53 protein-coding genes (2 of these 53 running past the window's edge) are annotated in these 56,255 nt (G+C 67.1%); 37 read left to right on the plus strand and 16 right to left on the minus strand.

From position 1 onward, the window contains the following. Positions 1-454, minus strand: the 5' portion of a protein-coding gene (locus SNE35_RS26675) for an SDR family oxidoreductase (RefSeq protein ID WP_320426077.1). 323 nt of this gene lie to the left of the window's left edge; only the first 454 of its 777 coding nucleotides appear in the window; its start codon is at positions 452-454; the stop codon falls past the left edge of the window. A 258-nt stretch (positions 455-712) separates the two neighbouring features. On the opposite strand from SNE35_RS26675, the gene SNE35_RS26680 reads away from it, so the two are divergent. The 4 genes from SNE35_RS26680 (at position 713) to SNE35_RS26695 (ending at position 6,190) form a co-directional block, all read left to right on the plus strand. Beyond that, positions 713-2,992: a TonB-dependent receptor gene (locus SNE35_RS26680; RefSeq protein WP_320426078.1), complete on the plus strand. Its 2,280-nt coding sequence runs from the start codon at positions 713-715 to the stop codon at positions 2,990-2,992. Positions 2,993-2,994: 2 nt separating this feature from the next. Further along, positions 2,995-4,365: an MFS transporter gene (locus SNE35_RS26685; RefSeq protein WP_320426079.1), complete on the plus strand. Its 1,371-nt coding sequence runs from the start codon at positions 2,995-2,997 to the stop codon at positions 4,363-4,365. Positions 4,366-4,424: 59 nt separating this feature from the next. Continuing rightward, positions 4,425-5,258, plus strand: coding sequence for a pantoate--beta-alanine ligase (gene panC, locus SNE35_RS26690; protein WP_320426174.1), 834 nt, complete (start codon positions 4,425-4,427; stop codon positions 5,256-5,258). Between the two features lie 116 nt (positions 5,259-5,374). Next, the gene (locus SNE35_RS26695; protein ID WP_320426080.1) at positions 5,375-6,190 is read left to right on the plus strand and encodes an SDR family NAD(P)-dependent oxidoreductase; all 816 of its coding nucleotides are present in this window, start codon (positions 5,375-5,377) and stop codon (positions 6,188-6,190) included. 10 nt (positions 6,191-6,200) lie between these two features. Here SNE35_RS26695 and SNE35_RS26700 read toward each other — a convergent pair whose 3' ends face one another. Beyond that, complete coding sequence (locus SNE35_RS26700; protein WP_320426081.1) at positions 6,201-6,563, minus strand: nuclear transport factor 2 family protein; 363 nt, start codon at positions 6,561-6,563, stop codon at positions 6,201-6,203. Between the two features lie 181 nt (positions 6,564-6,744). Between SNE35_RS26700 and SNE35_RS26705 the strand changes: the two genes are divergently transcribed. The 10 genes from SNE35_RS26705 to SNE35_RS26750 all read left to right on the plus strand — a co-directional run bounded on the left by SNE35_RS26705 (position 6,745) and on the right by SNE35_RS26750 (position 20,032). Further along, on the plus strand, positions 6,745-8,958 hold the full coding sequence (locus tag SNE35_RS26705) for a molybdopterin-dependent oxidoreductase (protein WP_320426082.1): 2,214 nt from the start codon (positions 6,745-6,747) through the stop codon (positions 8,956-8,958). A gap of 11 nt (positions 8,959-8,969) precedes the next feature. Next, positions 8,970-9,422 carry a nuclear transport factor 2 family protein gene (locus SNE35_RS26710; RefSeq protein WP_320426083.1) on the plus strand — a complete coding sequence of 151 codons (453 nt, stop codon included), beginning with the start codon at positions 8,970-8,972 and terminating at the stop codon, positions 9,420-9,422. Between the two features lie 60 nt (positions 9,423-9,482). Beyond that, positions 9,483-10,331, plus strand: coding sequence for an NAD(P)H-binding protein (locus SNE35_RS26715; protein ID WP_320426084.1), 849 nt, complete (start codon positions 9,483-9,485; stop codon positions 10,329-10,331). Positions 10,332-10,685: 354 nt separating this feature from the next. Continuing rightward, a complete protein-coding gene (locus tag SNE35_RS26720; RefSeq protein WP_320426085.1) occupies positions 10,686-12,395 on the plus strand; it encodes a DUF1302 domain-containing protein in 1,710 nt (569 codons plus the stop codon). A gap of 24 nt (positions 12,396-12,419) precedes the next feature. Further along, on the plus strand, positions 12,420-13,790 hold the full coding sequence (locus tag SNE35_RS26725; protein WP_320426086.1) for a DUF1329 domain-containing protein: 1,371 nt from the start codon (positions 12,420-12,422) through the stop codon (positions 13,788-13,790). Between the two features lie 32 nt (positions 13,791-13,822). After that, positions 13,823-14,938, plus strand: coding sequence for a WD40/YVTN/BNR-like repeat-containing protein (locus SNE35_RS26730; RefSeq protein ID WP_320426087.1), 1,116 nt, complete (start codon positions 13,823-13,825; stop codon positions 14,936-14,938). A 7-nt stretch (positions 14,939-14,945) separates the two neighbouring features. Further along, positions 14,946-17,417 (plus strand): efflux RND transporter permease subunit, encoded by a 2,472-nt coding sequence (locus SNE35_RS26735; protein WP_320426088.1) that lies wholly within the window; start codon positions 14,946-14,948, stop codon positions 17,415-17,417. After that, positions 17,410-18,375: a VOC family protein gene (locus SNE35_RS26740; protein WP_320426089.1), complete on the plus strand. Its 966-nt coding sequence runs from the start codon at positions 17,410-17,412 to the stop codon at positions 18,373-18,375. Before SNE35_RS26735 ends, SNE35_RS26740 begins: the two co-directional genes overlap by 8 nt. A 3-nt stretch (positions 18,376-18,378) precedes the next feature. Continuing rightward, positions 18,379-19,167, plus strand: a complete 789-nt coding sequence (locus tag SNE35_RS26745; RefSeq protein WP_320426090.1) for an enoyl-CoA hydratase/isomerase family protein — start codon at positions 18,379-18,381, stop codon at positions 19,165-19,167. A 25-nt stretch (positions 19,168-19,192) separates the two neighbouring features. After that, positions 19,193-20,032 carry an SDR family NAD(P)-dependent oxidoreductase gene (locus SNE35_RS26750; RefSeq protein WP_320426091.1) on the plus strand — a complete coding sequence of 280 codons (840 nt, stop codon included), beginning with the start codon at positions 19,193-19,195 and terminating at the stop codon, positions 20,030-20,032. Positions 20,033-20,558: 526 nt separating this feature from the next. Here SNE35_RS26750 and SNE35_RS26755 read toward each other — a convergent pair. From SNE35_RS26755 to SNE35_RS26780, 6 genes are read right to left on the minus strand one after another with little or no spacing between them, the layout of a single operon-like run. Continuing rightward, positions 20,559-21,482: a quinone oxidoreductase family protein gene (locus SNE35_RS26755; protein WP_320426092.1), complete on the minus strand. Its 924-nt coding sequence runs from the start codon at positions 21,480-21,482 to the stop codon at positions 20,559-20,561. A 9-nt stretch (positions 21,483-21,491) separates the two neighbouring features. After that, positions 21,492-22,733: an NAD(P)/FAD-dependent oxidoreductase gene (locus SNE35_RS26760; RefSeq protein ID WP_320426093.1), complete on the minus strand. Its 1,242-nt coding sequence runs from the start codon at positions 22,731-22,733 to the stop codon at positions 21,492-21,494. A gap of 24 nt (positions 22,734-22,757) precedes the next feature. Beyond that, positions 22,758-23,999 carry an MFS transporter gene (locus SNE35_RS26765; RefSeq protein WP_320426094.1) on the minus strand — a complete coding sequence of 414 codons (1,242 nt, stop codon included), beginning with the start codon at positions 23,997-23,999 and terminating at the stop codon, positions 22,758-22,760. Between the two features lie 10 nt (positions 24,000-24,009). Then, positions 24,010-25,200, minus strand: coding sequence for a thiolase family protein (locus tag SNE35_RS26770; RefSeq protein ID WP_320426095.1), 1,191 nt, complete (start codon positions 25,198-25,200; stop codon positions 24,010-24,012). Beyond that, a complete protein-coding gene (locus SNE35_RS26775) occupies positions 25,193-25,609 on the minus strand; it encodes a Zn-ribbon domain-containing OB-fold protein (protein ID WP_320426096.1) in 417 nt (138 codons plus the stop codon). Before SNE35_RS26775 ends, SNE35_RS26770 begins: the two co-directional genes overlap by 8 nt. Further along, positions 25,606-26,616: an amidohydrolase family protein gene (locus SNE35_RS26780; RefSeq protein WP_320426097.1), complete on the minus strand. Its 1,011-nt coding sequence runs from the start codon at positions 26,614-26,616 to the stop codon at positions 25,606-25,608. The genes SNE35_RS26775 and SNE35_RS26780 overlap by 4 nt, the downstream gene beginning before the upstream one ends. Positions 26,617-26,704: 88 nt before the next feature. Here SNE35_RS26780 and SNE35_RS26785 point away from each other — a divergent pair, with 88 nt between their 5' ends. The 5 genes from SNE35_RS26785 (at position 26,705) to SNE35_RS26805 (ending at position 31,604) form a co-directional block, all read left to right on the plus strand. Further along, on the plus strand, positions 26,705-27,406 hold the full coding sequence (locus SNE35_RS26785) for an SDR family NAD(P)-dependent oxidoreductase (RefSeq protein ID WP_320426098.1): 702 nt from the start codon (positions 26,705-26,707) through the stop codon (positions 27,404-27,406). Between the two features lie 22 nt (positions 27,407-27,428). Beyond that, positions 27,429-28,436 (plus strand): fumarylacetoacetate hydrolase family protein, encoded by a 1,008-nt coding sequence (locus SNE35_RS26790; protein ID WP_320426099.1) that lies wholly within the window; start codon positions 27,429-27,431, stop codon positions 28,434-28,436. Between the two features lie 28 nt (positions 28,437-28,464). Beyond that, complete coding sequence (locus tag SNE35_RS26795; protein WP_320426100.1) at positions 28,465-29,496, plus strand: hypothetical protein; 1,032 nt, start codon at positions 28,465-28,467, stop codon at positions 29,494-29,496. Positions 29,497-29,603: 107 nt separating this feature from the next. Then, positions 29,604-31,001 carry an aromatic ring-hydroxylating dioxygenase subunit alpha gene (locus tag SNE35_RS26800; RefSeq protein WP_320426101.1) on the plus strand — a complete coding sequence of 466 codons (1,398 nt, stop codon included), beginning with the start codon at positions 29,604-29,606 and terminating at the stop codon, positions 30,999-31,001. Between the two features lie 39 nt (positions 31,002-31,040). Continuing rightward, complete coding sequence (locus SNE35_RS26805) at positions 31,041-31,604, plus strand: 3-phenylpropionate/cinnamic acid dioxygenase subunit beta (RefSeq protein ID WP_320426102.1); 564 nt, start codon at positions 31,041-31,043, stop codon at positions 31,602-31,604. A 35-nt stretch (positions 31,605-31,639) separates the two neighbouring features. On the opposite strand, the gene SNE35_RS26810 is transcribed toward SNE35_RS26805, so the two are convergent. Further along, the gene (locus SNE35_RS26810; RefSeq protein WP_320426103.1) at positions 31,640-32,365 is read right to left on the minus strand and encodes a DUF2889 domain-containing protein; all 726 of its coding nucleotides are present in this window, start codon (positions 32,363-32,365) and stop codon (positions 31,640-31,642) included. 79 nt (positions 32,366-32,444) lie between these two features. On the opposite strand from SNE35_RS26810, the gene SNE35_RS26815 reads away from it, so the two are divergent. Then, positions 32,445-33,245, plus strand: coding sequence for an SDR family NAD(P)-dependent oxidoreductase (locus SNE35_RS26815; protein ID WP_320426104.1), 801 nt, complete (start codon positions 32,445-32,447; stop codon positions 33,243-33,245). 62 nt (positions 33,246-33,307) lie between these two features. Here SNE35_RS26815 and SNE35_RS26820 read toward each other — a convergent pair whose 3' ends face one another. Then, positions 33,308-34,972, minus strand: coding sequence for an ATP-dependent acyl-CoA ligase (locus SNE35_RS26820; RefSeq protein WP_320426105.1), 1,665 nt, complete (start codon positions 34,970-34,972; stop codon positions 33,308-33,310). 308 nt (positions 34,973-35,280) lie between these two features. On the opposite strand from SNE35_RS26820, the gene SNE35_RS26825 reads away from it, so the two are divergent. After that, entirely contained in the window at positions 35,281-36,000 is a 720-nt protein-coding gene (locus tag SNE35_RS26825) for a TetR/AcrR family transcriptional regulator (RefSeq protein ID WP_320426106.1), read from the plus strand. A gap of 13 nt (positions 36,001-36,013) precedes the next feature. Beyond that, the gene (locus SNE35_RS26830) at positions 36,014-36,793 is read left to right on the plus strand and encodes an SDR family oxidoreductase (RefSeq protein WP_320426107.1); all 780 of its coding nucleotides are present in this window, start codon (positions 36,014-36,016) and stop codon (positions 36,791-36,793) included. On the opposite strand, the gene SNE35_RS26835 is transcribed toward SNE35_RS26830, so the two are convergent. After that, on the minus strand, positions 36,775-37,185 hold the full coding sequence (locus tag SNE35_RS26835) for a VOC family protein (protein ID WP_320426108.1): 411 nt from the start codon (positions 37,183-37,185) through the stop codon (positions 36,775-36,777). The two genes, SNE35_RS26830 and SNE35_RS26835, sit on opposite strands and share 19 nt — an antisense overlap. Positions 37,186-37,367: 182 nt before the next feature. Between SNE35_RS26835 and SNE35_RS26840 the strand changes: the two genes are divergently transcribed. From SNE35_RS26840 to SNE35_RS26910, 15 genes are read left to right on the plus strand one after another with little or no spacing between them, the layout of a single operon-like run. Beyond that, on the plus strand, positions 37,368-38,450 hold the full coding sequence (locus tag SNE35_RS26840; RefSeq protein WP_320426109.1) for an amidohydrolase family protein: 1,083 nt from the start codon (positions 37,368-37,370) through the stop codon (positions 38,448-38,450). Beyond that, entirely contained in the window at positions 38,447-39,298 is an 852-nt protein-coding gene (locus SNE35_RS26845) for a fumarylacetoacetate hydrolase family protein (protein WP_320426110.1), read from the plus strand. The genes SNE35_RS26840 and SNE35_RS26845 overlap by 4 nt, the downstream gene beginning before the upstream one ends. Positions 39,299-39,320: 22 nt before the next feature. Continuing rightward, positions 39,321-40,223 (plus strand): 3-hydroxyacyl-CoA dehydrogenase, encoded by a 903-nt coding sequence (locus SNE35_RS26850; protein WP_320426111.1) that lies wholly within the window; start codon positions 39,321-39,323, stop codon positions 40,221-40,223. An 8-nt stretch (positions 40,224-40,231) separates the two neighbouring features. Further along, positions 40,232-41,398 carry a thiolase family protein gene (locus SNE35_RS26855; RefSeq protein ID WP_320426112.1) on the plus strand — a complete coding sequence of 389 codons (1,167 nt, stop codon included), beginning with the start codon at positions 40,232-40,234 and terminating at the stop codon, positions 41,396-41,398. Between the two features lie 14 nt (positions 41,399-41,412). Beyond that, positions 41,413-41,943 (plus strand): carboxymuconolactone decarboxylase family protein, encoded by a 531-nt coding sequence (locus SNE35_RS26860; RefSeq protein WP_320426113.1) that lies wholly within the window; start codon positions 41,413-41,415, stop codon positions 41,941-41,943. Further along, a complete protein-coding gene (locus SNE35_RS26865; RefSeq protein WP_320426114.1) occupies positions 41,940-42,491 on the plus strand; it encodes a glutathione peroxidase in 552 nt (183 codons plus the stop codon). The genes SNE35_RS26860 and SNE35_RS26865 overlap by 4 nt, the downstream gene beginning before the upstream one ends. Before the next feature lie 4 nt (positions 42,492-42,495). Next, entirely contained in the window at positions 42,496-44,658 is a 2,163-nt protein-coding gene (locus SNE35_RS26870; RefSeq protein WP_320426115.1) for a CoA transferase, read from the plus strand. Next, positions 44,655-45,404 (plus strand): SDR family NAD(P)-dependent oxidoreductase, encoded by a 750-nt coding sequence (locus SNE35_RS26875; protein ID WP_320426116.1) that lies wholly within the window; start codon positions 44,655-44,657, stop codon positions 45,402-45,404. Before SNE35_RS26870 ends, SNE35_RS26875 begins: the two co-directional genes overlap by 4 nt. A gap of 12 nt (positions 45,405-45,416) precedes the next feature. Beyond that, positions 45,417-46,691 (plus strand): acyl-CoA dehydrogenase family protein, encoded by a 1,275-nt coding sequence (locus SNE35_RS26880; protein ID WP_320426117.1) that lies wholly within the window; start codon positions 45,417-45,419, stop codon positions 46,689-46,691. Further along, positions 46,688-47,749, plus strand: coding sequence for a phosphotransferase family protein (locus SNE35_RS26885; protein WP_320426118.1), 1,062 nt, complete (start codon positions 46,688-46,690; stop codon positions 47,747-47,749). The genes SNE35_RS26880 and SNE35_RS26885 overlap by 4 nt, the downstream gene beginning before the upstream one ends. Continuing rightward, positions 47,746-48,492, plus strand: a complete 747-nt coding sequence (locus SNE35_RS26890) for an SDR family NAD(P)-dependent oxidoreductase (protein WP_320426119.1) — start codon at positions 47,746-47,748, stop codon at positions 48,490-48,492. The genes SNE35_RS26885 and SNE35_RS26890 overlap by 4 nt, the downstream gene beginning before the upstream one ends. Beyond that, on the plus strand, positions 48,489-49,397 hold the full coding sequence (locus SNE35_RS26895; protein ID WP_320426120.1) for a DMT family transporter: 909 nt from the start codon (positions 48,489-48,491) through the stop codon (positions 49,395-49,397). The genes SNE35_RS26890 and SNE35_RS26895 overlap by 4 nt, the downstream gene beginning before the upstream one ends. 1 nt (position 49,398) lies before the next feature. Then, the gene (locus SNE35_RS26900) at positions 49,399-50,604 is read left to right on the plus strand and encodes an MFS transporter (protein ID WP_320426121.1); all 1,206 of its coding nucleotides are present in this window, start codon (positions 49,399-49,401) and stop codon (positions 50,602-50,604) included. Next, on the plus strand, positions 50,591-51,523 hold the full coding sequence (locus tag SNE35_RS26905) for an AraC family transcriptional regulator (protein WP_320426122.1): 933 nt from the start codon (positions 50,591-50,593) through the stop codon (positions 51,521-51,523). Before SNE35_RS26900 ends, SNE35_RS26905 begins: the two co-directional genes overlap by 14 nt. 28 nt (positions 51,524-51,551) lie before the next feature. Further along, entirely contained in the window at positions 51,552-52,283 is a 732-nt protein-coding gene (locus SNE35_RS26910; protein ID WP_320426123.1) for an SDR family oxidoreductase, read from the plus strand. On the opposite strand, the gene SNE35_RS26915 is transcribed toward SNE35_RS26910, so the two are convergent. The 5 genes in view from SNE35_RS26915 to SNE35_RS26935 are tightly spaced (at most 47 nt apart) and all read right to left on the minus strand, a layout consistent with a single transcriptional unit that may run on beyond the window. Beyond that, on the minus strand, positions 52,273-53,007 hold the full coding sequence (locus SNE35_RS26915; protein ID WP_320426124.1) for a CerR family C-terminal domain-containing protein: 735 nt from the start codon (positions 53,005-53,007) through the stop codon (positions 52,273-52,275). The two genes, SNE35_RS26910 and SNE35_RS26915, sit on opposite strands and share 11 nt — an antisense overlap. 47 nt (positions 53,008-53,054) lie before the next feature. Then, the gene (locus SNE35_RS26920) at positions 53,055-54,299 is read right to left on the minus strand and encodes an MFS transporter (RefSeq protein ID WP_320426125.1); all 1,245 of its coding nucleotides are present in this window, start codon (positions 54,297-54,299) and stop codon (positions 53,055-53,057) included. After that, positions 54,296-55,108, minus strand: a complete 813-nt coding sequence (locus tag SNE35_RS26925; protein WP_320426126.1) for an SDR family NAD(P)-dependent oxidoreductase — start codon at positions 55,106-55,108, stop codon at positions 54,296-54,298. Before SNE35_RS26925 ends, SNE35_RS26920 begins: the two co-directional genes overlap by 4 nt. A gap of 2 nt (positions 55,109-55,110) precedes the next feature. After that, a complete protein-coding gene (locus tag SNE35_RS26930; protein ID WP_320426127.1) occupies positions 55,111-56,145 on the minus strand; it encodes a hypothetical protein in 1,035 nt (344 codons plus the stop codon). Further along, a protein-coding gene (locus tag SNE35_RS26935; RefSeq protein WP_320426128.1) for a nuclear transport factor 2 family protein crosses the window boundary here: on the minus strand, positions 56,142-56,255 show its final stretch. It continues 318 nt past the right edge of the window; only the last 114 of its 432 coding nucleotides appear in the window; its start codon lies beyond the right edge, outside the window; it ends in the stop codon at positions 56,142-56,144. Before SNE35_RS26935 ends, SNE35_RS26930 begins: the two co-directional genes overlap by 4 nt.

Here is a 56,255-nt window from a genome sequence, read left to right on the forward strand (position 1 = left end):
CCGGGTTCGTGTTCCAGAGCTTCTGGTCCAGCAGATTCACCACGCAGCCGGTGCAGCCGCGGGACAGGACATGCTGGTGAAGGGCCCGGGCCAGCACGATGGCCGGCGTGACGTTGGCGTTGAAGTGGCGCAGCGCCACTTCGGCGCTGAAGCTGGCTACATCGTCGTGCTCAAACAGCGAGGCGTTGTTCACCACGGCGTCCACGCGGCCATGCCGCGCCGCTACGGCTGGCAGCAAGCCTTCCAGTTCGCCCGCGTCACTCAGTTCGGCCCGGAAGCCGAACGCCAGTGCCCCCAGCGCTCGCAACTCCTCGACGGTGGCATCCGCCTCCGCGGCTGAATGCCGGTAGTGCAGGGCAACATCCCAGCCATTCGCCGCCAGTTCCAGCGCGATCGCTCGGCCGATGCGGCGTGCCCCGCCGGTCACAAGCGCGACCGGACGATTTTCAGGCATTGATCTTGACTTCATGTTAGACACTTTATATAAAAGTGTTCCTGTTTTGTCTAGCGGGAGATCCAGTGTGCCCAGTATTTGTCGGCCCGCTGCTCGGCGATAGCCGCCGGCATTTCGGGAATACCCAAGGCCCGATGTGCGAAGCCGCGCCATTAGACTTGTGAACATAATAAATAAAAACGTCTAGATGTCGTGGCTGAAGGTCGTCCGATCCGTTGGCGCCGTCTGGGCGAGAAATTCAACGGAGCAGGAGACAAGATGAACAAGCGCATTCAGGCCACGCCGATGGCGGGTGCGGCATCGGCACTGGCCGCCATGCTGGGACACGGGGCGGCATTTGCCCAGGCGCCATCGCCGGGTGACGGCCTTGCCATCGAGACGATCGACAAGGTCGTGGTGACCGCCACCCGCCGCGAGGGCGGTCTGCAGGACGTCGCCGCCGCGGTGACCGCCATCACGGCCAAGGACCTGGCGCGGGAGCAGATCACTGACATCAAGGCCCTCAGTGCGCGCGCCCCGTCACTACTGATCACCGACACGCCGGTCGGCAAGAACAACATGATCATCGGGATGCGAGGCATCACGCCAACCTCGATCTCATCCAACAACGATCCGACCGTCGGCATCTACGTCAACGGTGTCTACTACGCCCGCTCGGCGGGGGCGAACGCAGCGCTGGTGGACATGCAGCAGATCGAGGTGATCCGCGGCCCGCAGGGAACACTGTTCGGCCGCAACACGATCGGTGGCGCACTGAACATGAGCACGCAGCGCCCGACGGACAGGCTGGAAGGTTCGCTGCAGCTCGGCCTGGGCGACTATCAGCAGCGCACGGCGCAGGCGATCGTGAACGTGCCGCTGGCCGGCGAGACTCTGGCAGCGCGGGTCGTCGTCGACCACGCAGAACATGGCGGTTATGGCCGCACGACGACGCTCAACCAGGAACTCGGTGACGAGAAGCGGGACTATGTGCGGGCCACGCTGCGCCTGCGCCCCACCGACCAGTGGGACATCGATCTCTACCTCGACCAGTTCAAGAACCGGGCGAACTCCCAGATCTGGACGTTGACCTACTTCGATCCGGCCATTGCCAAGACCGCGCCGCTAACCGGGCTGGCGCCCTATCTGACCAGCGGCGGTTTCGACAGCACGGCCGGCTTCAACCCGAAGAACACTGCCGATGTGTACAACCAGGTGCTGACGGCCAGCTACACCGCCGATGCCTTCACGCTGAAGTCGATCTCGGCCTACCGCAAGATCGACGTCATCAGCGGCTACGACCTCGATGCCACGCCGGTCTTCGTCAACCAGATCCAGCGTTATGGCGTGACGGGCAATCAGGTCTCGCAGGAACTGCAGGCCTACGGTGACGCGTTGGACGGCCGGCTCGACTGGATCACCGGTCTCTACTACTTCAAGGAGAGCCTGACCGACAGCAGCCTCGTCACCTCGCCCAGCGGCAGCAACACGCTCGCGCGGCTGAACCAGTTCGAGGTGGACCAGACCTCCACCAGCTTCTTCGGCCAGTTGACCTGGTCCTTCACGAAGAACCTCAGGGCCACCGCCGGCGCGCGCGCGGTGCACGACCAGCGCAGCATCAACTATTACCTGCCACGCTACACGGCGGAAACGGGCGCCTCGCTGACCGGCAATGCCGGCTGCGCGCTGGCGGCACCCGGCCTCGACCAGGGTGGCTGCCACTACGCGCCGCCGGAACTCAAGTTCCACTACGTCCCCTGGACCCTGGGCTTGGACTACAAGCCGGACGGTCGAAACCTCATCTACGGCAAGGTCTCCAACGGCTACCGCTCCGGCGGTTTCCAGCCCGGCGGAGCGGTGACGGCGGGTGGCTATCTGCCCTTTGACAAGGAGCAGGTGATCGCCTACGAGGCCGGGGCGAAGTGGGTGGGCCTGGACAACCGGCTGCGGCTCAACGTGGCGGCCTACCTGTCCAAGTACACCGACATCCAGCAACTCGCCCCCAACATCCCGCCAGGCAGCACGGTCACGATCAGCAGCGTGATCAATGCCGGCAAGGCGACGGTCAAGGGGCTGGAGCTGGATTCGCAACTGCGCCTGAACGGCTTCGAGCTCAGCGCCGGTCTCGGTCTGATGAACCCGAAGTTCACCTCCGGCCCCTACGAAGGCCAGCCCTTCGTCACCGCCGCCAAGGTGACCTACAACCTGGGCCTGGACGTACCAGTCGTGCTGGCGCTTGGCCGCCTGAACCTGCACGCCGACTACAACTGGCGGTCCAAGGTGTCCTTCTTCGTCCCGGTGAATACCAACACGACGCCGTTCAGCCCGCTGACTGCGGGCCAGATATCCTCCAACGAACAGGCCGGCTACGGCCTGCTCAACGCGCTGGCCAGCCTGGACATCACCGGCACGCGCCTGCGCGTGTCGCTGTGGGGCCGCAACCTGACGAACCAGTACTACAAGGCCCGTTCCAATTCCTTCTATCTGCAGGGCTACAACACGGTGACGCCGGGAGATCCACGCACCCTCGGCGTGGCGCTCGACTACAAGTTCCTCTGACCATGGCAGCCCTTCCTTTCATCACTCCGGGGACATCCTCGCCACCATACCGCCCTGGCTATCCGCGGGCGCGCTATGCCTGGTACGTGATCGCGGTGCTCTTCGTGGTCACGCTGCTGTCGCAACTGGACCGCCAGCTACCTGCGCTGCTGGTGAAGCCGCTTCGCAAGGAGTTCGGCAGCAGCGACACCGCCTTCAGCCTGCTGCAGGGCTACGCGTTCGCGGTGTTCTACACGCTGGCGGGCCTGCCGCTTGGCCGCTTCGTGGACCGCGGCAACCGGCGCAACCTGATCTTCGTCGGCCTGCTGGCCTGGAGCGCCGCGACGGCCCTGTTCGCCTTAGGACAGAGCTATTCGCAACTGCTGCTTGCCCGCATCGGTGTGGGCGTGGGCGAGGCGGTGCTCGCTCCGGCGGCGTACTCGCTGATTGCCGACCTGATCGAGCCCCACCGCCGCGGGCGGGCGCTGGCAGCGTACTACGTGTCGATCGCCGTCGGGTCGGGCGCTTCGCTGCTGCTGGGCGGATGGTTGCTGGCCGCGATTCCGAAGGAGGGCCTCGTCGTCGCTGGTCTGGGCAGCTTGCCGGCCTGGCGGCTGGCCTTTTTGGCTGCGGCACTGCCAGCCGTACCGCTGGCCTTGGTGCTGCTCGCCACCGTGCGCGAGCCCGCGCGGCAGGAGGATGTGCTCAGCCGGTCGGCCGACGATCAGCCGGGGCTCGGAGAGTTCCTCCGCTACATGCGTGACAACGCTGCCACCTTTGCCCGCGTGCTGAGCTACCCTGCGCTGCTCTCGGTCATCGGCTACGGCGCGCTGGCCTGGGCGCCGGCCCTGTTCGACCGTGCTTATGGCCTGCCGCCGTCGCGCTCGGGCGTGGTGCTAGGGCTGATCGTCGCGGCGGCGGGCGCGAGCGGCACCTTGAGCAGCGGCTTGCTTAGCGATCGGTGGGTGGCGCAGGGCAAGCCGGCGGCGCGCTTTCGAGTGGCCCTGACCGGCGTGGCGCTGTTCGCCGTCCCCTCGGTCCTGTGGCCGCTGATGCCGAATGCCGAGCTGGCCTTTGCGCTGCTGTTCCTCAACGTGTTGGGCCTTGGCGTGGCGCAATCGGCGGCGCCGGCATCGATACAGGCAGTCGTGCCAAATCGCATGCGCGGCCGCGCCATTGCCGTCTACCTACTGCTGGCGGGCCTGCTGGGCATCGGCCTCGGGCCGACCTCGGTGGCGCTAGTGACGGACTATGTTTTCCATGCCGACGCCGACCTGCCGTATTCGCTGGCGCTGACGGCACTTCCTTCCACACTGCTGGGTCTGTGGTTGATCGCCTCCGGCCTCAAGCCCTACGAGCGCACCCGCAGTGCGTTGCATGGACCGCTCAAGTAGTCACACGGACCGTACATGGCCGTGCCGCGCGACAACCGAGATGGATCTGAATGGCTGAGTTGATGCTTGTTCGTACCCTGGTCGACCTGCGCCAGGCGATTTCCGGAAACCAGCGCCGGGCTTTCGTGCCCACCATGGGCAATCTGCACGAAGGGCACCTGAACCTCGTCAGGGAGGCCAGGGCACATGGCGACTGCGTGATTGCCAGCATCTTCGTGAACCGGTTGCAGTTTGCCCCGCACGAGGACTTCGACAGCTATCCGCGCACGCTGGACCGCGACTGCAAGCAGCTGTTGGCCGCGGGCTGCGACATCGTGTTCGCGCCCAGCGAGCAGGAGCTCTACCCCGAGCCACAGGGCTACGTGGTGCAGGCGCCGGCCGGCCTGGGCGATGTGCTGGAAGGGGAGTTCCGCCCCGGCTTCTTCACTGGGGTCTGCACCATCGTGATGAAGCTGTTCCAATGCGTGCAGCCGCAGGTAGCGGTGTTCGGCAAGAAGGACTATCAGCAGCTGATGGTCGTCCGCAACATGGTGCGGCAGTTCAACATGCCGATCGACGTGGTCGGCATCGAGACCGAGCGGGCCGAGGATGGCCTGGCGCTGTCTTCGCGGAACGGCTATCTGAGTGCGGAGGAACGGGCGGAGGCGGTGCAGCTCTCGCTGGCCTTGCGCCGGCTGATCGAGGCGGTGAAGGGCGGTGCCACGGACCTCGCGGCCCTCGAGGCCGATGCCCTCGCGAGCCTGGCGGCGCGCGGCTGGCAGCCGGACTACCTGACCGTGCGCCGTCGTTCGGACCTGGCCCTGCCGCCCGCCGGCGAAGCCGGGGCACCGCTCGTGGCGCTGGGTGCCGCTCGCCTGGGCACGACGCGCTTGATCGACAACATTGAGTTCTGACCGGGCTGGCCGCCATCGGCCGGATATCGCCGAGGCGCTTGTCGATATCGCCGAACGCGCGGCCGGCGCCATCGCCTGCGCGGCTCCCCATACTGCCCGAAACGACAGGGGCAGCGATGGAACAGCGATACAAGGGCAAGTCCGTGGTGATCACCGGGGCTGGCAGCGGCATCGGCCGGGCGAGCGCGATGCGCTTCGCGCAGGAGGGCGCGTCGGTCCTCGCCACCGACCTCAATGCCGACACCGCTGCGCAGACGGCGCAGACCATCGTCGACGCGGGCGGCAAGGCGATCTCGCTGAAGGTGGACGCCGGCGTCGAGGTCGACATTCGTACGATGATTGAGTGCACGATGGACGCCCATGGCCGCATCGACGTGCTGTTCAACAACGCCGTCAACACCGGCGCGAACAAGGGCAAGCCCGACAAGGACTTCCTGAACTTCGACCCCGAGCGCTTCTGGGCCATCGTCAAAGTGAACGTGCTGGGCGGCGTGCTGGCCTGCAAGTACGCGATTCCGCACATGCTGAAGCAGGGTGGCGGCAACATCCTCTGGACCTCGTCCACCAGTTCGCTGGGCGGCGACGCCTCGCAGTTTTCCTACGGCGCGTCCAAGTCGATGGTGAACTGGTACGCCCAGACGATGGCGGCCACCTTCGGCAAGCAGGGCATCCGCAGCAACTGCATCCTGCCCGGCGTGATCCAGACCCCGGCGATGAAGGGCTGGGCTAACGAGGCGATGAATACAGCCTTCCTCGACATCAACAGCTCGACGCGCCTGGGCGAGCCCGAGGACGTGGCCGCGCTGGCCGCCTTCCTCTGCTCCGACGAAGCGCACTACATCAACGGCGTGCTGATGCCCTGCGACGGCGGCATGAGCTGCGGGATCCCGCACCTGCAGATCGTGCGCAACCTGCTCAAGGCGGCAGGTTGATGGCAAAGGCTCAGATCTGGGCCTGGTGGAAGTATCGGATCTGCAGGTCGTCGCCGTCGAAGCGGTAGAGCTCGATGCTCGGGCGAGGGGCCGTGCCCGCGCCCAGCGTCGTGTTCAGGTGGTAGCAGGCGGCCTCGTTGCCCGTGACCATCACTTCCTTGGGCTCGATGCGCACCTTGCCGGCGAAGCGCTGCCACATGTCCTCCAGGGCGGCCCAACCTTCGAGCGGTGGAATGCCGATGTACTCGATGGTCATCCGGCCGGGAACGATGGCGCGGTAGACGGCGAACATCTGTTCTTTCCTGCCGGCGTTCCAGAACTCGACCGAATCGTGCAGGAACTGGCGGATCTCTTCAGGGCTGCGTGTCTTCATGGGCTGTCTCCGGGGCTATGGATGTTGCCCATGATGGCCGGGCCTGCGCCTGCTGCGGTGTGTCACGCTATCGGCGAGCCCGCTTTGAATGTTCCCGAAATGCTGCTGGCATGTATCGAAGTGCGCTTCGGCGATGCTCACGCCGCCCCGTACGCGGACTCGGTCTTCCTAGACTGGCCGCATGACTTCAGACACCACCATCCATCGCCATTCCTGCACGCTGTGCGAGGGCATGTGCGGCATCAAGGTGGAGGTGCGCGGCGAGCAGGTGATCGGCATCCGGCCCGACGCGGACAACGTCTTCAGCCGCGGCCATATCTGTCCGAAAGGCACGACCCTCGGCGCCGTCCACCATGACCCGGACCGCCTGCGCCGACCGATGATCCGCAGCGGGAGCGAGTGGCGCGAGGCGGGCTGGGAGGAAGCTTTCGCGCACATTGAGCAACTGGTGGCCGGCGTGCGCGAGCGCCACGGGACGGACGCCTTCGCCTTCTACAGCGGCAACATGAACAAGAGCGGCTTCGACACCGCCCGCTACCTGATGCTGCTGGCGCAGCAAGCCCGCTTCGCGCAGCGCTTTTCGTCCTCCAGCGTCGACCAGTTGCCGAAGAACGTCAGCACCTTCCTGATGTACGGCGACATGTGGAAGATGCCGATTCCGGATGTGGATCGCACCGACCTTTTCGTGATCTTCGGTGGCAATCCGTCGGCGTCGAAGGGGAGCATGTTCTCGCACCGAGACGTGATGGGCGCGATCAAGGGGATGCGCGGGCGTGGCGGGCGGCTGGTCGTGGTGGACCCGGTTCGCACCGGCACGGCGCAGGCCGCCGATCAATGGATAGGCATACGCCCGGGCGCCGACGCGGCAATGCTGATGGCGATCGTGCAGGTGCTGTTCGCGGACGGCCTGGTGCGGCTGCGTCATCTGGACGGTTTGGTGAACGGCGTCGACGAGATTCGTAGGCTCAGCGCCGGCTATACGCCGGAGCGTGTCAGTGCCTTCTGCGGCGTGGCACCCGAGGTGATCCGGACGCTGGCGCGCGATATCGCCGCGGCGCCACGAGCGGCCATCTACGGCCGCATCGGGACGTGCACGCAGGAATTCGGCACGCTGGCTTCGTGGCTCGTCGACGTGGTGGCCGTGTTGACGGGCAACCTGGACCGCGAGGGCGGCACGATGTGGAGCGACCCGGTCGCGCCGCACTTGAAGCTGACCCCGCCCTACCGCACCGATGCACCGCTGCTGGGGCCGAGGAACCGCGTGCGCGGCGTGCCGGGGATCCTGGGCAACTACCCGGCGTCCTGCCTGGCGGAGGAGATCGACACGCCCGGGCCGGGCGCGATACGTGGCCTGCTGACCTCCGGCTGCAACCCGGTGCTGTCGGCGCCGGGCTCGGCCCGGCTCGACGCGGCACTGTCGTTGCTCGAGTGCATGGTCAGCATCGACCTCTACATCAACGAGACCACGCGCCATGCGCACGTGATCCTGCCCCCTCTGTCGCCGCTGGAGCAGCCGCACTACGACGTCTGGTCTTGGCCGTTCAGCCTGACTGTGGGCGGCCATTACTCGGCAGCGATTTTCCCGCCGAAGGAGCGGCCGGCCGAATGGCGCGTGCTCGCGCGGCTGGGCTCGATCTTCGGCGGGCAGTCCGAAGCGGATGTCGACGCGCTGGACGATGCCTTCTTCGCCCGCATGTGCCAGCAGTTGGGCCTCGACCCGCCGTCGGTGATGGCGCAACTGCCTGAGCGCGGCGGCGAGCGCATCCTCGACCTGTGCATCCGTACGGGGCCGCTGGGCGATCGCTTCGGCGAGAACCCCGGCGGACTGAACCTGCAAAGTTTCAAGGACGCGCCGGACGGCCTGCTCTTCGGCCACGCCAAGCCGCAGGGCGCTGCAGCCTACAAGACCCCGTCGAAGCGGCTCGAACTAGCGCCGCCCTACATGGCGGAAGACCTGCCGCGGCTGGAGGCGGCGATGGCGCGCGAGCGGCCCGAGTTCGTGCTCGTCAGCCGGCGCAACCTGCGCTCGCTCAACTCCTGGATGCACAACATGTATGCACTGGTGAAAGGCAGGGACCGCTGCACCCTGCAGATCCACACCGAGGACGCCGCGCGGCTGGGTATCGAGGAGGGCGACACGGTCGAAGTCACCAGCGGCAGCGGCACCGTCCACGTGGCGGCCGAGCCGATCGACGACATCCGCCGCGGCGTCGTGTCGCTGCCGCACGGCTGGGGCCATGGCCAGTCGGGCAGCCGCATGGCGACGGCAGCCGGCCACCCCGGCGTCAACTACAACCTGCTGAGCCCGGGGCCTCTGGTGGATGCGGCCTCGGGGAACGCGATGCTCAATGGCATCCCCGTGACGGTGACGCCCGTGACGACAGTACAGGCTTGAGGAGAACTCCGATGGGACAGCGTCAGGAAGACTTCATCCGCGAGTTCTGCGCCAGCTTCGGCGACGGCAGCTACGAGACCCGGCCGGACGTCGACCGGATCCTTTCGATGATGGCGGAGAACGCCGAATGGCAGCTTTGGGTGCCGGGCGGCCCGAAGATCTCGGGCCGCGCCGCGATCCGGCAGGAGCTGGAGCGGCAGATGGGCTTCCTGCGGCAGAACCGCTGCAACATCAAGAACATCCTGTCCAGCGACCGCCTGGTGATGACCGAGCGCGTCGATGACGCCGTGCTGTACGGCCGCGATGCCTGGCACACGATGGTCGCGGTCTATGTGCTCGACGACCAGGGCCTGATCAGCGAGTGGCGGGAGTACCTGGACATGGCCGACCTTGCCGCGAAGAAGAAGGGCCCGGTGCTGCCGGCCTACCGTGACCAGTACGGTGAGACTGGTGAATCGCCCTGAACTGAGGCGTAAGGCGCCTCGCGCATCCATTTTTGTCTTGTCTGGAGGAGTGAATTCATCATGAAAATCGGTGTCAGCGGTGCAAGCGGACAACTCGGGAAAGCTGTGCTGAAGGAGCTGATCGGTCGCGGCGGCGGGCACGCGATCGTGGGCATCTCGCGCACACCGACCATGGTGCTGGCCCCGGTCCAGGGCCGGCATGGCGATTACGACCAACCGGATTCGCTCGTGCTGGCCTATGCGGGACTGGACCGTTTGCTGATCATTCCGAGTGCCGATCTGGCACCCGGGGCGCGGGCGCGCCAACTCGTCGCGGCCATCGACGCGGGCGTGCAAGCCGGGGTCGGGCACATCGTGTTGGTGTCTTCTGCGGGCACGCGCCAGGCGGCGGAGCCGGCCGTCGGCGCCGCCTACTGGATCGGCGAACAGCACTTGATGAAGACCGCCGCGCGGTGGACCGTCCTGCGGATGAACTTCTATGCGGAAGCCTTTGGCCTGGAGGTGGCGCGTTCGCTGGCCACGGGCATGCTGACCGGCCTGGGCGAGAACCGCGTGGCCTTCGTGTCGCGCGACGATGTGGGAGCCGCAGCAGCGGGCCTTCTGCTGGGCGAGGGCCACGCCGGCGCCGTCTACGAGGCGACCGGTCCGGCTGCGATCTGCGGCGCCGAGCGGGCTGCGCTGGTGGCCGAGTTGACCGGAAAGCCCTTCGGTTACGTGATCATCTCGGAAGCGCAGCTGCGCGGCGGGCTCGCCAAGGCCGGCCTGACGCCCGAGCTCGTCGAGACGGTCGTCGGCCTGCGTACCAAGTTTGTTGATGGCGACTTCGATGTCGTCAGCGGCTGCGTGGAGCGCCTGGCCGGCCGGCCGCCACGCACGCTGAGTGACGTACTCCGCACGATGCTGGCGTAAGTCTGGCTACTACCTGACGAGCCCGGGAGCTGATGCTCGCCGGGCTCGCTGCATTCCGGACACGAGGCTTCCGTCTGTCCGTCAAGCGTGACAACTCGGCCGGATGTGTCCAAGAGCGCGACGGCGCTACACGGGCGCATCTTCCGAGATGGGTTGGACCACCATCTTCATTCAGCTCGTATTCGTTATAAGTACAAACTCTCGTATTCTGTTCATATTCTGGTTATAGAATTTCTATCGCAATGCAGAATTCCGCGCCAGGGCGGGACTGAGATCGCGAACAAGAACTGCTGCGTAGAAGCTGCTCCAAAGCAGCCACGCGAATGACATTGATCATCAAACGGAGACAGCGATATGAATGAGCATCGGCGGCGGGCTGCGGCCCTGAGACTTCATGCGATTGCCAGCGCGCTGGCCCTCTGGGGCGGCGCGGCCGCAGCAGTGGAGATCGACACCGGCAATCCCGACCTGCAAATGCGCTGGGACAACACGTTCCGTTACAACCTGGGGGTGCGCACCGACTCCCAGGACCCGCGCATCATGTCCAACCGTTCCTATGACGAGGGTGACGCCAAGTTCGGCAAGGGCAAGATCGTCACGAACCGCTTCGATCTTTTGAGCGAGTTCGACGTCAACTACGCCGGCCAGTTCGGCGCGCGGCTGGCTGCAGCAGGCTGGTACGACCAGGCCTACGACAAGCACGGCATCACCTCGCCGGCGCCCGGCGGCTTCTCCACAAGCTACTTCAACGACCGCTACAACAGCAAGGTCGAACGCTACGTCAATGGTCCGTCCGCCGAGTTCCTCGACGCCTTCGCCTGGACCAACTTCAACGTCGGCAGCGTGCCGGTCAACGTGAAGCTGGGCCGCCACGCGATCATCTGGGGCGAGGGCTCGGTGATCGGTGCCCACGCGATCTCCTATTCGCAGGCGCCGACCGACGCCGTCAAGGCGGTGGCCAGCCCGGGCATCGAGACCAAAGAGCTGCTGATGCCGATCAACCAACTGTCCTTCAAGGCGCAGGTGACCAGCGACCTGACCGTGGCTGGTCAATACTTCCTGGAGTGGCGCCCGCTGCGGGCACCCAACGGCGGCACCTTCCTGGTGGGCGCCGACACTTCGCCCAACGTGGACCGCCTCGCGATCGCCCCGGGCGTCAATGCCAACAACGTGGCCCCCCTGACGCCGCACCAGCGTGGCAACTGGGGCATCAGCGCCCGGCTGAACGTGGCCGCGATCGATGCCACCATCGGCGCCTACTACCGCGTCTTCGACGACTACGCGCCCGAGAACGGCATCCAGTTCCTGACCTTCAACGGCCCGCTGCCGACAACCTTCCGCTTCGTCTACCCGCAGAACGTCAAACAGACCAGCCTAAGCTTCGCCAAGGGTATCGGCCCGGTCAGCTTCGGCAGCGAACTGTCGTACCGCCAGAACGGCGCTCTGAATTCGACCGGCAGCTACGGCCCGACCGACAACACCGGTGCCCGGGGCAACACCTGGCACGCGATCGTGAACGGCACCTATCTGCTGCCGAAGACCGCGCTGTTCGACACCGGCAGCCTGCTGGTCGAACTGGCCTACAGCCGCTTGGAGAAGGTGACCCAGAACTTGGCCTTGTACCGCGGCGAAGGCAACCTGACGCCGATGAATGCCGCGGGCGCGCTGTCCTGCTCCAAGTCCGGTGCAGCTGCCACCGTCGCGGGGGATGTGTCCGATGGCTGCTCGACGAAGAACTTCCTACAGGCGGCCATCAGCTTCAGTCCGACCTACATCGGCGTGCTGCCGTCTTGGGACCTGGAAGTGCCGATGTTCGTCCAATACGGCATCAAGGGCACGGCGGCCAGTGCCAGTGCCGGTTTCGAGGGCGCGCTTAGCTACTCGCTGACGGCCAAGATGACCTATTCGTCGCGCCACGAGTTCTCGTTGAAGTACGCGGACACCCGGGCCAGGACCAAGTACAACGCGGCTGGTACAACAGTGATCGGAGGCAGTGGTTCAGGCAGCGTACTCGGGGGGACCGATCGCGGCTGGTTGGTCTTCACCTACAAGACCTCGTTCTGATCCGCAGCCCCAGGAGACAAGACCATGAAACAACTGAACCTCACCCTTTGCGCGGTCGCCATCGCTTTGCTTGGTGCCCCCGCTTTTGCTGCAGTCTCGGCCGATGAAGCCAAGCAGCTCGGCACGACGTTGACCGAGTTCGGCGCCCTCAAGGCAGGCAATGCAGAAGGCACGATTCCCGCCTACACCGGCGGCCTGACCACGGCGCCCGCCGGATTCAAGCCCGACAGCGGCTTCTGGGTCGACCCGTTCAAGGACGAGAAGCCGCTGTTCCGCATTGACTCCAAGAACATGGAGAAGTACGCGGACAAGCTCAGCGAAGGTCAGAAACGCGTGTTGAAGGAAGATCCGAATTACTACCTCGAGATCTTCCCCAGCCACCGCACCGCGGCCTATCCGGAGAAGGTGCTTAAGGCCACCGTGCGTAACGCCACCGGCTGCAAGACCACTCACGAAGGCATCGGCGTGGACGTAGCCTGCCGCGGCGGGCTGCCTTTCCCGATCCCGAAGACCGGCCTGGAAGCGCTCTGGAACCAGATCCTGCACTACCAGAGCGACACCGCCGTCACCACGTCGGCCTCCCGTTCCTGGGTGATCGATACGGCCGGCAAGCCGACGATGACGGCCGAGCAGAGCACCTACACCGATGCGACCTGGTACCAGCCTGATTTGCCGGATCGCGACCCGACGATGGCCTGGCGCGTCTACTCGGTCACCAAGTCTCCGGCGCGCCTGGCCGGCGGCGTGACCGGCATTACCGACTTCATCGACCCGATGCAACAGCCGCGAAAGGCCTGGGGTTACACGCCCGGTCAGCGCCGCATCAAGATGTCGCCCGAGTTCTCGTACGACACGCCCGTGGCCAGCCAGGGCGGGCTGACGCTGTTCGACGAACTGTTTGTCGTCTCTGGCAAGCTCGACCGCTTCGACTACAAGCTGGTGGGGAAGAAGGAGATGTACCTGCCCTACAACCAGTACAAGGGCTCGTTCGAGTGCCCGACGCTGGAGATGGGCCTTCAGGCCAAGCACACCAACCCGGTCTGCGACCGCTGGGAGCTCCACCGCGTTTACGTGGTCGAGGCGACGTTGAAGCAGGGGATGCGCCACGCCTATTCCAAGCGCGTCTACTACATGGACGAGGATCTCTCGGCCGCGGCTCTCTACGACGCCTTCGACCAGAACGGCGCGCTGTACCGCTCGATCTTCAACGGCATGGTCCAGCTCTATGACAAGAAGCTGCCCTGGGCCGTGCGCACGACGATCTATGACTTCAGCAAGGGCCAGTACGGCTACTTCAACGACGTCATGGTCGGCGGCCACAAAGTAGAGGCAAAGCCGCGCTCCGAGCGCGAACTGAACGCCGAAGCGATCGTCACACGCGAGACCGCCCGCTGATCGCGTCCTGCCGACCCACCGGAGGCTCCGTGGTGATCTTGAGTTCAATCCTGCGGCCTCTGGTGGCCGGCCTGCTCAGTGTGGGCATGACGCTGATGGTGGTGTCGGATGCGGCGGGGACCGCCTCGCGGACGCGGCCCGATCCGCTCGATGTGGCGGCGCGGCCGACGTCGTTCACCAAGGGCTGGGCGACAACCGGCATCGCGCGCCAAGGCAAGCAGTTGCTGGCCGTCGGCCCGCGCGGGCTGATCCTGGCATCGGTCGACGGCGCCGCGACCTGGACGCAGGAGGAGAGCCCCGTCTCCACCGACCTAGTCACCGTGCGCTTCACCGCGCCGAAGACCGCCTGGGCCATCGGCCATGACGGCGTGGCGCTGCGCAGCACCGACAGCGGCCAGCACTGGGAGCGCATTCTCGACGGGCGCAAGCTGTTCGCGCTGCTGAAAAGCAGCTACGAGCCGCGCGCCAAGGCCGGCGATGCCGGTGCAGCGGCGGTGCTAAAGGAGGTAGAGCGCTCGGCCGAACAATCGGCCACGCCGGGCGTGCTGCCCACGCCGATGCTGGACCTTTGGTTCTCTCCGGAGACGCCTTCCGAGGGGCTGATGGTCGGCGCTTTCGGCCTGGTGCTGGCCACACATGACGGCGGCACGAGCTGGGAACCGCTGATCGAGCGTACCGACAACGATCGGCGCTTCCATCTGTACGCCGTCGGCGGGCAGGGCGAGGAGCGCTACATCGCTGGCGAGCAGGGCCTGCTGATGCGTTGGGACGCGGCGCAGCAGCGGTTCGCCAAAGTCGAGACTCCGTACGCCGGCAGCTACTTCGGCATCGACGTCATGCCGGGTCGGCTTATCGCCTACGGCCTGCGCGGCAATGCCTACGCCAGCGAGGACGGCGGCACCCACTGGAACAAGATCGAGACCGGCGTGGACGACAACCTGGTCGCGCTGGTGCCCCGCGCCAAGGGCGATTTTCTGCTGATCTCGCAGTCTGGCCAGGTGCTGGCCGTGCCGCAGGGCGGCCTGACCGCCAAGGCCCTGCATGTGACGCCCACAAGCGAAATCTTCGCCGCGACTGATACCGGCGGCCAGCAACTGGTGCTGGCCCAGATCAACGGCCTGCGCACGATCGAACTGCCTACCCGGTGATCCGCTGATGAGTGCCTATCAAGAGAAATCTGCCAACCCGGCGATGCCGGTGATCGCCGACGTGCGCGACTTCGATGTGAAGTCCGGCAACCTGGCCGAACGCGTGATCTTCAACCACCGAGCGCTGGTGATCGCGCTGTGCGTCGTCGCCACCGTAGTGCTGGGCTGGTTCGCGAGCCGGCTCAACGTCAACGCGAGCTTCGAGCGGATGATTCCGCCATCGAGCCCGTACGTCAAAAACTACTTGGCCTACAAGTCCGACCTGCCGGGCCTGGGCAACACGATCCGCATCGTCGTCGAGAACAAGAGCGGCGATATCTACGACAAGGACTACCTCGAGGCGCTGCGCAAGGTCAACGACACGCTCTACCTGATCCCGGGCACAGACCGCTCGTGGATGAAATCGCTGTGGATGCCGATCGTGCGCTGGCGACAGGTGACGGAGGAGGGCGTGGCCGGCGGCGCGGTGATGCCGGCGGACTACAGCGGCACGCCGACCTCGATCGAACGGCTGAAGACCAACATCTCGCGCGCCAACATTATCGGAAGCCTCGTCGCCAATGATCTGAAGTCCTCGATGATCGTCGTTCCGCTGCTGGACCGCACGCCGGGCACCGGCCAGCCGCTGAATTACGGCGAGTTCTCGCGCGCGCTGGAATCCAAGGTGCGCCTGTTCGAGAGCGACAAAGTCGGCATCCACATCATCGGCTTCGGCAAGATCGTGGGGGACCTGATCGCGGGCCTGCATCAGGTGATGGTCTTCTTCGGCGTCTCGGTGGTGATCGCGGCGCTGTTCGTGTTCGCCTACACGCGCTGCCTGCGCAGCACGACGCTGCTTGTGACGGTTGCCGTGGCGGGCGTCGTCTGGCTGCTGGGCCTGATGCAGATCTTCGGCTATGAGTTGGACCCCTACTCGATCCTCGTGCCCTTCCTGATCTTCGCTATCGGCCTCTCGCACGGGGCGCAGAAAATGAACGGCATCCTGCAGGACGTGGGTCGCGGCACACACAAGTACGTGGCCGCGCGGTACACGTTCCGTCGCCTCTTCATGGCGGGGCTGACCGCGCTGCTGACCAATATCGTCGGCTTCGCCGTGCTGGGCATCATCGACATCCCGGTGATCCGCGATCTGGCCATCACGACCAGCATCGGCGTCTCAGTGCTGGTGTTCACCAAGCTGGTCCTGATCCCGGTGACGCTGAGCTATATCGGCGTCAGCCCGGCCGCCGCCAAGCGCGCGCTGGCTGAGGACGACGAGACGAAGCAGGGGCGGACTCACCTTGCCCGCATCTGGAAGGGCTTGGACCGCCTGACCGAGCGCCGCGGCGCCATCGCCGCCATCGGCGTTGCACTGGCACTGACGGTGGTGAGTGCCGTGGCTATGCGCCACCTGCGCATCGGCGACCTGGATCCCGGCGCGCCCGAGCTGCGCGCCGACTCACGCTACAACCGCGACAACGCCTACGTCACCGAGCATTACGGGCTCTCCAGCGACCAGTTCGTCGTCATCATGAAGACCGACCAGGAAGGTTGTCGCTTCTACGAGTCACTCCAACTGATGGACGCGCTGGCGCTGAAGCTGCGCGAAACCGAAGGTGTGCAGGCCACCGGCTCGCTGGCCCAGTCCACTCGTTTCATCACCGCTGCGCTGGCCGAGGGCAGTGGCAAGTGGCTGACCATCAGCCGCGATCAGGCGCTGACCAACGTGGCCGTGTCCGCCGCGATGATTGCCACGCCCGACATCACCAACCAGCAGTGTTCGGTGACGCCGCTTATCGCCTACCTGAGCGACCACAAGGCCGACACGCTCAGCCGAGTGCTGAAGGTCAGCGAGGACTTCGCCGGCCAGTTCAACACGGTGGACGGCACCGCCCATCCGACTCACTTCCTGCTCGCTGCGGGCTCTGCTGGCATCGAGGCGGCCACTAATATCGAAGTCGAGCGCGGCGTGCTGAAGATGTACTTGGCCGTCTACGGCGCCACGGCGCTGCTGTGCCTCCTGACCTTCCGCAGCCTGCGCGCCACGCTGGTTGCGATGATCCCCTTGGTCATCACAACAGTGCTGTGCAAGGCGCTGATGGTGGCGCTGGGCATCGGCCTCAAGGTGGCGACGCTGCCGGTGATCGCGGTTGGCGTGGGCGTCGGCGTGGACTACGCGCTATACCTGCTGAGCGTGCAACTGGCGATGCAGCGCCGTGGCGCCACGCTGGCCCAATCCTACCGCCGTGCCTTGGACTTCACCGGCCGCGTTGTCGCGCTGGTGGGCCTGACGATGGCCGCCGGCGTCATCACTTGGGCCTGGTCGCCGATCAAGTTCCAGGCCGACATGGGCATCCTGCTGACCTTCATGTTCCTGTGGAACATGGTCGGTGCCCTGGTGCTGATTCCGGCGCTCTCCCACTTCCTTCTCAATCCGAAGAGCCAGCCCCCGGTGGCTGCGCCGCTCACCCCGCACATCAAGGAGCAATTGCATGTTTGAACTGCTGATGAGCGCTGACATGATGGTCAGCGATCCAGACGGGATGGCCGAACTGCTGGTCACCCGACTCGGCATCCACAAGCACGAGCGCTGGCGCCAGGCCTTCGCCGACCACCCGTACATCGCCCACTTCCTGCGTGTGCACAAATCGCTGGCGGTGTCGCCCACGCGGGTGGAACCGCAGGGGCACCTGGACAAGCCCAACCACGGCGACCCGATGTTCCACGAGTTCCTGGAGAGCTTGAAGGACTTTCAGGGCCGGCACCGTCCGATGCTGACTCACTCGATCGTGCTCGCCACCCACAGCGCTAAGTTCGACGCGCTGATGGAGAAGCTGATGCGCCGCCGCCTGCGTTTCCGCATGGCGCAGCGTACGCCGGCAATGCCCTTCGACCGCATGTGGATGGGTGTCACGCCCGAGGATCCGCGCTACGAGCCTTCCGTGGACGGTGGCCTGTGCATCGAGGTGATGCCGATCGAACCGCTGCAACTGCCACCCGAGACTTTCGCCGTGCCGGCACCCACGGCGCGAGACCTGAAGCCGGGCGACATGGTGCGAGTGAGTTCTCGCGGCTTCCTGGTGCGCAATCTCGATGAAACGCTGCGCCGCTGCTCCGCCAACCTCGACTGGGAACCCCATGGTCAAGTGGAAGTGCTGGAACAGGAGGGCTACCGCCGCGCGACGATGGAGTTCTCGCTGCCCAACAGCGCGACGCTGGACGTGATCGAGGCCACGCGCTGGAACGGCGACGCCGGCACCTACGTCAACAGTTGGGGCCCGGGGCCGTACTACATCCGCATCGCCGTCAACCACCTGAAGGCCAAGGCCGAGGACCTTCGCTCGCGCGGCACGGCCTTCACCTGGATCGACGAATGCCAGGCCGTTGGCGGCAAGTCTCTGATCCGCGTGGATCCGGCCGGCCTGCAGGGGCAGCTGTTCGAGTTCGAAGAGGACTGATTCATGTCCGAAGAAGCAGCAGTTCGCGTCGACCGCGAAGGTGAGGTGGGTTGGATCGTTCTGAACCGGCCCGACCAGATCAACGCGATCAATGACGACATCCGCAAGGCGGTGCCGGCTGCGCTGGCCGAGCTGGAGGCCGACCCCGGCATCCGCGTGATCGTGATCCGGGGTGAGGGCCCCCGGGGCTTCTGTGCCGGCGCTGACATCAAGGAACGCCGGGAGGCTGAGACCTCGCTGCAGGTGCGCCGCCGCATGCAGGGCTCTCGCTGGATCGAATCGCTCGACCGTCTTGAGAAGCCGGTCATCGCTGCGATTCACGGCTACTGCATGGGTGGCGGCATGGAACTGGCGCTGGCCTGCGACATCCGCTTCGTCTCTCCTGACGTGGTGCTGGCCTTGCCGGAGACCGGTCTCGGCCTGATCCCCGGCGGTGGCGGAACGCAGCGCTTGCCCAGGATCGTCGGCCCCGGTCGTGCGCTGGATCTGTTACTCACCGGTGGACGCGTCGGAGCCGAGGAAGCCAAGGCTATGGGCCTGGTGACCCGCGTGGCGACGAGTGCCACCACGCTGATCGAGGAAACGCGGGCGCTGGCGCAGCAGATCGCCGCCAAGCCGCCGGTGGCCACCGCGTATGCCAAGCAGGCCGCGCGCGCAGCGCTACGGTTGGACCTCAAGAGCGGGTTGGACCTGGAACTTGACCTCTTTGCGCTGCTGGCCCCGATGCACGATGTGAAGGAAGCGGCGCTAGCCTTCCGCGAGAAGCGCGCGCCGAAGTTCAGCGGCCATTGATCCAACGATCGAGAGCGAGCACGTAATGAATTATTCAAGCAGAGACCGCCTCGGCGGCAAGGTCGCCATCGTCACCGGCGCGGCCCATGGCCTGGGCGCCGAGACAGCGCGGGTGCTGGCGTCCCAGGGCGCACGGGTGGCGATCGTCGACATCAACCTCGAGGCAGCCCAGGGCGTGGTGGCCGAGATCGAGGCGGCCGGCGGTGAGGCCATGGCCATCAAAGTGGATCTGACCTCCGAGTCCGACATCATGGGCATGGCCGAAGCCGTCGCGCAGCGCTTCGGTCGCATCGACGTGCTGCACAACAATGCCGCCGCGCTCGATGTGCCGCAGCGCCAGGCAGACCGAGACGTCTGCAATGTCTCGATCGACGCCTGGGACCGGGCGCTCGACGTCAATGCCCGCGGCGCCATGCTGTGTAGCAAGCACGTGGTGCCGGTGATGCTGAAGACTGGCGGAGGATCGATCATCCACTCGACCTCGGGCTTCGGCCAACTGGGCGACGTGACGCTGACGGCCTACGCTGCCTCGAAGGCGGCGCTGATGGCGCTTTCGCGTTCGATCGCCGCCCAGTTCGGGAAGAAGGGCATTCGCTCCAATGCCATCATGATCGGCTTCGTCGTCAACGACCATGCTCAGAAGACGGTGCCCGAGGAGGTCAAGCAGATCCTCTTGGCGCAACACTTGACCCCGCAACTGGGCAGCCCGCGCCAAATTGCTGATGTCGTGGCTTTCCTTGCCAGCGAGGAATCGTCCTTCATCACGGGTGCGACGATCCCTGTCGATGGTGGCTTTACCAGCCACTCGCCGGCGATGGTGCCGCTGAGCGAGTATTTCGAGCGGCAGGGGTCGAACAAGCTCTGATCAGTCGCCCCGTGCAGCCGAGATGGAAGGTGACTTTCGAATTTCAATGGAATTTCAGCATCTGAGCCTTCGCCAGTTGCGTGTCCTGCGCGTGTTAGGCGCCTATCCGAACCTCGCATTCGCTTCGCGGCGTCTGCATGTGTCCCAGCAAGCGTTGAGATCGATGATTGATGAGTTGATTGGGAGCCTGGGAGAAGGCCGTCTTCGCATGGAACGGGGTGTCATCTGCATATCTCCACAACTGGCTGCAGAAATCGCCCGCTGCTTTACGGAGTAGCAGTCTCGTAGCGCGCCGTCTGTTGATCAGCAAGCAATTGCGTTGTCTCATGTGCGTGGCATATGGTCCGCCTTGCTGCGGTAGAGCGTGCTCCGCCGGCGGTGGCGAAGTGGCGAGTGCGCCTTGTCACCAGCCTACCCTGAGTGGAGGCTGTCAGCCATAAGGCTTCCATTGCTCTCCCGAGCAATGGGCGTCGAACCTCGTAGTTGCGCTTTCACCGGCTCGCACACGCTGGTCCGCCCGACATGCTCAACGCATCTTCGCCGTCACCTTCGCGTGCGGCCCCTCCACCTGCGCGGCCCATGCCTCGGCCGCCTGATCGAAGCTGAAGTCCAGGTAGTCGATGGCGATCTTGTTCTCGCGGTCGATCTGCAGCAACCGCTCCCAGATCGCGCGGCGATCGGCCGCCGGGCGCTGGCCGGTGCCGATGCAGGAGAGGGTGCGGAACAGCAGGTCGGCGATGTCCAGATTGATCTGGCGGCCGGCGCCGGTGCCGATGGTCATGATGCGGGCGCCCCAGCGAGTGGCCTTCAGCGCCGACAGCAGCGGCTGGCCGCAGACGAGATCCAGCACGACGTCGAAGCCGCCGTTGGAGGTGTCCTTCAGCGCGGCGACGTCGTCGGCGCCACCGAGCTTGATACCGGCATCGGCCACGCCGCGGCTGACTAGGCGCTGCAGCGATTCCTCCGAACGGGCCGCCGCCACCACGCGGCCGGCGCCCATGTGGCGGGCGAGTTGCAGCGCGATCTGGCCCAGGGTGCCGGTGGCGCCAAGGATCAGCACGTTTTCGCCTTTCTGGATGGCGGCCTTCTCCAGCGGCACCAGCGCGCCGGTGGCGGCGATGCCCATGCTGATCGCGGTCTTGTCGTCCACGTCGTCGGGCACGGCCCAGACCTCTTCGGCCGGCACAAGCGTGCGCTCGGCCCAGGCACCGAAAGGCTGCACTGAGCGCTCGCCAAAGTAGACCCGCTGGCCGTCCTTCAGGCGGCCGACGCCTTCGCCGCGGATGACGCAAGGGAATTCAATGCCCAACCGGTAGGCGCCGAGCACGTCCCAGCCGCCCAGGCCGGCCGTGTCCATCTCGATCAACAGGGCTCCTTCGCGCGGCTCCGGTTCACGAAACTCGGTCAGTACGGGGGCAACGCCGCGTTCCGGAATGACTGCTGCTTTCATCGGTGATCCTCAGGTGATGTCTTTGGTCGCGGCCTCGTAGGCCTTCAGTTCGAAGCCCGGCTCGCGAGCCTGGGCCGGCGTAAGCGGCGTGTTACGGGTCAGCAGCTTGCGGGCTGCCATGTGGTCGGCCGTGCGGTTGGCGGTCTCGACGGCAATCAGGCGGCCCTGACGGAAGCAGAGCACGGCCAGCTGGTGACCATCGGCGGTGCCGACCTGCACGGTCTCGTCGTGCCCTTCGGCCAAGCCGGCGATCTGCAGGCGCAGCGCGCCCTGGTCGGTCCAGAACCAGGGCAGGGCGGTGTAGGGCGCGGGCTTGCCCATCAGCCGTGCGGCGACGGCCTTGCCCTGGTCCACCGCGTTCTGCACAGACTCCAGTCGAACCGGCTTGACGGCGTGGCAACTGGTGAAGCTCGCCGCGTCGCCGATGGCCGAGATGTCCGGGTCGCTGGTCAGCAGCAATTCGTCCACGCAGATGCCGTTGCTGACGCTGAGCCCTGCGGCGGCGGCCAGTTCTGCATTGGGCAGCACGCCGATGCCGTAGACCACCAGGTCGGCTGCGATGACGCGCCCGTCCTCCAGCTCCACGCTGCTGACCTTGCCCTCGTTGCCGACGATGCGCCGCACCTTCTGCTTGAAGTCGATCTGCACGCCCCAGCTCGCATGGCCCGCGGTAAACAGGTCGGACATGGGCCTGGAGATGGCCCGCGCCATCGGTCGTTCGCCCAGCTCGATCACATGCACCGCCACGCCCTTTGCTGCGGCCACCGCGGCGAACTCCAGGCCGATGAAGCCGGCGCCGATGACGACCGCGTGGCGGATGCTGGCGATGCGCGGCGAGAGGGCATCGGCGTCGGCCAGCGTGCGCAGGCCGATCACGCCGTCTAGCTCGATGCCGGGCAGCTCGGGCACGCGGTTGCGCGCGCCGGTCGCGAGCACCAGGTGGTCGTAGGGAATCATCGTGCCCGAGGCCAGTTCCACATGTCTTGACGCGCGGTCGATGCAGGTCACGCTGTCGTGCAGCCGCTCGATCCGGTGCTCCTCGAAGTATTCAGGCTGGCGGAAGCGGATCGCATGCGCGCCGATCTTGCCGAGCAGGTAGGCCTTGGACAACGGCGGCCGCTGATAGGGCACGCCGGGCTCATCGCCAACGATGGTGACGCGTCCGGCAAAGCCTTCCTGGCGCAGCGAGGCGGCGGTCTGGAAGCCGGCTTGACCGCCGCCGACGATCACGACTGAATTCAACGCAGACATCTCGACAGCCTTCTTCTTTCCTGGTCAATCAAATTTCGGATAGCGGCCCAGCGGCAGCAAGCTGGATGCGCCGATCAGGAACGCCGATCCGCACAGGGTCAGCATCATCATGTAGTTGCCCGTGCTTTTGTAGACGATGCCGCTGAGCCACGGCGCCAGCGCGCCGGCCGCCGTGATCAGGCCGAGGTGAACGCCGAACAGCCGGCCATAGTCGCGCAGACCGAAATAGCGGGACATCAGGTAGGCAGCGATGTCGAACTCGGCACCGGCACCCAGACCCACGAGGGCGGTGGCCAGCAGCAGGATGCCGGTCTGCTCGGCACCGGTGGTCGCCAGCAGCAGGCAACCCAGCGCGGGCAGGGCCAGTGCCACAGCCGCAACGCCCGGCGCCCACAGGCGGTCGATCAGGTAACCCACCAGCACGCGCCCGCCGATCAGCGACAGGCCGAAGCCGCCGAACACTGCACCCGCGGCGGCGGCGGTGAGACCCTTGTCGCGCAACATCGGTACGGTGTTGGAGACCATCGTGACAATGGCGCCGACCACCAGCGACAGGCCGATGTTGAGGAACCAGAAGCGCATCGAACGCAGGCCCTGTGCGAATGTGAGTCCGCCCGCCACGACGGCGGTCGGCCTTGTGCCGTCAGCGCGCGCCGCGATGCCGGCCGGCTCCTTCATCCAGAACACGGCAAAAGGCAGCACCACCAGCACCGGCAAGGTCGCCAGCAGCCAGAACCCGCCTTGCCATCCCCAGCGCCCGATGGCCCAGGTGACGGCCGAGGGCAGCAGTGCCGCGGAGATCCCCGTGCCCGACAGGACCAGCGCCAGGCCCAGTCCCCGGTTGCGCACGAACCAGAGGTTGACCAGATAGGTCCAGGTCACATGGATCGTGCCCATGCTGGCCAGCGGCAGCAGCGCGAAAAAGAAGTACAGCCAGGCGATCGACGGCCCCATCAGCGAGATGGACGCGAAGCTCAGCGCCAGGCAGACCAGCGAGGCGCAGGTGACCCGCTTCATGCCGTAGCGCAGGTTCAGCCACGGCACGATCTGCGATGCGACGACGGCGCTGGCGAAAAGGAAGGTGACCGCCGACTGGATGTCGCCCCGTCCCCAGCCGAAGGCCGTCTGCAACGGAATCACGAAGGAGCCGAAGGCATACAGCATCGAGGCGTTGGCATTGATGGCCAGTCCGAGCATGGCCAGGATGACGATGCGCCAGCCCTGCTTGAACTCGGTGAGATCGATCGCGGCGGTGTTGGTCTTCATCGAAATCTCTTCAGTCCCTGACGAGTAACAGGCTGCCGCCGAGCGGTCCGCCGCCGGAGGCGCAGACCGAGACCTGGTGCGGCGCGATCTGGCGTTCACCGGCGCGGTTCCAGAGCTGGGTGCAGGCTTCGTGCACATAGCCCAGGCCGTGCGTGCGGCCGCCGGAGAGCTGGCCGCCGTTGGTGTTGAGCGGCAGCACGCCGTTGCGCGCAATGCGCGCGCCGCCTTCGACGAAGGCGCCGCTCTCGCCGCGCGGGCACAGGCCCATGGCCTCGAGCCAGATCATCGTGAGGATGGAGAAGCCGTCGTAAAGCTGGGCGCTGCCCACATCGCCCGGCTTCAGGTCCGTCCGGTTCCACATCATCCGGCCGACGTCGAAGGCCGCGCCCTCGGTCAGCGAAATCTGGTCCCAGGACCAGGGCTGGTGCAGCGCCGCGCCGATCGCCTCGATGCGGATCGGCGCGTTCGGCCCGTCCTTCGCGGCATCGGTGCGCGACAGGACCAGCGCCGTCGAGGCATCGCAGTGCACGTCGCAGTCGAACATGCGCAGCGGCGTGGAGATCATCCGCGAGGCCAGGTAGTCGTCCATGCCCATCGGCATGCGCATTACTGCCTTCGGATTGAGCATCGCGTTGCAGCGGCAGGTGAGGGCGATCTGCGCCAGGTGCTCGGGGCGGGTGCCGAACTCGTGGAAGTGCCGCTGCGCGTACATCGCCATCAGGTTGACGGCGGAGAGCACGTTGAACGGCGTGTACCACTGCCAGAAATAGCTGGTGTCGCGGCCGCTGGTCTTGTTGGTCAGCGCCGAGGCGCCCTTGTCGACAAGGCGGCCGCTCGCCTCGGTGATCGTGCGGAACACCAGTACATGGCGGGCCAGGCCAGCGGCGATCGCCATTGCGCCATTGATCACGCCTGCCAGCGGCCCAGGGCCTTCGTAGCCGCCGCCGAACCAGTTCACCTGCAGGCCCATGGCGCTGATCAGCGCGTTCGGGCCCACCGGCGAGAAGCTGTTGCCGTTGTTGTTGTCGCCTGGCCAGCACGAAACGCCGTCGATGTCAGCGGGCGTCAGGCCCGCGTCCTGGATGGCTTCCAGCGCGGCGTCCAGCGTCAACCGCATCGCGGATTTCGTCGACGGCCGGCCGACTTCGGATTGCCCGATGCCGGTGATGGCGACGTCCTTCTCGAAGACCCGGTCAAGCATCGCTAACCCTTGATTCAAGCGGAGTGAACAGCGGGATCCAGACATCCTCCTGCTGCTCGAAGACCACGCGCACCGGCATGTCGATGCGTATCTGCTGCGGCGCGCAGCGCACGATATTGCTTGTCAGCCGCAGTCCTGCCTGCTCGGCCAGTTCGATGATGGCGACCACGTAGGGCGCCTGCAGCTCGGGCGTCCAGGCCCGTTCGTTGATCGTGAATGTCAGCACCTTGCCGCGGCCGGACACCGCCTGCGGGGCGACGTCGAAGCTGCGGCAGTGAGGGCAGATCGGCGTCGGCGGATGGAACCAGCGCGCGCAGGCGGCGCAGCGGTGGATGTTCAGCAGGCCCTGGGCTCCGCCTTGCCAGAACGGCGCGGTATCCGGCGTTAGCGCGGGCAGCTTGCGGCTCATGGCCTGAGCTTCAGCAACTCGATCGCGTTGCCGGCGCGGATCTTCTCGCGGGCAGCGCCCTCGAGGCCCAGGCCCTCGGTCGGATCGCCGTTGTCGTAGGCGCCGCCGAAGTTGGTGCCGTGGACCAGCCTGTCCACGCCGACCACCTCCAGCACGCCGCGGCGCAGCGCGGGCGAATGCACGTCGAGGTCGAAGTAGAAATTGGGCAGGTAGTCCATCAGCGGGCGCTTGTTGCGCGCGTCCGGCGCCATGCCCTTGTTCAGTTCGGTCAGGCGGCCGAGCTGGAACACGGCCATGCCGCCTGCATGGGTGATGTAGGTCTTCAGCGTCGGGAAGGCATCGAGTGCGCCGCCGCAGATCAGGTACCAGAAGAACAGGGTCTCGTCCACGCAGTCGCCGACGATGGAACTGGTCTCGAACTTGTCCTTGTGGTGCTGGTCGCCCAGCCAGATGGACTGGTTGTACCCGTGAACCATGATCGGCACGTCCAGCTCGGTCAGCTTCTCCCAGAGCGGGAACAGCTCCTCGCTGTGGGCCTCCAGCCCGTTGAAGTTCGCGCCGCCCACGCACAGGCCCTTGGCGCCCAGTTGCCTGACCGCCCGGTCGATCTCCTTCACGGCCTCTTTCGGATCGGCTAGGTTGGCATGGCCCCAGAAGGCGAAGTGCTCGGGGTCCTCCGCGCAGTACTTGGACATCTCTTCGTTGCAGGTGCGCGCGTACTCGTTGCCAAAGTCGCCGGCCCAGTACATGAAGGCATGCGAAGGCGTAGAAAGGACGAGCTTGTCGACCCCGCGCTCGGCCATCAGCGCGCGGCGGCTCGCATGCGTCATCTTCGACAGCAGCGCGGCCTCGGCCTCGGCATCGGTGGCGGCCGGCTTGCGGTGCTTGTTGGTGCCCAGTGAGAAGTGGCCGACCGTCAGCCCCTGGCGCTTCATGAACGGCCCCCAGAACTCATGCCTGTTCAACATGCCCGCGGTGAACAGATGGGCGTGGACATCAATAAGCAAGGGGCTCTCCCGGTTGACGCATGAGTGTCGAAGCAGTGTAATAGCTGAACAGATTCAGTCAAGATGTATAAATTAGAGGGTTTTCACGATGGCTTCCTCACTGTCTGACCGGGTTTTCGTGGTGACCGGCGGCTTCGGCGCTCTGGGGCGGGCGCTAGCGGCGGTGCTGCTGGAGGAGGGGGCGCGCGTTGCCCTGCTGGATCGGGCACCGGCGGCAGCCGGGCTGCCCGGCGGCGAGCGCGTGCTGGCCATCGGCGGCGCAGACCTGGGCGATGCCGGCGCCGCCGCAGCTGCATTCGCTCAGGTGAAGGAGCGCTGGCAGCGCATCGACGGGCTGGTCAACGTCGCTGGCGGCTTCGCGTGGGAGACCGTGGGCGAGGGCCAGCTGGACACCTGGGATCGCCTCTACGCGATGAACCTGCGCAGCGCCGTATCGGCGAGCCAGGCGGCCTTGCCGTACTTGAGCACCGACGGTCGCGGCCGCGTCGTCAATATCGCCGCGCTCGGCGCAGTGAAGGCCGCCACCGGCATGGGCGCCTATGCCGCGTCCAAGGCCGGAGTGATGCGCTTCACCGAGGCGCTGGCCGAAGAACTGAAGGACCGCGGCATCACCGTCAACGCGGTGCTGCCCAGCATCATCGACACGCCGACCAATCGTGCCGACATGCCGGATGCCACCTTCGACCGTTGGGTCACGCCCGAGGCCCTGGGCCGCGTGATCAAGTTCCTGCTGTCCGATGACGCCGCGGCGATCACCGGCGCGTTGCTGCCCGTCGCGGGCCGCACCTGACCACCCCTCCGACAAGAAAACCATGAGACTCGTCACCTACTCTGACGCCCAGGGCGTCCAGCACGCCGGCGCCTTCATCGACCAGGACACGGCCATCCTCTCGCTGCAGGCGGCGCAGCGCGAACTGCACGGCGCCACGTTGCCGAGCCTGTCCAGCGTGCTCTCGCTGATCGAGGCCGGGGACGAGGCGATGGCCCATGCGCGTTCGCTGGTCGAGCGGGCGCCGCGTGTGGCCGTGCTGCTGCGTCACCAAGTGCACCTGCGTGCGCCGATCCAGCCCCCGCCGCAGATGCGCGACTGCTCCTGCTTCGAACTGCATCTGCGCCAGAGCTTCGCCGCGGCCCGCAAGATCCGCGCGCTGCAGACGCCGGACCCCGAGGCCACGCTGGCGGCGATGAGCACCAAGGCGGACGAGCGCGTGATCGCTACCTTCAACCGTCAGCCGATCTACTACAAGTGCAACCGCTTCGCGGTGATCGGCCCGGACGACGACGTGGTGTGGCCGAGCTTCTCAAAGGCACTCGACTTCGAACTGGAGTTCGGCTGCTACATCGGCCGCAAGACCAAAGACGTCGCCAAGGCCGAGGCGCGCAAGCACATCGTCGGCTACACGATCTTCAACGACATCAGCGCGCGTGACGCACAGGCGCTGGAGATGTCCGGCATGCTCGGCCCGGCCAAGAGCAAGGACTTCGACACGGCCAATGTGATGGGCCCCTGCCTGGTGACCACCGACGAGCTGGAAGACCCGTACAACTTGACGATGATCGCTCGCGTCAACGGCGAGGAATGGGGCCGCGGCAGCACTAGCACGATGCGCTGGACCTTTGAGGAGGTGATCGAGCACATCTCCCGCTCCGAGACGCTCTACCCGGGCGAGTTCCTGGGTTCGGGCACCGTCGGCAACGGCTGCGGTTTGGAGCAGTTGCGCAACCTGAAGGCCAACGACGTGGTCGAACTGGAGGTCCAGGGCCTGGGCGTTCTGCGCACGCGTATCACGCGCCCGCAGCGCGTGTCCGCAGCTGTCTGATCCCGACCATTCTCACGAAAGCCCCGCGATGAAGACCTTCTCCGCCACGCCCGAACGGGGCGACTTCGCCTTCCAGATGCTGATCGCCCCGTACAAGGTGTCGGCCGAGACGCTGGCCGATACGCGGGGCTACTACGGCCTGAAGCTGACCAAGCACTCGCCCTTCGGCTGCGTGCGGGACGAGGAGGGGCACCTCTATGCCTTCGTGCGCGCGCTGAACGCGCCAGACAGCACGCCCAACCCAATGAAATTCATCTACCAGTCCAGCCGCGTGGATGGGCAGACGCTGCGCATCGACAAGGCCCGCACCGCCAGCCAGGCGATGACGGCGATGCCCGAGCGGGGCTTGAGCGAGGGTGCCATGTGCTGGCAGAGCGTGCCGGGCGAAGAGGGTAATGCCTGGCGCATCGCAGCGTCCGCCGAACGCATCCACTGGAAGGAAGAGGGCCTGTTCGACCTCTCCGGCGCGCTGATGGGCGAGGGCTTTCAGTGGTACCTGCCGGGGCCGGAGTGGGGCATGTTCTACGTGTCACAGCTCTACGAACTGCAAGGCACCTGCGAAGGGCGGCTGGTCAAGGGCGCGATGGCGCTGGACCAGCCGTACATGGTCGATGGCGGCGCGATCCACTTCCGCAAGGATCCGATCGTCAACAACAAGAAGCACGTGGCCTGGTGGTCCTTCGTGACAATCTACAAGGACGGGACCTGGGACACCGGCTCCTTCATGGTGGGGCATGACCATCTCGGCTACGCGATCTTCCAGAACGAGAAGGGTGAGATCCGCACCACTACCGACGTCGAGGCCCGCGTCGTGCACAAGCAGGAAAGCTGGTTCGCCCAGTCGGTCACCATCACGGTCGAGGGCGAGGAGCAGTGGGAATTCCTGCCCGACCGCTACGGCGAGATGGCCGACTTCACCGGCGGATTCCCGGTAACAGCGCAGCAGGAAGGCCGCTGGCGCCGCGTCGGCGACACCCGCGAGCCGGATCGCTGGTTCGGCTGGGGAGAATCCGACCTGCGCAACGGCACGGCGCGCAACGTGCCCGGCCGCGAACTCTGAGCGCCGCGTCCAGTGGGGTTGTTCCCATGCCGGAGCGCGATGATTTGTATGCACACTATCGTTGATAGTGTCTTATATTAGACGAAGAGACATACAGGAGCACAAGCATGCTGACGCAGACGAGCCCGATGCTGGCCGACGGCACCAAGATCACCGACCTGGTCATGCCCGCGACGCGGGAAGTCCAGATGAGGGTCCTCTCCGATCCCGAGATCTACGACCTGGAGATGGAGCGCATCTTCGGCAAGATCTGGAACTTCCTCGGGCACGAGTCCGAGATCCCCGATCCCGGCGACTTCGTCGTCCGCGACATGGGCTCCGACCAGGTGATCATCTCGCGCGACAAGGCTGGCGAGGTGCATGTGATGCTCAACGTCTGCCCGCACCGCGGCATGCGCGTGTCGGTTCTGGACGGCGGCAACACGCAGATCCACAAGTGCATCTACCATGGCTGGGCCTTCCGCCCGAACGGCGACTTCATCGGCGCGCCGGTCGAGAAGGAGTGCATGCACGGCAAGATGATGTGCAAGGAAGAACTGGGGCTGAAGAAGGCGCGCGTCACCCTGTACGGCGGCCTGATCTTCGCCACCTGGAACATTGAGGGCCCATCCTTCGAGGAATTCCTCGGCGATGCCAAGTGGTATTACGACATCCTCTTCAAGCGCAGCGACCGCGGCCTGGAAGTGCTCGGCCCGCCGCAGCGCTTCGTCGTCCGCGCGAACTGGAAGGCCGCCGGCGAGCAGTCCGCCGCCGACGGCTTCCACACGTTGACTCTGCACCGCTGGCTCGGCGAGGTCGGCAACTACGCCAAGAAGAACGATGATGGCACCAGTGCCGACCTCAGCCCCGAAATGTACGGCGTCGAGATCAGCTCGCCGCACGGCCACGCATTGCGCTGCATCGACCTAGCCCGCAAGATCTCGCGCCTGACCGGCCTGGATCCGAAGGAGCTCAGCGTCCAGCAGAAGCTCGACGCGCTGCCGCCTGCCGGCATGCACAAGGACATGGTCGAGCAGTTGGCGCGCAATCTCAGCCCCGAGCAGTTGCAGGTGCTGACGACGATGCCGCCGCAGGTGGGCGGCATCTTCCCGAACGTGCTGTTCGGTTTCGTCTACATCCCGCAGCCCGACGGCTCCGTGCTGGGCTCGCTGACGCTGCACGCCTACGTGCCACGCGGCCCGGACAAGCTCGAGTTCGTCAACTGGATCCTGGCAGAGAAGGACGCGCCGCAGGAACTGCGCGAGCGCATCCTGAAGCAGACGATCCAGCTCTTCGGCACCTCGGGCATGGTCGAACAGGACGACTCCGACACCTGGCCCCACATGACCCTTTCTGCTAAGGGCGCGATGGGCAAGAAGCAGACCCTCAAGTACCAGGCCGTGTACGAGACCGGCGCGCCCGAGGGATGGCCCGGCCCCGGCATGGTCAACGAAGGTTTCACCAAGGACGACACGCAGTGGCACTGGTGGATGTACTGGCGCGAGTTGATGACTTCTGAAGTCTGAGACACCCCCCGCCCGATCAGTCCAAGGAGCTAATCTGTCATGTCAGCCGTTCTTGAAAGCCAGGCCGTGGAATCCACCGAGACCTTTGAACGCGTGCCGGTGGGCGCGCCCGAGTACAACCGTATCGTCGAGTTCCTCTATGACGAGGCGGCGCTGCTCGACCAGATCCGCCTGTCGGAATGGGCCGCGACGTTGGCCCCCGACCTGGTCTACAACGCGCCATTGCGGGAGACCCGCGGCTCGGCCCACCAGGCCGCCACCTACGTCCGCAGCGTGCAGCACTACCACGACGACTACCGCTCCGTGATGGGCCGCATCATGCGGCTGACCGGGAAGAGCGCCTGGGCCGAGGATCCGCCCTCGCGCACCCGCCGCCTGGTCACCAACGTGCTGGTGCGCAAGACCGCCAAGCCTGACGAGTTCGCCGTCGTCAGCTACCTGCTGATCACGCGCAGCCGTTTCAACTTCGACGAGTTCGACCTGATCAGCGCGGAGCGCCACGACATCCTGCGCAAGGACGGCAGCAGCTTGAAGCTGGCCCGGCGCGAGATCCTGCTGGACCAGGCGGTGCTCGGCACGCCGAACCTGGCGATCTTCCTCTAGGGCCCTTCTTCAGGCGATCGGCGGATGGCTGGCGTTCACTGGAACGCCAGCCATTTTTCATCGTCGGCGCACAGCGCCGCGGCACGTGCGCTGAAATCCCAGGTCGAGCCGACATTGCGCAAGGCCAGCGCCGCGCGCTCCGGTTGCTGGACATGGCAGCGTCCGGTCGGCATCGCGTGGATCTGGATGTCCAGGTTCTTCTGCCGGCCCACGGAGATCATCGCGCAGCGGCGCAGCACGATGGCGGCCTCGGCCTCGTGGGGACAGAGCGTCTGCAAGGCCCAGCGAGAGAAACCCTCGCGTAGCGACACGGACGGGCCGATGATGACCAGGCCGTCTAGTGACCAGTCCAGCAGTAGCTCGCCATCTGCCCACAGCCGCGCCTGCGTGCGGCCGTCGACGCGGTCCGGTACCTCGATGTCGTACTGCCGGCGGGGCCGCTGCATGGCGGCAGCGGCGATCGCTAAGCCCGCCAGGTCGAACAGGTGGGTGCATTGCAGGCTTGCCTCGGTGAAGCGCCCGACCGAGTTGGCGATGCCGTCCAGCCGCATGCCGACCAGGGTGCTCAGCGGTCCGGCTGCAGACGGACATAACGTGTACGGATTGCGCAGCGCACTCCCCTCGACGTGCAGCACCTGTTCAAATTCGTGGTCGACGGAGACCCTGAAGTGGTGGAAATCGTCTTCCAGTGCGGCGCGGGCGGTGCCGCCTTGCAGCCCCCCCTCATGGGCAATCACGATACGTCGACGGAAGGCGCCCATGGAGATTTCACTTAGACATATTGATCGTAAAGTGTACGATAGTGCTAAATGTGTTCATATTTAATTTGCGAGGTCGGAGATGGCGCTGCTGCGTGACAAGGTCGCATTGATCACCGGGGCCGGCAACGGCATCGGCCGTGGCGTGGCCCGCCGCTTCGCGCGCGAGGGCGCCCTGGTCGCCATCGCCGAGATCGACGAACGCACCGGCCCGGCCGTCGCCGCCGAATGCGTGGAGCTGGGCGCACGCGCGCTGTTCGTGCGCACCGACGTGACCGACAAGGCCAGCATCGAGGCCGCCATCGCCACCACCGTCGAGGCCTTCGGCGGCCTGGACATCCTGGTCAATAACGCCTTCGTGCCCACGCCCAACGTCAAGCTCGAGGACAAGACCGACGAAATGCTCGAGCGCACGCTGCGCTCCACCGTCTGGGCCAGTTGGTGGGCGATGAAGGCGGCGCTGCCGCACATGCGCGCCCGCGGCGGCGGCAAGGTGGTCAACTTCTACTCGATCGACGTGGAGATGGGCGCCTGGCTGCATGGCGACTACAACACCGCCAAGGGCGGCATCCTCGGCCTGACGCGCAGCGCTGCCTCGGAGTGGGGGCGCTTCAACATCACCGTCAACGCGATCGCGCCGACGGCCATGGGCGCGACCTTCCACAAGCTCTGCGCCGAGAACCCGGGCTTCGCGGAGAAGTCGGCCGCGATGCGCCCGCTGGGCCGCTGCGGCGATCCCGAGGAGGACATCGGCCCGGCCGTCGTCTTCCTGGCCAGCGACATGTCGCGCTACGTCACCGGCGAGTCCATCCATGTGGACGGCGGCCTGCACCTGCCCGGCTACAACTCGCGGCCGGCCGACGTGCCGGTGCGCGAACGCTGAGCGCCGCAGAAAGAACAAGGCCCGCCGTCTTGCGATGGCGGGCCCGCGGGGTCGAAAGCGCCTCAGCGCTTGGCGACCCTGATGTCGGTCTCTTCCAGATCCCAGGTGGCAGACGTCTTGCCTTCGTCACGCAGCAAATACTTCAGGACCCGGCCTTGCGGATTCTTCGGCAGCGAATCGCGAAACTCGATGTAGCGCGGCAGCGCGTAGTAGGGCACCGCGTCGGTGGACCAGCGGAACAGTTCCGCATGGGCCAGCGTGGCGCCGGCGTGCAGCACGGCGGTGACCTTGACATCGTCCTCTCCCTTGCTCGACGGCACCGCATGCACGGCTACCTCGGCGATCGCCGGGTGCGCGGCGAAGGCCGCCTCCATCTCGAAGCTGGAGATGTTCTCGCCGCGGCGGCGCAGGTAGTCCTTCTTGCGGTCGACGAAGTAGAAGAAGCCCTGTTCGTCGAACTTGCCGATGTCGCCGGTGTGGAACCAGAGATTGCGCAGCAGCTTGACCGTGTCTTCCGGGCGGCGCCAGTAGCCCATGAACATGATGTCCGGGCGCAGCGGCCGCACGACGATCTCGCCCGCCGTATTGGCCGGCAGCTCGCGGTCCAGTTCGTCGACGATGCGCACGTCGAAGTCGGCAATGCGCTTGCCCGAGGAGCCCGGCGCCGCGTACTCGCCACCGGGCAGCGAGGTGACCACGCAGGCTTCGGTCAGGCCGTAGCCGTTGCCGCCGACCTGCTTCGCGCCGAAGCGCTCGCGCCAGATCTTCTTGGTTTCCTCGGTGAAGGGGTTGCCGCGCACCGTGTGGATCTGGCCGAAGCAGCGCCTGGCGGCGTCGCTGTCGGGCGCCTGCGCGAGCAGGCCGCCCATGCCGCCGAGGATGGAGGCGATGGTGGCGCCGGAGCGCTCGACCTCCGGCCAGAAGTTGGAGACCGAGAAGCGCGGCACGACGCACACCCGCGCGCCGACCAGGATGTTGGAGATGATGCCCACGCACAGCGCGTTCATGTGGAACAGCGGCAGCGGCGTGATCGTCACGTCCTTCTCGGTGGCCGGGCCGGCGCGCAACTGCAGCCGCGCCAGGTTGCACATGAAGTTGTAGCTGAGCATGCAGCCCTTAGACGGGCCGGTCGTGCCCGAGGTGTAGACCAGGCAGGCCAGCTCGGCCGGATCGGGCTTGTCGGCGAAGGGGCTGGCATTGCCGCCGCGATGGGCATCCAGCGGCGCCACGCCGACGTGCAGGTCCGCCGGCAATCCCGCCTCACCACGGTGCAGGATCTGCTTCACCACGGGCGCGCCCGACACCACCGCGGCAATGCGCTCCAGATAGTCGGCTTCGCAGACGACCAGCGCCGCATCGGCGTCGGCGATCTGGTGGCGCAGGAACTCGCCGCGCAGCGCCGTGTTGATCGGCACGCTGACGGCGCGCAGCTTGTTCACCGCCAGCCAGACCACGACAGCATCGATGTTGTTGTCCAACATCGAGACCAGCGTCTGCCCCTGCCGCAGGCCCAGATCTTGCAAGGCGTGCGCCATGCAATTGGAGAGTCGATCAACTTCGGCGTATGTGTACAGCTTCCCGGCGAAATCGAGCAGCACGCGGTCCGGGAAACGGGCCACGGCGCGGTCCAGCGCGGCGATCACCGTGTCGCGCTCGCCGAGGCTCCAGGTGTCGGGGCTGCCCATGCCGGTGAGCGAGTTTTCATTGCGAACAGCGGCATCAAGCATGGAAGTCCCCGTTTCTATCTATTCCAATACAAGAATCAAATTCTAAATGCAGGAGTCACGCACCCCACGCGTGTTTACCCTGAAAGACCTAGGACGCATTCACAAATACGTGTCTAAAAACCAAGTACTTGATCGACAATTTAGAACCTCAACGAGGACCGAATATGGGACGAGAGAAAGAGCAGTCAGCGACGCAAGTGATTGATGCCATCGGCAAGGCGGGGGGGCGGCGTAGTGCGGCGCTTTCGGCTGTCACGCAGCCGACGCAGCGCGCGGCCACTGCCAAGGCCACGACAAAAGCAGCGAAAGTGCCCAAGCCTGCAACGACGAAGGCGGCGACTGTCAAGCCACCCGCGAAGCCGGCCGTCGCGCCGGTGCCGCCGGCCGCTGCGCCCGCCGCCGTGGCCGCAGCGCCGGCCGCCGCACCGGTGCGCCGCAAGCGCCGCAACAAGCGCTCCGAGGAGACGATCGAGACCATCCTGGTCGCCACCGAGCAGATCGTGCTGGAGTCCGGCGCCAGCCGCATCTCCATCCTGGATGTGTGCAAACTTGCCAATGTCTCGCGCGGCACCTTCTATCGCTACTTCTCCTCGCAGGATGACCTGCTGGATGCCTTTTCCCGCCACAAGCGTGATGGCTTCCACCGATCGCTGCAGCAGGCCGTCGAGCCCTTCGCCGACCCGGACGAGCGCTTCGACGCCTTGCTGGCCTATCTGGAGCGCTACCTGGAACACGGCAATGCGCGGCGCCTGCTGCTGGTGGCGCCGGACTATGCGCTGAGCTTCTTCAAGCGCATCTTCCACGATGCGGTCGTGCGCTTCGAGGACGTGCTGCGGCCGGTCTTCGACGCCTGGGACGACCGCCTGGGCGCCCGCATCGACCGTGAACTGGTCTGCGAGATGCTGATCCGCTACGTGCTCAGCGAGCAACTGGTCTCCGGCTCGACCGAGCGCCACAGCCTGCCCCGCCGCGTCACCCGCATGATCACGACGATCATGGGTGCCGGCGTGGTCCGCACCCGCCGCTGAGGAAGGGCGCCTGATGGACCTCGGATTGCTCGGGCGCCGGGCGCTCGTATGCGCGTCCTCGCGCGGGCTGGGACTGGCCTGTGCCTCGGCCCTGGCGCGCGAAGGTTGCGAGGTCATCCTCAATGGCCGCGATGCGGGCCGGCTCAAGGCTGCTGCCGACGAGATCGAGCGCCTGCATGGCCGGCGCCCGACGCTGGCCGTGGCCGACCTGAACGCCGCTTCGGGCCGCGCAGCGCTGCTGGAGATCGCCGCCGGCCCGGACATCCTGGTGAACAACAACGCCGGCCCGCCGCCGGGCAAGCTCGGCGACTGGGACCACGCGACGTGGCTGGGGGCGCTGGAAGCCAATATGCTGGCGCCGATCGAACTGATCACGGCGGTGGTGGGCGGCATGCGCGAGCGCCGCTTCGGGCGCATCGTCAACATCACCTCGGCCGTGGTGAAGTCACCGCGCCTTGGCCTGAGCCTGTCGACTACCGCCCGCACCGCGCTCACCGCCTTCTGCAAGGGCCTGCAGCGCGAGGTCGTGGCTGACAACGTCACTATCAACAATCTGCTGCCGCAGCACATCGACACGGGCCGTCAGCAGGAGATGGCTCAGCGCATGATGCGCGACCGCGGCATCAGCGTCGAGGAGGCGCGCGCCCAGCAAGCCCGCATGGTCAGGGCGGGCCGGCTGGGTCGCCCCGAGGAGCTGGCCGATGCCTGCGCTTTCCTCTGCTCGGCTCAGGCCTCGTTCATCTCCGGCCAGAACCTGCAGGTCGACGGCGGCTCTTACGACGGCCTCATCTGACCCGATTCGGCTGAAACGCGCAGCGCGGCCGGGATGACCTGCGCCGCGTCGAAGTCGATCTCCACCTCCGCGCCATTGGGGTCAAGGAAGAATACCTGCCAAGTGCTATGCGGCCGCGGCAGGCGCACCAGCCGGTAGGCGATGCCGGCCTCCTGCAACAGTTCCAGCGTGGACACAGCATCGCCTCCCATGAAGGCCATGTGGTCCAGTGCGCCGCGCCGCGGCGTCGGCATCTGCCGCACTTCGATCACGTGCAGCACGGGATGCCCGCCCACATAGAGCCACAGGCCGCCGATGCCGAAATCCGGCCGCGGCCCCACTGTCAGCCCCAGTCTTTCATAGAACACACGCGTCTCCTCCAGCCGGTCGGTAACGACGGTGAAGTGGTCCATCCGTTGTATCGCACCCATCTGCATGCTCCCGCTTGCCTACTGGAAATTCATTAGTTGAACACATTTGCTTAATATGCCTAATATTGGCATGATGCACGACATCCCACCGCGACCCTGCGGGCCACGCGGGCTGGCGACCCGGACAAATTCCTGACGAACATTCATTCATCGAGGTTCACCCCATGCTGATCGATCTGCACGCTCATGCCCCGCATCCCGACTACTACAACCAGCATCCGCACTGGGGCCCGTTCTTCGAGCAGCACCAGGACGGCGACATCAAGCTGCGTGTCGGCGACTGGATTCTTGGCCTCGGCTCGCCGGAGCGCAAAGCGGCCGTCCGCTCAGGCAACGGCCCCAAGCTGGAGACCTACCTCGCCCGCTGGGCCGATCCCAAGACCCGCCTGGCCGGCATGGACGCCGCGGGCCAAAACGCGCAGGTCGTGTCGGTGCCTTCGCACTGCTACATGTACTGGGCCGAGCCGGAGTTCTCGGTGCCCTTCGCCAGCAAGGTCAACGACACGCTGGCCAACTACTGCGGCCAGGCGCCGGACCGCCTGATGGCCTGGGCCCATGCGCCGCTGAACGTGCCCGAGGAGGCCGCCAAGGAAATCCGCCGCGCCTGCACGCACCTCGGCGCGAAGGGCCTGGTGGCCGGCGGCGCCAACTTCGGCGGACTGGAATTCGACTCCCCGGAGATGGATCCGGTCTGGCGTGCGCTGTGTGACCTGGACCTGCCGATGTTCGTGCATGGATATAACCAGTCGGTGACTTGGGGCAAGAAGGCCAACGACGACCGCTACGAGACCACGGCCATCGTCGGCATGAACTACGACGAGACCCGCTGCTTCTGGTACATGGTCAACGGCGGCGTGTTCGACCGCTTCCCCGACCTCAAGGTTTACATCACCCACGGCGGCGGCTATGTGCCCTACCAGCTCGGCCGCATGGCGCAGTGCAATCCGAACCTCGACGTCTCCTACAACAAGAAGCCGGTCGCCGAGTACCTGAAGAACTTCTACTTCGACGTCGAGCTGCATGAGCTGCCGATGCGCCAAGCGCTGATCGACATTCTCGGCGCCGATCGCGTCCTGTACGGCAGCAATTTCGGCGGCAGCGATGCCGTGCGCCATGACCTGACTGACGGCCTGCGCCTGTCCGACGAGGATTTGCAGAAGATCCGCTGGAAGAACGCCTGCGAGCTGCTGCACCTCGACCCGGCCAAGCTGGGCAGCCCGGCGCCCAAGCAGGTGGCCGCAGTATGAAGATCGCGCGCTGCACCACCGGAGGGCCGGCCTTCTGGGGCCTGGTCGATGTCCCGGCGCAGACGGTCACCCCGATCAAGGGCGCATTTGCCGGCTGGGCGCCGCGGCTGACCCGCGGCGAGGCCGGCGCGATCGAGACCACCGGCGGCCCGCTGTCGCTGGCGGCGGTGCGACTGCTGCCGCCGATCGAGAAGGGCAACCGCGTTGTTGTCGCCGGCGCCAACTACGCCAAGCACCTGGCCACCGACTTCGGCCTGGTCAAGCCGCACGGCCAGCCGATCGCCTTCCTGAAAGCCTTCGGCGCGCTGATCGGCGCGCGCGACGAGATGCGCTATCCGCCGCTCACCGATGAGCTGGACCACGAGGTGGAACTGGTGGCCGTGATCGGTGCCCAGAGCGTTGACCGTGACGATCCGCTGTCCAGCGTGCTCGGTTACACGGTCGGCAACGACGTCAGCGCGCGCGACCTGCAGCGCAGCGGTCCCCCCGGCGTCGGCATGGACCTGTTCGCTGCCAAGAGCCAGGATCGCTCGACCGGCCTGGGCCCCTGGATCGTCACCCGTGACGAGTTCCCGGAGGGTTCGCCCAAGCGCCGGCTGACGCTCAAGGTCAACGGCGAGACGCGCCAGGACGGCAACACCACCGAGATGACCTGGGACGTGGGCTTCCTCGTGCGCTTCGTCGACGAACGCTCCACCTTCGAATGCGGGGACGTAATGTTCACCGGCTCGCCGGCCGGCACCGCCCAAGGCTCAGGCCTGTTCCTGAAGCCGGGCGATGTCGTGGAGGCCGAGGTCGAAGGCATCGGCATCCTCAGGAACACCGTGGGCCCGAAGCTGGCTCGCTAAAACAACGACAAAGGCCACGACCATGGCAGACCTAACAGACAAGATCATCGTCGTCGGCGCCGGGCTGATGGGCACCGGCATCGCCCACGCCTTCGCCAGCTCTGGATTCCCGACCGTGCTGGTCGACACCAACGGCGAGGCACTCAACAAGTCCCGCCAGCAGATCGAGAAGATCCTGGACGACGGCGTCAAGCTCGGCAAGGTGCAGCCCGAGGCGGCCGCAGCGGCCAAGGCGCGGCTGACGATCTCCACCGATCTGGTATCGGCGGCCGGCGGCGCCGTGCTGCTCTTGGAGACCGTCTCCGAGAGGCTGGACATCAAGAAGGCCGTGATCACCGCCGCCGCGCCCGTGCTGGCCGCCAACGCCGTCATCGCCACCAACACCTCGGCGCTGAGCGTCACCGAGATCGCTACCGCGGTGGCGGCCCCGGAGCGAGTCGTGGGCATGCACTTCTTCAACCCGGTTCACAAGATGAAGCTGGTGGAACTGGTGCGTGGCCTGGCCACCGACGACGAGACTGTCGCCCGGACCCGCGACTGGTCGGACGCCATCGGCAAGACCAGCATCGTCGTCAACGAATCGCCGGGGCTGACCACCAGCCGGATGTCCGCGCTGCTCGGCAACGAGGCGATGTGGATGCTGCAGGAAGGCACGGCCACCGCCGAGGACATCGACACCGCGCTGCGCCTGGGCTTCAACCATCCGATGGGCCCGCTGGAACTGGGCGACCTGACCGGCTGGGACACGCGCCTGTCGGTGCTGCGTTACCTGCATTCGACGTTGGGCGACAAGTTTCGCCCCTGCCCGCTGATCATCAAGATGGTGGCCGCAGGCCGTCTGGGCCGCAAGACCGGCCACGGCGTCTACAAGTACGAAGGCGGCCAGCGCGTGCCGGCCTCGGGCCTGAAGGCCAGCGCACTCTGAGGACACCCATGAGCGTTTACATCATCGATGCCGTCCGCACACCGGTCGGCAAGTTCCGCGGCAGCCTCGCCGGCGTGCGCGCGGACCATCTGGGCTCTCATGTCATCGCCGAACTGGTCAAGCGCGCCGGCGTGCCGGCCGATACGGTCGATGACGTGATCTTCGGCTGTGTCACGCAGATCGGCGAGCAGTCGGCCAATATCGCGCGCACGTCGCTGCTCGGCGCCGGCTGGCCCGAGACCATTCCCGGCCTCACGATCGACCGCAAATGCGGCTCCGGCGAGGCGGCCGTCCATGTGGCTGCGGGGCTGATACAGGCGGGTTCGGCCCGCATCGTCGTCGCTGGCGGCGCGGAGAACATGAGCCGCGTGCCCATGGGCAGCAATCGCGACCTGCACGGCGAGGCCTTTGGCTGGATGGCCAGCGACAAGTACGAGCTGACCGGCCAGGGCGAGGCCGCCGAGCGCATGATCGACAAATGGGAACTGAGCCGCAGCGAACTGGACGCCTATGCGGTGGAGAGCCATCGCCGCGCTGCCGCCGCCGCAGCGGCGGGCTGGTTCCAGAAGGAGATCACGCCGGTGCCGGTGATGGCGCTGCGCGAGAAGGCGCTGGAAGGCGAGGCCCCGGTGTTTGCCGCCGACGAGACGATCCGCCCCGGCACGGCCGCCGAGAAGCTGGCAACGCTGAAGACCAGTTTCCGCGCCGACGGCCGCATCACCGCCGGCAATGCCTCGCAGATCTCCGACGGCGCCGCTGCATTGCTGCTGGCCTCCGCCGAGGCAGCGGCTCGATTGAAGCTGAAGCCGCGGGCACGGGTGCGCGCCTTCGCGACTGTCGGCTCCGACCCCACGCTGATGCTGACCGGCCCGATCGCCGCCACTCGGCGGGTGCTGGCGCAGGCCGGCCTGAACATCGAGGACATCGACCTGTTCGAGGTCAACGAGGCATTCGCGCCGGTGCCGCTGGTCTGGATGCGTGAGCTGGGCGTGTCGCACGAGAAGCTGAACGTCAACGGCGGCGCGATCGCGCTGGGCCATCCGCTGGGCGCGAGTGGCGCGCGGATCATGGTCTCGATGCTGCACGAGATGGAGCGCCGCGGCGCCCGCTACGGCCTGCAGGCCATCTGTTGCGCCGGTGGCATGGGTACGGCGACGATCATCGAACGCCTCTGAGGTCGGAGCCCGCGATGCCGCGCCTGCCCCTCGTGTCGCTGAGCGAGTTCCCGCCGGGGCTGCGAGCAGTGACCGAGCGTGGACGCAGCAGCGGAATGCTGAGCACCACGGTGCCGGTTCAGGTCTGGGCGCACCGTCCCGAGGTGGCAACCGCCTGGCTGCAGGCGCTGGAGCAATTGCATGTCCACGGCCTGCTCGGCATGAGGCTGCGGGAACTGGTGAGGCTCAAGATCGCCTCGATCACCAACTGCGGGGCCTGCCGGCTGGCGCGCAAGAGCGACACGGTCTCCGAAGCCGACCTGGCTGAACTGGCTTGCCTCCCGCACGACAGCGAGCGCTTCAGTCCGCCCGAGCGCGCGGCGCTGCACTATGCGACTTTGTTCGCCGGCGACTACGCAGCCATCGATGACGCCTTCTATGGCGAGCTCGCACGCTGGTTCAGCGTGCCGGAGATCGTCGAGCTGAATATGTTCTGCGCGCTGATGCTGGCCGGCGGCCGCATGACCTACGTCCAACAGGCTTACGAGGAGGCAAGCACGACATGAGCGATACATCGCTGTACGACATCCCGCTGACCCGGATCGACGGCACGCCCACCACGCTGGCGGCCTATAAGGGTCAGGTCTTACTGGTCGTAAACGTCGCATCGAAATGCGGACTGACACCTCAGTACACCGGCCTGGAGGCCCTCTACCAGAAGCAGCGCGAGCGTGGTCTGCAGGTGCTGGGCTTTCCGTGCAACGACTTCGCCGGCCAGGAGCCCGGCGCCGAGGCCGAAATCCAGAGCTTCTGCGATACCAGCTACAACGTGCACTTCCCGCTGTTCGCCAAAGTGCAAATCAACAGCGAGCCGCGCCATCCCCTGTATCAAGTGCTGATCGCCGCGCAGCCGCAGGCCGAGAGTTTCGGCGACGACAAGCTGCACAAGACGCTGGCCCAGCATGGTCTGCTACCCAAACGCGAGACCGACGTGATGTGGAACTTCGAGAAGTTCCTTGTGGGCCGCGACGGTCGCGTGCTTGCGCGCTTCGCGCCGGACGTGGCGGCCGAGCATCCCGCGCTGCGGGCGGCCATCGAGCAGGCGCTGGGCTGAAGCTATGGGGGATGACGCCGTCCTCGCCGGCCTGTGCGTCATCGAAGTGGCCAGCGACGTGGCCGGCTGGAGTGCGGGCCTGCACCTGTGCGAGGCCGGTGCCGAGGTGCTGAGCATCGACCCATCGCGGTACCGTTCGCCGCGAGTAAGCGAGGCTCAGTTCGAGGTGCTCGGGCGCGGCAAGCGGCGCCTCGCGCTGGATCTCGACACGCAGCGTGGGCGTGTGCAATTGCAGGAGCTGCTGGCCTCCGCCGACGTGCTGATCCATGATCTGCCGCCCCGGGCCGCACATCGTGCCGGCTTGAGCGATGAGGTGCTGGCCGCCGCCTTTCCCGCGCTGATCGTCTCGGCCATCGGCGCCTGGCCGCAGTCGCATTCGTGGGCGGACATGCCCGTGCGCGAGACGCTGGTTCTGGCCGCGCTCGGCGTGCTGGACGAACAGCCCGGCCATCGGCCCGGCCCGATCTACATCCGCATGCCTTTCGCCAATTGGATCGCCGGTTGGCTCAGCGCGATCGCGGTGATGGCGCGGCTGCTCGCACGGGCGCGCGACGGCGGCCGTGGGGGCAGGGCGCACACCAGCCTGGCCCAGGCGGCGCTGGTGCCGATGACGATGCACTGGTCCCGGGCCGCGCGGCCGACGCCGGTGTTTGCCAAGGGCCTGGACAAGAGCACGCCGATCCCGTTGCACCGCTGCGCCGACGGCCGCTGGATCCACGTTCACTATTCGCCCGACAAGGCGCCCTGGATGGCCGAGGCGCTGGCAGCCATGGGTCCGGAAGCGGTCGTGGCGGCCAACGCGAAGTTCCCGCCCAGCCATGTGGCGCCGAACTTCGGCGCCAACCGCGCGATCATCGCCACCCGCAATGCCGACGACTGGGCGCGGCACTTCTGGGAGCACGACGTGGCGGCCCAGGTCGCCGTTTCCTTCGGCGAGATTTATGCGGACGAGCAGGCGCAGCTGAACGGCTATGTGGTCGAGCGCGGCGAACGCCGGCAGCCTGGCGCGCCCTATCACCTGGAGCGTGGGCCGGGACCGGCACAAGCGCAAGCGGGAACAGACCGCGCCGGCCAGTCGCCGCTGAGCGGCCTGAAGGTGCTGGACCTGGGAGCTTATCTGGCCGGCCCCTTCGCCTGCATGCTGCTGGCCGACCTGGGCGCTGAGGTGGTCAAGGTCGAGCCGCCAGCGGGCGACGCGATGCGCCGGCTGGAGCGCATCTTCGCCGGCACGCAGCGCGGCAAGCGGGGGTTGGCGCTGAAGCTTGGAGATCCGGCCTCCGCGGCGGCGCTCGAATCGCTGGTGAAGTGGGCCGACGTGGTTCACCACAACATCCGCATGCCCGCGGCCCGCAAGCTCGGTATCGCGCCGGAGCAATTGGCCGCACTGCATCCCGGCGTCATCTGCGGCCATATCAGTTCCTACGGCCCGCGCGGGCCGCGCGCCGACTGGCCGGGATTCGACCAATTGATGCAGGCCGCCTGCGGCTGGGAGGTCGAGAACGGCGGGGCAGGGCAGCCTCCGATGTGGCTGCGCTTCGGCGTGGGTGATCATCTGGCGGCACTGGCCTGCGTCTTCGCCGTGCTGCTGGCGCTGTATCAGCGCGAGCGCACCGGCGAGGGACAGGCCGTAGCCTCGTCGCTCCTCGGCGCGATGCTGATGACGGCCAGCGAGGTGGTCGCGCTGCCGGACGGCAGCCTGACGCCGATGGCGCAACTCGACGCCGGCCAGCACGGTCTGGGGATGGGCGACCGCCTCTATGTCTGCGCGGACGGCTGGCTGATGGTGGCGGCGTGGACGGCGGCGGAACTTGCCGCCTTCGAGATCGTGACGGGAGCCACCCCGGACGTCTTCTTTTCGCCCCGGCCGGTGAGCGAGGCGCTGGCCCTGCTGCGCGCGGCCGGCGTGCCCTGCGAGCCCGCCCGCGAGAACCAGCGCGAGGCCTTTCTCGATGACCCGCGCCATGCCGTTCTGCGAACGCGCTATGCGCATGCGGTCTATGGCGAACTGGAGCAGGTCGGCGCGCTGTGGGACTTCGGCGACCTGCCGCTCAATCTGGGTCTGCCGCCGCCAGCGCTGGGCCAGCACAGCCGCGTGCTGCTGCGCGAGCACGGCTTCACGGAGGCCGCCATCGAGCGCCTCGCCGAACAGGGAATCACCGTGACATGACGACGCCCGCCGGTCTTCTCGATTTTAACGGCCGCACGGTCCTCGTCGTCGGCGGCTCCAGCGGCATCGGCAATGGCATTGCCAACGCCTTCCTGGAGCGCGGCGCGCGGGTCCATGTCTGGGGCACGCGGCCGAACGCCGCCGCCTATGCCGACGCGCCGGATTCGCACCTGGCCGGCATCGGCTACAGCCAAGTGGACGTGTCCGACAGTCGCAATGTCGAGGCCGTCAGCCTGCCCTTCGAATCACTGGACGTGCTGGTCCAGTGCCAGGGCACGGTGCTCTACGAGCGCCAGGAATTCAAGACGCCTGGCTTCCGGCAGGTGCTGGACGTCAATCTCACCAGCCTGATGGCCTGCGCCGACCGCTGCTTTGCGGCGCTGCAGGCGGCGCGCGGCGCGATGATCGTCGTCAGTTCCGCGGCGGCCTTTCATTCGACGCGCGGCAACCCCGCCTACAACGCCTCCAAGACCGGCGCCTTCGGCCTCACCCGCACGCTGGGAGAGGCCTGGGCCGAGCACGGCATCCGGGTCAACGGCATCGCGCCGGGCCTGGTGGACACCAAGCTGACCCGCGTCACCACCTCGTCGCCCAAGCGCCTGGAGGGCGCGCTGCGTCGCATCCCGCTGGGGCGCCTGGGCACGCCCGAGGACATGGCCCACGTGGCGCTGTTCCTCGCCTCGCCGATGTCCAGCTACATGCTGGGCCAGACCCTGCTGGTCGACGGCGGGATGCTGCTCGCATAAGGCATTACTTCCATGGCATGGGACTTTGAAACCGACCCCAACTTCCAGCGGGAACTCGACTGGATCGACAGCTTCGTTCGCGAGGAGGTCGAGCCGCTGGACGCCGTGCTCGGCAGCCCCTGGGACATCGACGCGCCGAACTTCGAGACGCTGGTGCGGCCACTGCAGGCTCAGGTGCAGCAGCGCCGGCTGTGGGCCTGCCACCTCGGCCCGGAACTGGGCGGCCAGGGCTATGGCCAGGTCAAGCTCGCGCTGATGAACGAGATCCTCGGCCGCTCGGCCTTCGCGCCCATCGTGTTCGGCTGCCAGGCACCCGACTCGGGCAATAGCGAGATCCTGGCGCACTACGGCACGCCGGAGCAGAAGCGCCGCTGGCTGGAACCGCTGCTGGCCAACCGCATCGTCTCCTGCTTCGCAATGACCGAGCCGCAGGGCGGGGCGGACCCGTCCGTGCTGACGACGCGGGCGGTGCGCGACGGCGACGGCTGGCGGATCAGCGGCCATAAGTGGTTCGCCTCGAACGCCCGCTATGCCGCCTTCTTCATCGTGATGGCGGTGACCGACGAGATGGTCTCCGTCTACGAGGGCACGTCGATGTTCATCGTGCCGGCCGGCACGCCGGGCCTGCGCATCCTGCGCAACAGCGGCTGCGGGGACGAGCCCGAGGCCACCCATGCCTACCTGGAGTTCGACGATGTCCGCGTCGGCGCGGACAGCTTGCTGGGCACACCCGGCGAGGCCTTCGCCGTCGCGCAGGTGCGCCTGGGCGGCGGGCGCGTGCACCACGCGATGCGCACCATCGGCCAGGCGCAGAAGGCGCTGGACGCCCTGTGCGAACGCGCGCTCTCGCGCAACACCCAGGGCTCGCGCCTGGCGGACAAGCAGATGGTTCAGGAGAAGATCGCCGACTCCTGGATCGAACTCGAACAGTTCCGTCTGCTGGTGATGCGCACCGCCTGGCGCATCGACAGGTACCGGGACTACCGCCAGGTGCGCAAGGACATCGCCGCGGTCAAGGCCGCGATGCCCAAGGTGCTGCACGACATCGCCGCGCGGGCGCTGCACCTGCACGGCTCGATCGGCGTGTCCAGCGAGATGCCCTTCGCGGCGATGGTGAACCGCTCCTTCCAGATGGGCCTGGCCGACGGGCCGACCGAGGTGCACAAGATCACCGTCGCCAAGCAGGTGCTGCGCGGCTACCTCGCCTGCGAGGACACCTTCCCGGCCTACCACCGGCCGACCGTCGAGGCGCGGGCCCGCGCGAAGTTCGCCGGAAGGCTGGCATGAGCTGGCAGGCCGCAGTGGATCTCGATCGCCTGTCCGCGTGGATGGACGGCCAGGGCCTGGTCAAGGGCGACATCTCCGACGTCCGTCCGCTGACCGGCGGCACCCAGAACATCCTCTTGCGCTTCACCCGCGGCGGGCGAGGCTACGTGTTGCGCCGGCCGCCTGCAAGACCTGACCCCCGGGCCGACGCCACGATGGCCCGCGAGGCGCGTGTGCTGGCGGCGCTGGCCGGCAGCGCCGTGCCGCACTCGGCGCTGATCGCGGCCTGCGACGACCCGACGGTGCTCGGCGCGGCCTTCTACCTGATGGAGCCGGTCGTCGGCTTCAACCCCTCCGGTCAGCCGCTGCCGGCCCTGCATGCCGCCGAGCGGGACTGGCGACGCGCGATGGGGCTGTCCGCCGTGGATGCCTTGCTGCGCCTGGGCGAGGTGGACTACCGGGCCGCCGGCCTCGAAGGCTTCGGCAAGCCGCAGGGCTTCCTGGAACGGCAGGTCTCGCGCTGGCACGCTCAGTTGGATAGTTATGCCGGCCTGCCGGGCTGGCCCGGCGTGGCAGGGCTCCCCGGTGTGGAGGCGCTGGGCGCCTGGCTGGAGGCCCATCGGCCCGAGCCGAGCCCAGCGGGCCTGCTGCACGGCGACTTTCATCTGTCGAACCTGATGTTCCGCTTCGACGCGCCGGCGGTCGCCGCCATCGTCGACTGGGAGCTCGCCACCGTCGGTGATCCGCTGCTGGACCTCGGCTGGCTGATCGCCACCTGGCCCGACGCCAGCGGGCGCGGCGCAGGCACCATCCATATCGAACCCTGGGACGGCTTCCCGTCCGTCGCGGAGCTGATCGCCCACTACGGCGAGCGCAGCCGGCGCGACCTGTCGCGGCTGCCCTGGTACGTAGCCCTGGCGGGCTACAAGCTGGGCATCCTGCTCGAGGGCAGCTACGCGCGCACCTGTGCCGAGGGCACGGCCGAGGCGCGGCGGGAGCTCGGCCTGAAACACCACGCATCCGCCCGGCGCCTCATTCAGAAGGCGCTGGCTCATATCGACTCCGGAGCCATCGCATGAGTTCAGAACTGAAGGGCAAGCGCATCATCGTCACCGGCGCGGCCCGGGGCATCGGCGCCAGCGCCGCGCGGGCTTTCGTGGCGGCGGGCGCGCGAGTCGCGGCGCTCGACGTCAACGAATGCCCGGCGCTGGAGGGGGCCCGCTACTTCCGCTGTGATGTAGCCTCGCGTGCCGGGGTGAACGCGGCCTTTGCCGGCGCCGCCGACTGGCTCGGTGGCCTGGACGCGCTGGTCAACATCGCCGGCGTCGAGCGCGCCGCACCGGCCGAGGCCATCGCCGATGCGGACTGGGATCTGATGTTCGACGTGAACGCCCGCGGCACGCTGAACACCAACCAGGCGGCCTTCGAGTATCTGCGCGCCGCCGGCGGTGGCCGCATCCTCAACTTCGCCTCGGCCGCGGGCGTGCTCGGCATGCCGGGCTGCGCACACTACTCGGCCGCCAAGGCGGCGGTGCTGGGCTGGACGCGCACGGTGGCCAAGGAATGGGCGTGCCACAACATCACCGTCAACGCGCTCGCGCCCGGCATGTGGACGCCGATGTATGAGACCCACCGCCAGCGCATGAGCGCTGACGAACTCGCCGCCCACGACCGGATGATGGCGATGCTGATCCCGCTGGGCGGCAAGCTCGGCGACCCGGATCGCGACATGGCACCAGTGCTGGTGTTCCTGGCCGGCGACGGTGCCCGCTTCATCACCGGGCAGACGCTGGCCGTCGACGGCGGGTTGATGATTCCATGACACGGCTGACTCGTTCGCAGGCCATTCCGCTGGTGCTGCTCACGCTTGTCTGGGGCCTCAACTGGCCGGTGATGAAGAGCGCCGTCAACGCCTACCCGCCGATGAGCTTCCGCGCGCTGTCGATGCTGGCTGGCCTGCCGTGCTTGGCGCTGGCGCTGCGCTTCTTCAAGGTGCCGTTCCGCATCGCGCGGCAGGACTGGGCGGCCGTGGCCGTGCTGTCGCTGACGAACATGGTGGTCTGGCATGTCTGCCTGATGCTCGCGCTGCCGGGCCTGCCCTCGGGCCGGGCAGCGATCCTGGGCTACACGATGCCGGTGTTCTCGGCCCTGTGGGGGCTGGGACTCTATGGCGAGCGGGTGCGCGGGCGGCAGGCGCTGGGCATTCTGGCGGCCGGCGCGGGTGTGGTGCTGCTGCTGTGGCACGAGTTCGCGCGGATGAGCGGCGCGCCGGTGTCTGCGGCGGTGCTGCTGTTCGGCACCGCGATCTGGGCGCTGGGCACACAGCAGTTGCGCCGCACCCGGGTGCAGGCGCCGACGCTGGCGATCGCCTTCTGGATGACCGTCGTCACCACCGTCGTGGCCTGCGTTTGGAGCGCGGCCACCGAGTCGGCCCGCTGGGCGAGCCCTGACCCCCGGGTGCTCGGCGCCATCGCCTACAACGCCGCGCTGATCTTCGGCTTCTGCCAGCCGGCCTGGTTCAGCTTGGCGCGTTCGCTGCCGCCGGTGGCGTCCAGCGTCAGCATCTGCATGATCCCGGTGATCGGGCTGCTGTCTGGCGCGGCGCTGCTGGGCGAGACCCTGCATTGGCAGGATGGCGCGGCGATTGCGCTGATCATCGGGGCGATCGCGTTGGTCTTGTGGCCGGCCCGGCCGCCATCGGCCTCGACCCAATTGCAAGAGGCCTGACATGAGCGAACAGCACGCCCGCGTGACGCCAATCCCCACACAAGAGAGCCAGACCATGGCCCTGCTGGCCTTGGTGAGTTGCCAGGTCGGCCTGCATGCCTGCACGCAGGGGGCGCGCCTGGCCGCGCCGTTGCAGGCGTTGCAGCACGGGCAGGGCGCGTTCAGCGTCGGCGTGCTGCTCGCCTTCTTCGCGCTGGTGCCGGCCGTGTTCGCGATTCCCGCGGGGCGCATGGCCGACCGATTCGGCTTTCACCGGCCGGTGCGCGTGGCAGCCATGCTCTCGCTGCTGGGCGCGCTGTGCGGCGCGCTGAGCGGCCATGTGCTGGCGCTATGCGCCACGGCCGCGCTGTGCGGTGCGGGCTCGGGCTTCGGCATGATCGCCGTGCAGCGCACCGCCAGTCGCATGGCGCGCAGCGCCGCCGAGCGGATCAGCATCTTCTCCCGCGTGGCGCTGGCGCCCTCGGTGGCCAATCTGGTCGGGCCGATGCTGGCAGGGGTGCTGATCGACCACTACGGGTTTCGGGCCGCCTTCTCGGCGCTGGCCCTGCTGCCGGCCGCTACCTTGCTGATCGCCGGCGGTGTGCCGCGGGAGTTGATTGCCCGCGCCGCCCCTGCAGCGACGGCGCTGCCGCCGGCCTGGCAGATGCTTCGCTCGCCGGGCTTCCGGCGCCTGTTGTTCATCAATTGGCTGGTGTCGACGAGCTGGGATGTGTTCGGCTTCGCGCTGCCCATCCTGGGCCATGCGCGGGGCTTCAGCGCGGCGTCGATCGGCAGCGTGCTGGCGGCCTACGCGGTGGCGTCGATGGCGGTTCGCCTGCTGATTCCGTTGGTGGCCGAGCGGCTGTCGCGCCAGCTGATGATGGTGGGCGCGCTGGGCCTGGCGGGTGTCGTGCTACTGGTGTTCCCGTTCCTGGGCCTGGTCTGGGCGATGGGCCTGGGCGCGGCCGTGCTGGGCCTGGCGCTGGGCGCCATCCAGCCGGCGATCCTGGCCAGCGTGCACGAGGTGGCGCCGCCCGGCCGCCAGGGTGAGGCGCTGGCGTTGCGGGCGATGAGCGTGCATCTGTCGATGGCCACGATGCCGCTGGTCTTCGGGGCGGCTGGCGCCGCTCTCGGCGCCAGCACGCTGCTGGGCCTGATGGCCGGCGCGCTGGTGCTGGGCACCTGGCAGGCGAGCAGGAAGGGAAGCGAGAGCCATGCAGACCACTGAACTGAAGTCGCTGATGCAGAGCCTGGTGCCGCACAAGGTCTTTGGCGGCCGGCGCCAGGAGGCGCACTACGAGGTGGCGGTGCAGGACATACGCTGGGCCACACCCGGCGAGATCCGGCTCCTCTCCGGCCGGCACTGCCTGATCGAACTGGGCGAGCCGCCGTCGCCGCTGGCAGTGGGCCGGGCGCACTATGTGATCCAGGCCGAGGACGAGCGCAAACGCGCTGCCGGCCTGCTCAACGTGATGCCGCCGGACTCTTCCCGCGTCGTCAGCTGGAACGCGGGTGAGCACCACGCGGTGGTCTGCGTGATCGAAGCTGAGCATTTCGGCCTGCTGGGCGGTATCGACTGCCGCTGGAACGAGGTTGACCCCGGCCTGACGGTCGACATCCGCAACCCGCGCCTGCAGACATGCATGCAGTGGCTCGCCGAGGAGATCGCCCGGCCGGCCTTCGGCTCGGCGCTGCAGGTACAGAACATCCTGACCATGCTGGTGCTGGAACTGCATCGCCACTTCGCGCAGGGGAGCGGGCCTTGCGAGCCCGCGCCAGCCGGGCGGCTCAGCGCGGCCCAGCTGGCGCGGCTGCGCGACCTGATGGAAAGCTGCGGCGACCCGGAATCGTTGACGCTGGCCGCGCTGGCGCAGGCCTGCGGCCTGCCGGCCCGTTCGCTGTCGTCGATGTTCAAGGAGAGCACGGGCCAGACGCTGCGCAGCTATGTGGCGGCCAGCCATATCGAGCGCGCCAAGTTGCTGCTCTCCGATGGCGGGCTGCTGATCAAGCAGGTGGCTTACCGCAGCGGATTCCGCAATGCGGCGGCCTTCGGCGATGCCTTCCGCAAGGCGACTGGGCTGACGCCGGTGCAGTACCGTCAGCAACTCGGCCTCGCCGGCGACACGCCGGTCCGCACCGATCACTGATAACACCCTGAGACGATAAGGAACCTCCATGAGACTCGATGGCAGGAAGGCACTGGTGACCGCAGCCGGGCAGGGCATCGGAAGGGCCGCGACCCTGGCGATGGCGGCCGAGGGCGCGCAGGTCTGTGCCACGGACATCAATGCAGAATTGCTGGCCGGCTACGCGGGCGTCGCCAACGTCAGCACCGCCGTGCTCGACGTGCTGGACAAGGCGGCCATCCAGGCGTTGGCCGAGACTTTGCCGGCGCTGGACGTGATCTTCAACTGCGCCGGCGTCGTGCACGGGGGCACGGCCCTCCAGGCCACCGACCGGGATTGGGATTTCGCGTTTGACCTCAACGTCCGTTCGCAGTTCTGGGTCGCGCAGGCATTCCTGCCCGGCATGATCGCCAAGGGCGGTGGCAGCATCGTCAACATGAGCAGCGTGTGCGGGGTCAAGGGCCTGCCCAACCGCTTCATCTACGGGGCCTCGAAGGCCGCGGTCATCGGCCTGAGCAAGAGCATCGCGGCGGATTTCGTCAAGCAGGGCGTCCGCTGCAATGCGATCTGCCCGGGCACCGTCGATACGCCGTCGCTGCAGGGCCGTATCGACAGCGCCGCCGATCCGGTCGCCGCGCGCAATGATTTCGTCGCTCGCCAGCCGATGGGCCGTCTGGCGCAGGCGCACGAGATCGCGCCACTGGTGGTTTTTCTGGCAAGCGACGACTCGATGTTCATCACCGGACAGGCCTACAACGTGGACGGCGGCATCACGATCTGAGCGCGACCCAACTGTCCATCAGCAGCCGGCTCTGCGACCGGGCAGCTTGCTTGATGGCCGCCAATTGCGCGGGTCCGAGGTCCTGCCAGCCGAGCTTGGACAGCAGCGAGCGCTTGCCGATCGAGAACACCATCACCTGCCCGCAAAGCATCATCACGCGCATGCGCAGCAGTGGGTCTTCCGGCGTGCCGCCGCAATAGCGGGCGACCAGCAGCGCCGACACCTCACCCATGCGCGGGCGCAGGCCCTGGTCGAAAAGCTCCAGCAGGGCGTCCGGTCCGTGGCCGACCTGCTCGTGCGTGATGAAGAGCCGGCGATGTGCCGCATCGTCGGGCAGCAGCAGGAAATCGGCCAGCGCGTCGAGCAGGGTGCCGAAGGCTTCGAAGATCCTCTCGCGCGAGGCGACGGCGTCGTCCAGCACCGCTTGCGCCCTGCTCACCGCAGGTTCGAAATGCGCGGCCGAGCTGTCGGCGATGTACTGGGCGCAGGCGCGGTAGACGCCTTCCTTGCTGTCGAAATAGTACTGCAGCGCGGGGGCGTTGACGCCGGCCATCTCGGCGATCGCGCGGGTGGTCGTGCCCTCGAAGCCGCGCTCGCCGAAAAGGCGCAGCGCGACCTGGATGATGCGGCGACGTGTCTCCTCGCCGCGGGCGTAGCCGGAGTCGGCGCGGTGGCGTGGCGCGCCCTCGCGGTGGGGGCTCGTCTTCGCAAGCTCAGGGGGCATTGTGATGTCGGGCTTTAAGCGTTGGACAGCAGGCCGATCATTCTCGTTCACGCCAGCTGCAGACTCCCCACTCGCGGCATCCGCCCCAGCGTCAGCAGCAGTACCGGCCCGATCACGCAGCAGGCGGTGCTGTACGCCAGCAGGGGGCCGTAGTCGCCGCTGGCCTTGTACATCGCCGCATACATCAGCGGCGCGAGCATGCTGCCGGCGGTGATCAGTCCCAGGTGGATGCCGAACAGGCGGCCATAGTGCTCCAGCCCGAAATAGCGCGAGACCAGGTAGGCGGACATGTCGAACTCCGCACCGGTGCCGACGCCGACCAGGCACACCGCCAGCACCAGCAGCCACGAGGGCGATCCGGCGCCCGCGCTCCACAGCATCAGGCAGCCGACGGCAGGCATAGCCAGCGCCACGGCCGCGACCCCCGGCGCCCAGACGCGGTCGATCAGCCAGCCGGCGATGACCCGTCCGGCGATCAGCGCGATGCCGAAGCTGGCGAAGACGCTGCCGGCCTCGGTGGCGCTGAGCCCGATGTCGCGCAGCAGCGGCACCGTATTGGTCACCATGCCGACGATGGCCGAGACGACCAGCGTCAGCGCGACGTTGAGCGTCCAAAAGCGGCGCGAGCGGACGGCGGAGCGGAAGTCCGAGGGCCCGGCCGCCATGGGTTGCCCGGCAACGGCTACCTTCTGCGGCATCGCGCCGGCCTCCGGGGTCGCCCTGCACCACAGCAGTGCCAGCGGCCAGGTCAGCACCAGCGGCAGGCCGCCCAGGACGAGGAAGGCCGCGCGCCAGTCCCAGCGCTCAATGGCCCAGCCCAGCAGCGGCGGCAGGATGGCGGCCGACAGGCCTGAGCCGCAGAGCACCAGCGCCAGCGCCAGCCCGCGACGGCGGTCGAACCATTGGCTGATCAACTGCGTCCAGGTCACGAAGGTGATGCCGGTGCCGGCGATCGGAGCCAGGAAGTAGAACAGGTAGAGCCAGCCGATCGCGTTCGGGATCAGCGTGATCGCGAACAACGCCAGCGCCAGCGCGACCAGCGAGAACAAGGCCATGCGCCGCAGCCCCCAGCGCAGGTTCGCCCAGCCTGCCAACTGGCTGGCCACGACCACGCCGCCGGACATGAAACTGATCGCGATCTGCAGGTCGGGCCGGCTCCAGCCGAAGGCCTTCTGCAGAGGCAGCACCAGCGTGCCGAGGCTGTAGAGCATCGTCACGCTGGCCGTGGTGGCGGCGCCGGCCAGGGCCAGCAGCAGGATGCGCCAGCCGCGCGCGAATTCGTTGTTGTTCATCGCTGCGCCGCCAGGTCGACCAGGTCGGCCATCGCCGGGTTGTGGGCCAGCATGCCGCCGTCGGCGATGTAGGTCTGGCCATTGATGTAGCGCGCCTCGTCGGAGGCGAGGAAGCAGACCAGCGCGGCCAGGTCGTCCGGCTCGCCGATCTCCGGTGTCAGCAGATGCCGCTGCATGACCTGGATGACATCCGGCACCGCGGCGCGCGCGCCGGGTGACATGACCAGGCCCGGCGCCACCGCATTGCAGCGGATGCCCTGCTTGCCGTGGTGCGTGGCGATCTGGCGGGTCAGGCCGATGATGGCCGCCTTGGACACCGTGTAGGCCATGCGCGTGATGTCGCCGGAGAAGGCGCCGGTGGAGGCGGTGTTGACGATGGCGCCCGAGCCCTGCTTGATCATGGTCGGCAGCGCGTACTTGCAGCCGGCCAGGTAGCCGCGCACATTGGCCGCGAAGATCAGGTCCCAGGTGTCGAAGCCGATGTCGATGGCGTTCGTGTCCTTCGCGTGCAGCGCCGGCGAGGTGAGGGCGGCGTTGTTGTGCAGCACGTCCAGGCGTCCGAAGCGCTCGATGGTGCCCAGCACGAGGCTTTCGATCGAGCTGACGTCTGCGGCGTCGAATCGCACGGCACTGGCGACGCTGCCGAGTTCGGCGGCCACCGAGGCCGCCCGTTCGGCATTGATGTCGGCGATGACTACCGTCGCGCCATCGGCGGTCAGACGCCGGCAGGTCGCCTCGCCGATGCCAGAGGCACCGCCAGTGACGATCGCCACCTTGCCGTCGAAGCGGCCCGGATGCGCACTCGTCATCTTCATTCTTCCGTGCCGAGCACGTTGCGGGCGGTGCCGTTGCGGCGGTCGCCTTCGCCCCAGGCGAACCAGCGGTCGGGCACGCGGGTGTCGCCGACGCGCTGCCAGCGGCCTTCCTGCTGGGCCGTCGGCACATGGCCACCAAGGAAGTCGACCATGCGGCCCTTGGCGTCCGGGATGAACTCCCACTGGTCCTTGCCCTCGACGGTCAGCAGCACCTTGTCGATGAAGGGGTCGCCGTCCTTGCGGATGACGGTGGCCTCGACGTCGGTGGTGGTCCGCACCTCGCCCTTCTCATTGCAGAGGAAGGCGAAGCCCAGGTTCTCGTGGCCGACCAGGAAGGTGCCGGCATCGATCGTGCCGTCGGTGTAGACGGTGGCGAAGGCGCACCAGATCACATGCTTCTTGTTGTTGACGATCAGGCACTTCTTTGCGTGCACCTGGCCGCCCTCGGCCATGTAGGACTGCTCGACAGCCACGATGCCCTTGACCGCGCGACCCTCGACCGTGCCGGCCACGTCATAGAGCTGTGAGATGTAGAAGGTGCCCCAGTCCACGCCAGGTAGCAGCCATTGCATGCCGGGGCCGATGTTGCGCCCCTTCAGGTCCATCAGGCCCTCCTCCAGCCACTGGATGTGCTCGCCGGAGGCGTCCAGCTTCCAGGGCGTGCCGGCTTCGTCCGGCAGGCTGGTCCAGCGGGCGGTGTCGCCTTCGACCAGCGTGCGGGTGGGCATCAGCGTCTGTGCGGTGGCCTGCATCTTCGGCTTGTCCATGCGTAGCGTCTGGCCGTCCACGCGGGTACTCTGGTAGATGAAGCGGGTGTTGTTGGGCGTGCCGGTCGGCGAGTTGACGGCGCGCACCATCGTGTACATGTGGCCCTCGTCGTCGCGCACGGTGCCGAAGGGCATGGTCTTGCTCAGGTGCAGGCCGAAGAAACCGCGCAAGTCGTGCATGGCCGCGCCGCTGCTGCGGTGCGGAGCGACGAGCATCTGGAAGGCGAAGTCGCCGCGTTCGGGCAGGCGGGGGAAGGTCTTCATGATGGGGTCAGTGCTTTCAGGGAGTTGAGCAGCGCGTCGGAGCTCATGCCGTGCTTCTGGGCAACGCATGCGAGGTCGAGGAATTCGCGCCAGGACTGGATCTGGCCGCG

Origin of the sequence: Roseateles agri (genome assembly GCF_034043675.1) — a bacterium.
In the GTDB taxonomy this organism is placed as follows: Bacteria; Pseudomonadota; Gammaproteobacteria; order Burkholderiales; family Burkholderiaceae_C; genus KK5.

Coding starts and splice junctions, on each gene's coding strand:
- SNE35_RS26700 (WP_320426081.1), bottom strand. CDS start 6,563: ATGAAGACACGCAGCCCTGAAGAGATCCGCCAGTTCCTGCACGATTCG.
- SNE35_RS26775 (WP_320426096.1), bottom strand. CDS start 25,609: ATGAGCCGCAAGCTGCCCGCGCTAACGCCGGATACCGCGCCGTTCTGG.
- SNE35_RS26725 (WP_320426086.1), top strand. CDS start 12,420: ATGAAACAACTGAACCTCACCCTTTGCGCGGTCGCCATCGCTTTGCTT.
- SNE35_RS26885 (WP_320426118.1), top strand. CDS start 46,688: ATGAGCTGGCAGGCCGCAGTGGATCTCGATCGCCTGTCCGCGTGGATG.
- SNE35_RS26720 (WP_320426085.1), top strand. CDS start 10,686: ATGAATGAGCATCGGCGGCGGGCTGCGGCCCTGAGACTTCATGCGATT.
- SNE35_RS26925 (WP_320426126.1), bottom strand. CDS start 55,108: ATGACGAGTGCGCATCCGGGCCGCTTCGACGGCAAGGTGGCGATCGTC.
- SNE35_RS26680 (WP_320426078.1), top strand. CDS start 713: ATGAACAAGCGCATTCAGGCCACGCCGATGGCGGGTGCGGCATCGGCA.
- SNE35_RS26905 (WP_320426122.1), top strand. CDS start 50,591: ATGCAGACCACTGAACTGAAGTCGCTGATGCAGAGCCTGGTGCCGCAC.
- SNE35_RS26865 (WP_320426114.1), top strand. CDS start 41,940: ATGAGCGATACATCGCTGTACGACATCCCGCTGACCCGGATCGACGGC.
- SNE35_RS26790 (WP_320426099.1), top strand. CDS start 27,429: ATGAGACTCGTCACCTACTCTGACGCCCAGGGCGTCCAGCACGCCGGC.
- SNE35_RS26910 (WP_320426123.1), top strand. CDS start 51,552: ATGAGACTCGATGGCAGGAAGGCACTGGTGACCGCAGCCGGGCAGGGC.
- SNE35_RS26855 (WP_320426112.1), top strand. CDS start 40,232: ATGAGCGTTTACATCATCGATGCCGTCCGCACACCGGTCGGCAAGTTC.
- SNE35_RS26900 (WP_320426121.1), top strand. CDS start 49,399: ATGAGCGAACAGCACGCCCGCGTGACGCCAATCCCCACACAAGAGAGC.
- SNE35_RS26695 (WP_320426080.1), top strand. CDS start 5,375: ATGGAACAGCGATACAAGGGCAAGTCCGTGGTGATCACCGGGGCTGGC.
- SNE35_RS26870 (WP_320426115.1), top strand. CDS start 42,496: ATGGGGGATGACGCCGTCCTCGCCGGCCTGTGCGTCATCGAAGTGGCC.
- SNE35_RS26760 (WP_320426093.1), bottom strand. CDS start 22,733: ATGTCTGCGTTGAATTCAGTCGTGATCGTCGGCGGCGGTCAAGCCGGC.
- SNE35_RS26740 (WP_320426089.1), top strand. CDS start 17,410: ATGTTTGAACTGCTGATGAGCGCTGACATGATGGTCAGCGATCCAGAC.
- SNE35_RS26930 (WP_320426127.1), bottom strand. CDS start 56,145: ATGAAGACCTTCCCCCGCCTGCCCGAACGCGGCGACTTCGCCTTCCAG.
- SNE35_RS26770 (WP_320426095.1), bottom strand. CDS start 25,200: ATGCTTGACCGGGTCTTCGAGAAGGACGTCGCCATCACCGGCATCGGG.
- SNE35_RS26785 (WP_320426098.1), top strand. CDS start 26,705: ATGGCTTCCTCACTGTCTGACCGGGTTTTCGTGGTGACCGGCGGCTTC.
- SNE35_RS26835 (WP_320426108.1), bottom strand. CDS start 37,185: ATGGACCACTTCACCGTCGTTACCGACCGGCTGGAGGAGACGCGTGTG.
- SNE35_RS26860 (WP_320426113.1), top strand. CDS start 41,413: ATGCCGCGCCTGCCCCTCGTGTCGCTGAGCGAGTTCCCGCCGGGGCTG.
- SNE35_RS26890 (WP_320426119.1), top strand. CDS start 47,746: ATGAGTTCAGAACTGAAGGGCAAGCGCATCATCGTCACCGGCGCGGCC.
- SNE35_RS26715 (WP_320426084.1), top strand. CDS start 9,483: ATGAAAATCGGTGTCAGCGGTGCAAGCGGACAACTCGGGAAAGCTGTG.
- SNE35_RS26765 (WP_320426094.1), bottom strand. CDS start 23,999: ATGAAGACCAACACCGCCGCGATCGATCTCACCGAGTTCAAGCAGGGC.
- SNE35_RS26845 (WP_320426110.1), top strand. CDS start 38,447: ATGAAGATCGCGCGCTGCACCACCGGAGGGCCGGCCTTCTGGGGCCTG.
- SNE35_RS26705 (WP_320426082.1), top strand. CDS start 6,745: ATGACTTCAGACACCACCATCCATCGCCATTCCTGCACGCTGTGCGAG.
- SNE35_RS26795 (WP_320426100.1), top strand. CDS start 28,465: ATGAAGACCTTCTCCGCCACGCCCGAACGGGGCGACTTCGCCTTCCAG.
- SNE35_RS26750 (WP_320426091.1), top strand. CDS start 19,193: ATGAATTATTCAAGCAGAGACCGCCTCGGCGGCAAGGTCGCCATCGTC.
- SNE35_RS26800 (WP_320426101.1), top strand. CDS start 29,604: ATGCTGACGCAGACGAGCCCGATGCTGGCCGACGGCACCAAGATCACC.
- SNE35_RS26915 (WP_320426124.1), bottom strand. CDS start 53,007: ATGCCCCCTGAGCTTGCGAAGACGAGCCCCCACCGCGAGGGCGCGCCA.
- SNE35_RS26850 (WP_320426111.1), top strand. CDS start 39,321: ATGGCAGACCTAACAGACAAGATCATCGTCGTCGGCGCCGGGCTGATG.
- SNE35_RS26710 (WP_320426083.1), top strand. CDS start 8,970: ATGGGACAGCGTCAGGAAGACTTCATCCGCGAGTTCTGCGCCAGCTTC.
- SNE35_RS26920 (WP_320426125.1), bottom strand. CDS start 54,299: ATGAACAACAACGAATTCGCGCGCGGCTGGCGCATCCTGCTGCTGGCC.
- SNE35_RS26840 (WP_320426109.1), top strand. CDS start 37,368: ATGCTGATCGATCTGCACGCTCATGCCCCGCATCCCGACTACTACAAC.
- SNE35_RS26745 (WP_320426090.1), top strand. CDS start 18,379: ATGTCCGAAGAAGCAGCAGTTCGCGTCGACCGCGAAGGTGAGGTGGGT.
- SNE35_RS26810 (WP_320426103.1), bottom strand. CDS start 32,365: ATGGGCGCCTTCCGTCGACGTATCGTGATTGCCCATGAGGGGGGGCTG.
- SNE35_RS26735 (WP_320426088.1), top strand. CDS start 14,946: ATGAGTGCCTATCAAGAGAAATCTGCCAACCCGGCGATGCCGGTGATC.
- SNE35_RS26880 (WP_320426117.1), top strand. CDS start 45,417: ATGGCATGGGACTTTGAAACCGACCCCAACTTCCAGCGGGAACTCGAC.
- SNE35_RS26755 (WP_320426092.1), bottom strand. CDS start 21,482: ATGAAAGCAGCAGTCATTCCGGAACGCGGCGTTGCCCCCGTACTGACC.
- SNE35_RS26685 (WP_320426079.1), top strand. CDS start 2,995: ATGGCAGCCCTTCCTTTCATCACTCCGGGGACATCCTCGCCACCATAC.
- SNE35_RS26895 (WP_320426120.1), top strand. CDS start 48,489: ATGACACGGCTGACTCGTTCGCAGGCCATTCCGCTGGTGCTGCTCACG.
- SNE35_RS26805 (WP_320426102.1), top strand. CDS start 31,041: ATGTCAGCCGTTCTTGAAAGCCAGGCCGTGGAATCCACCGAGACCTTT.
- SNE35_RS26830 (WP_320426107.1), top strand. CDS start 36,014: ATGGACCTCGGATTGCTCGGGCGCCGGGCGCTCGTATGCGCGTCCTCG.
- SNE35_RS26875 (WP_320426116.1), top strand. CDS start 44,655: ATGACGACGCCCGCCGGTCTTCTCGATTTTAACGGCCGCACGGTCCTC.
- SNE35_RS26815 (WP_320426104.1), top strand. CDS start 32,445: ATGGCGCTGCTGCGTGACAAGGTCGCATTGATCACCGGGGCCGGCAAC.
- SNE35_RS26820 (WP_320426105.1), bottom strand. CDS start 34,972: ATGCTTGATGCCGCTGTTCGCAATGAAAACTCGCTCACCGGCATGGGC.